The 57671-nt window shown below is 37.6% G+C and carries 56 protein-coding genes and 1 other annotated feature (1 of these 57 cut by a window edge); of the genes, 16 read left to right on the top strand and 40 right to left on the bottom strand.

The window, feature by feature from the left end; translation table 11 throughout:
• Positions 1–11: 11 nt before the first annotated feature.
• Positions 12–593 (bottom strand): phosphatidylglycerophosphatase A family protein, encoded by a 582-nt coding sequence (locus FH508_RS03640; RefSeq protein ID WP_139860170.1) that lies wholly within the window; start codon positions 591–593, stop codon positions 12–14.
• 112 nt (positions 594–705) lie between these two features.
• Between FH508_RS03640 and FH508_RS03635 the strand changes: the two genes are divergently transcribed.
• The 3 genes from FH508_RS03635 to FH508_RS03625 all read left to right on the top strand — a co-directional run bounded on the left by FH508_RS03635 (position 706) and on the right by FH508_RS03625 (position 2456).
• Complete coding sequence (locus FH508_RS03635; protein ID WP_139860172.1) at positions 706–1425, top strand: alpha/beta hydrolase; 720 nt, start codon at positions 706–708, stop codon at positions 1423–1425.
• An 83-nt stretch (positions 1426–1508) separates the two neighbouring features.
• On the top strand, positions 1509–2024 hold the full coding sequence (locus FH508_RS03630) for a YjcG family protein (protein ID WP_173478065.1): 516 nt from the start codon (positions 1509–1511) through the stop codon (positions 2022–2024).
• A gap of 3 nt (positions 2025–2027) precedes the next feature.
• Positions 2028–2456 carry a GNAT family N-acetyltransferase gene (locus FH508_RS03625; protein WP_173478066.1) on the top strand — a complete coding sequence of 143 codons (429 nt, stop codon included), beginning with the start codon at positions 2028–2030 and terminating at the stop codon, positions 2454–2456.
• A gap of 126 nt (positions 2457–2582) precedes the next feature.
• Here FH508_RS03625 and FH508_RS03620 read toward each other — a convergent pair whose 3' ends face one another.
• From FH508_RS03620 to FH508_RS03595, 6 genes are all read right to left on the bottom strand, one after another.
• Positions 2583–2831: a stage VI sporulation protein F gene (locus FH508_RS03620; protein ID WP_173478067.1), complete on the bottom strand. Its 249-nt coding sequence runs from the start codon at positions 2829–2831 to the stop codon at positions 2583–2585.
• 193 nt (positions 2832–3024) lie between these two features.
• The gene (locus FH508_RS24080) at positions 3025–3150 is read right to left on the bottom strand and encodes a YjcZ family sporulation protein (protein WP_173478133.1); all 126 of its coding nucleotides are present in this window, start codon (positions 3148–3150) and stop codon (positions 3025–3027) included.
• 103 nt (positions 3151–3253) lie between these two features.
• A complete protein-coding gene (gene spoVAE, locus FH508_RS03610) occupies positions 3254–3619 on the bottom strand; it encodes a stage V sporulation protein AE (RefSeq protein ID WP_173478068.1) in 366 nt (121 codons plus the stop codon).
• Positions 3620–3628: 9 nt separating this feature from the next.
• Positions 3629–4624: a stage V sporulation protein AD gene (locus tag FH508_RS03605; protein WP_173478069.1), complete on the bottom strand. Its 996-nt coding sequence runs from the start codon at positions 4622–4624 to the stop codon at positions 3629–3631.
• Complete coding sequence (spoVAC, locus tag FH508_RS03600) at positions 4618–5073, bottom strand: stage V sporulation protein AC (RefSeq protein WP_173478070.1); 456 nt, start codon at positions 5071–5073, stop codon at positions 4618–4620. The genes FH508_RS03605 and spoVAC overlap by 7 nt, the downstream gene beginning before the upstream one ends.
• Positions 5073–5477, bottom strand: a complete 405-nt coding sequence (locus FH508_RS03595) for a YhcN/YlaJ family sporulation lipoprotein (RefSeq protein WP_228134375.1) — start codon at positions 5475–5477, stop codon at positions 5073–5075. Before FH508_RS03595 ends, spoVAC begins: the two co-directional genes overlap by 1 nt.
• Before the next feature lie 134 nt (positions 5478–5611).
• Here FH508_RS03595 and FH508_RS03590 point away from each other — a divergent pair, with 134 nt between their 5' ends.
• Positions 5612–6136 carry a CotY/CotZ family spore coat protein gene (locus tag FH508_RS03590; protein ID WP_173478071.1) on the top strand — a complete coding sequence of 175 codons (525 nt, stop codon included), beginning with the start codon at positions 5612–5614 and terminating at the stop codon, positions 6134–6136.
• A 66-nt stretch (positions 6137–6202) separates the two neighbouring features.
• On the opposite strand, the gene FH508_RS03585 is transcribed toward FH508_RS03590, so the two are convergent.
• The 6 genes from FH508_RS03585 to FH508_RS03560 form a co-directional block, all read right to left on the bottom strand.
• Positions 6203–6631, bottom strand: coding sequence for a hypothetical protein (locus tag FH508_RS03585; RefSeq protein WP_173478072.1), 429 nt, complete (start codon positions 6629–6631; stop codon positions 6203–6205).
• Positions 6632–6684: 53 nt separating this feature from the next.
• Complete coding sequence (gene mgtE, locus FH508_RS03580) at positions 6685–8061, bottom strand: magnesium transporter (protein WP_173478073.1); 1377 nt, start codon at positions 8059–8061, stop codon at positions 6685–6687.
• A gap of 231 nt (positions 8062–8292) precedes the next feature.
• Positions 8293–9201: an RluA family pseudouridine synthase gene (locus FH508_RS03575; RefSeq protein WP_228134374.1), complete on the bottom strand. Its 909-nt coding sequence runs from the start codon at positions 9199–9201 to the stop codon at positions 8293–8295.
• Positions 9194–9988: an NAD kinase gene (locus tag FH508_RS03570; protein ID WP_173478075.1), complete on the bottom strand. Its 795-nt coding sequence runs from the start codon at positions 9986–9988 to the stop codon at positions 9194–9196. The genes FH508_RS03575 and FH508_RS03570 overlap by 8 nt, the downstream gene beginning before the upstream one ends.
• The gene (locus FH508_RS03565; RefSeq protein ID WP_173478076.1) at positions 9985–10656 is read right to left on the bottom strand and encodes a GTP diphosphokinase; all 672 of its coding nucleotides are present in this window, start codon (positions 10654–10656) and stop codon (positions 9985–9987) included. Before FH508_RS03565 ends, FH508_RS03570 begins: the two co-directional genes overlap by 4 nt.
• A 62-nt stretch (positions 10657–10718) precedes the next feature.
• On the bottom strand, positions 10719–11102 hold the full coding sequence (locus FH508_RS03560) for a UPF0738 family protein (protein WP_173478077.1): 384 nt from the start codon (positions 11100–11102) through the stop codon (positions 10719–10721).
• Positions 11103–11330: 228 nt separating this feature from the next.
• Here FH508_RS03560 and FH508_RS03555 point away from each other — a divergent pair, with 228 nt between their 5' ends.
• From FH508_RS03555 to FH508_RS03540, 4 genes are all read left to right on the top strand, one after another.
• Positions 11331–11921: a CYTH domain-containing protein gene (locus tag FH508_RS03555; protein ID WP_173478078.1), complete on the top strand. Its 591-nt coding sequence runs from the start codon at positions 11331–11333 to the stop codon at positions 11919–11921.
• A 46-nt stretch (positions 11922–11967) separates the two neighbouring features.
• Positions 11968–12759, top strand: a complete 792-nt coding sequence (locus tag FH508_RS03550) for a lytic transglycosylase domain-containing protein (protein ID WP_228134373.1) — start codon at positions 11968–11970, stop codon at positions 12757–12759.
• A 252-nt stretch (positions 12760–13011) separates the two neighbouring features.
• A complete protein-coding gene (locus FH508_RS03545) occupies positions 13012–13419 on the top strand; it encodes a globin domain-containing protein (RefSeq protein ID WP_173478079.1) in 408 nt (135 codons plus the stop codon).
• On the top strand, positions 13412–14221 hold the full coding sequence (locus tag FH508_RS03540; RefSeq protein WP_173478080.1) for a ClpXP adapter SpxH family protein: 810 nt from the start codon (positions 13412–13414) through the stop codon (positions 14219–14221). The genes FH508_RS03545 and FH508_RS03540 overlap by 8 nt, the downstream gene beginning before the upstream one ends.
• A 599-nt stretch (positions 14222–14820) precedes the next feature.
• On the opposite strand, the gene pepF is transcribed toward FH508_RS03540, so the two are convergent.
• The 4 genes from pepF to spxA form a co-directional block, all read right to left on the bottom strand.
• A complete protein-coding gene (gene pepF / locus FH508_RS03535) occupies positions 14821–16638 on the bottom strand; it encodes an oligoendopeptidase F (protein WP_173478081.1) in 1818 nt (605 codons plus the stop codon).
• Positions 16639–16732: 94 nt separating this feature from the next.
• On the bottom strand, positions 16733–17857 hold the full coding sequence (locus tag FH508_RS03530; protein ID WP_173478082.1) for a competence protein CoiA: 1125 nt from the start codon (positions 17855–17857) through the stop codon (positions 16733–16735).
• Between the two features lie 169 nt (positions 17858–18026).
• Positions 18027–18695, bottom strand: a complete 669-nt coding sequence (gene mecA / locus FH508_RS03525) for an adaptor protein MecA (protein ID WP_173478083.1) — start codon at positions 18693–18695, stop codon at positions 18027–18029.
• Positions 18696–19133: 438 nt separating this feature from the next.
• Positions 19134–19529, bottom strand: a complete 396-nt coding sequence (gene spxA / locus FH508_RS03520; protein WP_024362527.1) for a transcriptional regulator SpxA — start codon at positions 19527–19529, stop codon at positions 19134–19136.
• A gap of 492 nt (positions 19530–20021) precedes the next feature.
• Positions 20022–20253, top strand: a binding site (T-box leader).
• 63 nt (positions 20254–20316) lie between these two features.
• On the opposite strand from spxA, the gene trpS reads away from it, so the two are divergent.
• A complete protein-coding gene (trpS, locus tag FH508_RS03515) occupies positions 20317–21306 on the top strand; it encodes a tryptophan--tRNA ligase (RefSeq protein WP_173478084.1) in 990 nt (329 codons plus the stop codon).
• A 15-nt stretch (positions 21307–21321) separates the two neighbouring features.
• Positions 21322–21636 (top strand): hypothetical protein, encoded by a 315-nt coding sequence (locus FH508_RS03510; RefSeq protein ID WP_173478085.1) that lies wholly within the window; start codon positions 21322–21324, stop codon positions 21634–21636.
• 305 nt (positions 21637–21941) lie between these two features.
• Here FH508_RS03510 and fabF read toward each other — a convergent pair whose 3' ends face one another.
• The gene (gene fabF, locus FH508_RS03505) at positions 21942–23183 is read right to left on the bottom strand and encodes a beta-ketoacyl-ACP synthase II (protein ID WP_173478086.1); all 1242 of its coding nucleotides are present in this window, start codon (positions 23181–23183) and stop codon (positions 21942–21944) included.
• A 30-nt stretch (positions 23184–23213) separates the two neighbouring features.
• Positions 23214–24152, bottom strand: a complete 939-nt coding sequence (locus tag FH508_RS03500; RefSeq protein WP_173478087.1) for a beta-ketoacyl-ACP synthase III — start codon at positions 24150–24152, stop codon at positions 23214–23216.
• A 377-nt stretch (positions 24153–24529) separates the two neighbouring features.
• Between FH508_RS03500 and FH508_RS03495 the strand changes: the two genes are divergently transcribed.
• A complete protein-coding gene (locus FH508_RS03495; protein WP_024362521.1) occupies positions 24530–24724 on the top strand; it encodes a YjzD family protein in 195 nt (64 codons plus the stop codon).
• A 55-nt stretch (positions 24725–24779) separates the two neighbouring features.
• Here the strand turns inward: FH508_RS03495 and FH508_RS03490 are convergent, their stop codons facing one another.
• Positions 24780–26906 carry an ATP-dependent Clp protease ATP-binding subunit gene (locus FH508_RS03490; protein WP_173478088.1) on the bottom strand — a complete coding sequence of 709 codons (2127 nt, stop codon included), beginning with the start codon at positions 26904–26906 and terminating at the stop codon, positions 24780–24782.
• 258 nt (positions 26907–27164) lie between these two features.
• Here FH508_RS03490 and FH508_RS03485 point away from each other — a divergent pair, with 258 nt between their 5' ends.
• Positions 27165–27860 carry a Crp/Fnr family transcriptional regulator gene (locus FH508_RS03485; protein WP_228134372.1) on the top strand — a complete coding sequence of 232 codons (696 nt, stop codon included), beginning with the start codon at positions 27165–27167 and terminating at the stop codon, positions 27858–27860.
• Between the two features lie 140 nt (positions 27861–28000).
• Here FH508_RS03485 and FH508_RS03480 read toward each other — a convergent pair whose 3' ends face one another.
• Together FH508_RS03480 and FH508_RS03475 are read right to left on the bottom strand one after the other, a co-directional pair.
• The gene (locus FH508_RS03480; protein ID WP_173478090.1) at positions 28001–28309 is read right to left on the bottom strand and encodes a metal-sulfur cluster assembly factor; all 309 of its coding nucleotides are present in this window, start codon (positions 28307–28309) and stop codon (positions 28001–28003) included.
• A 53-nt stretch (positions 28310–28362) separates the two neighbouring features.
• Positions 28363–29127 (bottom strand): serine aminopeptidase domain-containing protein, encoded by a 765-nt coding sequence (locus FH508_RS03475; RefSeq protein WP_173478091.1) that lies wholly within the window; start codon positions 29125–29127, stop codon positions 28363–28365.
• 125 nt (positions 29128–29252) lie between these two features.
• Between FH508_RS03475 and FH508_RS03470 the strand changes: the two genes are divergently transcribed.
• Together FH508_RS03470 and FH508_RS03465 are read left to right on the top strand one after the other, a co-directional pair.
• On the top strand, positions 29253–30062 hold the full coding sequence (locus tag FH508_RS03470) for a Cof-type HAD-IIB family hydrolase (protein WP_173478092.1): 810 nt from the start codon (positions 29253–29255) through the stop codon (positions 30060–30062).
• 90 nt (positions 30063–30152) lie between these two features.
• Positions 30153–31010, top strand: a complete 858-nt coding sequence (locus tag FH508_RS03465; protein ID WP_173478093.1) for a DegV family protein — start codon at positions 30153–30155, stop codon at positions 31008–31010.
• A 287-nt stretch (positions 31011–31297) separates the two neighbouring features.
• Here FH508_RS03465 and FH508_RS03460 read toward each other — a convergent pair whose 3' ends face one another.
• The 8 genes from FH508_RS03460 to FH508_RS03425 all read right to left on the bottom strand — a co-directional run bounded on the left by FH508_RS03460 (position 31298) and on the right by FH508_RS03425 (position 45176).
• On the bottom strand, positions 31298–32770 hold the full coding sequence (locus FH508_RS03460; protein ID WP_228134371.1) for an alpha-amylase family glycosyl hydrolase: 1473 nt from the start codon (positions 32768–32770) through the stop codon (positions 31298–31300).
• Between the two features lie 885 nt (positions 32771–33655).
• Entirely contained in the window at positions 33656–34024 is a 369-nt protein-coding gene (locus tag FH508_RS03455) for a YisL family protein (protein WP_173478095.1), read from the bottom strand.
• 227 nt (positions 34025–34251) lie between these two features.
• Positions 34252–35154 carry a fumarylacetoacetate hydrolase family protein gene (locus tag FH508_RS03450; protein ID WP_173478096.1) on the bottom strand — a complete coding sequence of 301 codons (903 nt, stop codon included), beginning with the start codon at positions 35152–35154 and terminating at the stop codon, positions 34252–34254.
• Between the two features lie 124 nt (positions 35155–35278).
• A complete protein-coding gene (locus tag FH508_RS03445; protein ID WP_228134370.1) occupies positions 35279–36445 on the bottom strand; it encodes a DUF418 domain-containing protein in 1167 nt (388 codons plus the stop codon).
• 159 nt (positions 36446–36604) lie between these two features.
• Positions 36605–40318: a helicase-exonuclease AddAB subunit AddA gene (addA, locus tag FH508_RS03440; protein ID WP_173478097.1), complete on the bottom strand. Its 3714-nt coding sequence runs from the start codon at positions 40316–40318 to the stop codon at positions 36605–36607.
• 1 nt (position 40319) lies between these two features.
• Positions 40320–43829, bottom strand: a complete 3510-nt coding sequence (gene addB, locus FH508_RS03435) for a helicase-exonuclease AddAB subunit AddB (RefSeq protein WP_173478098.1) — start codon at positions 43827–43829, stop codon at positions 40320–40322.
• Between the two features lie 160 nt (positions 43830–43989).
• Positions 43990–44613 (bottom strand): TVP38/TMEM64 family protein, encoded by a 624-nt coding sequence (locus FH508_RS03430; RefSeq protein WP_173478099.1) that lies wholly within the window; start codon positions 44611–44613, stop codon positions 43990–43992.
• An 11-nt stretch (positions 44614–44624) separates the two neighbouring features.
• Positions 44625–45176, bottom strand: a complete 552-nt coding sequence (locus FH508_RS03425; RefSeq protein WP_173478100.1) for a helix-turn-helix domain-containing protein — start codon at positions 45174–45176, stop codon at positions 44625–44627.
• A 124-nt stretch (positions 45177–45300) separates the two neighbouring features.
• Here FH508_RS03425 and FH508_RS03420 point away from each other — a divergent pair, with 124 nt between their 5' ends.
• On the top strand, positions 45301–46032 hold the full coding sequence (locus tag FH508_RS03420) for an AzlC family ABC transporter permease (protein WP_173478101.1): 732 nt from the start codon (positions 45301–45303) through the stop codon (positions 46030–46032).
• Positions 46029–46355: an AzlD domain-containing protein gene (locus tag FH508_RS03415; RefSeq protein ID WP_173478102.1), complete on the top strand. Its 327-nt coding sequence runs from the start codon at positions 46029–46031 to the stop codon at positions 46353–46355. Before FH508_RS03420 ends, FH508_RS03415 begins: the two co-directional genes overlap by 4 nt.
• 175 nt (positions 46356–46530) lie before the next feature.
• On the opposite strand, the gene FH508_RS03410 is transcribed toward FH508_RS03415, so the two are convergent.
• The 10 genes from FH508_RS03410 to uvrA form a co-directional block, all read right to left on the bottom strand.
• Positions 46531–46755, bottom strand: a complete 225-nt coding sequence (locus FH508_RS03410) for a CsbA family protein (protein WP_173478137.1) — start codon at positions 46753–46755, stop codon at positions 46531–46533.
• Complete coding sequence (locus FH508_RS03405; protein WP_173478138.1) at positions 46755–47936, bottom strand: PDZ domain-containing protein; 1182 nt, start codon at positions 47934–47936, stop codon at positions 46755–46757. The genes FH508_RS03410 and FH508_RS03405 overlap by 1 nt, the downstream gene beginning before the upstream one ends.
• Positions 47937–48069: 133 nt before the next feature.
• Positions 48070–49518 carry a S41 family peptidase gene (locus FH508_RS03400; RefSeq protein ID WP_173478103.1) on the bottom strand — a complete coding sequence of 483 codons (1449 nt, stop codon included), beginning with the start codon at positions 49516–49518 and terminating at the stop codon, positions 48070–48072.
• A gap of 253 nt (positions 49519–49771) precedes the next feature.
• Positions 49772–50359, bottom strand: a complete 588-nt coding sequence (locus FH508_RS03395; RefSeq protein ID WP_173478104.1) for a peroxiredoxin family protein — start codon at positions 50357–50359, stop codon at positions 49772–49774.
• Positions 50356–50976 (bottom strand): hypothetical protein, encoded by a 621-nt coding sequence (locus tag FH508_RS03390; RefSeq protein ID WP_173478105.1) that lies wholly within the window; start codon positions 50974–50976, stop codon positions 50356–50358. Before FH508_RS03390 ends, FH508_RS03395 begins: the two co-directional genes overlap by 4 nt.
• Positions 50977–51238: 262 nt before the next feature.
• Positions 51239–52537 (bottom strand): murein hydrolase activator EnvC family protein, encoded by a 1299-nt coding sequence (locus tag FH508_RS03385; protein WP_173478106.1) that lies wholly within the window; start codon positions 52535–52537, stop codon positions 51239–51241.
• Between the two features lie 175 nt (positions 52538–52712).
• Positions 52713–53597, bottom strand: coding sequence for a permease-like cell division protein FtsX (gene ftsX / locus FH508_RS03380; protein ID WP_173478107.1), 885 nt, complete (start codon positions 53595–53597; stop codon positions 52713–52715).
• Positions 53587–54273, bottom strand: coding sequence for a cell division ATP-binding protein FtsE (ftsE, locus tag FH508_RS03375; protein WP_173478108.1), 687 nt, complete (start codon positions 54271–54273; stop codon positions 53587–53589). Before ftsE ends, ftsX begins: the two co-directional genes overlap by 11 nt.
• A gap of 278 nt (positions 54274–54551) precedes the next feature.
• Positions 54552–55745: a DUF4097 family beta strand repeat-containing protein gene (locus FH508_RS03370; protein WP_173478109.1), complete on the bottom strand. Its 1194-nt coding sequence runs from the start codon at positions 55743–55745 to the stop codon at positions 54552–54554.
• A gap of 287 nt (positions 55746–56032) precedes the next feature.
• On the bottom strand, positions 56033–57671 hold the 3' portion of the coding sequence (gene uvrA, locus FH508_RS03365) for an excinuclease ABC subunit UvrA (RefSeq protein ID WP_173478110.1). Its footprint extends 1226 nt past the window's final position; 1639 of the gene's 2865 nt are visible here — the last part of the coding sequence; the start codon falls outside the window, past its right edge; it ends in the stop codon at positions 56033–56035.

Raw genomic sequence — 57671 nt, 5'->3', positions numbered from 1 at the left:
ACCATTAAATATTAAATTTCATTATGTGGTTTTGGTTTTGGGCCAAGTTCTTCTGGCTCAATATCTGCAAATGTTTCGCCTTCCTCTTCTAAGTCACGCATACGGTGCGCAATACGTGAGGCTGCCGAAGCTGCAATACTGCCAACTAAATCATCTAAAAATGTATTAACATGCTGTCCTGGCTCTGTGTCGAGTTTTTTTATGATACCGATTTTTTGTTTATCTAAATGTCCAAATGTTGTTACAGCAATACTTCCATATGTAAACACAGACCCCAGCGCAATTGTTTCATCTACTCCGAATAATCCTTCATCAGATTCGATAATTTGTTGAAGAGGTGATGATAATAGCCCTTTTTCAGCTAGCTCATCTAGCTCTATTCCAACTAATAGTGCATGCTGGACTTCACGTTTACGCAATACACGTTCAACCGAATGAATACAATGCTCTAATGTTAAACCTACATTGTAGGATTTTTGCATCTCATAAACAATTTCAGCAATGTCCTCTAATTTTACACCACGACGAATTAGTGCAGCTTGAGCCGCTTTCGCCACTTCTTCTGAATGTACGCGAATACTTTTATCGTGCATAACTAACCCTCATTTCAGTTTTTTTGCTAGTATTACGCTAGCCCAACCTATTATACCTTTACTTTCGTAATATGGTACAATTTTGTCACAAACACATGAAGGAGTGTCATCATTGGATAAGGGAACTGTACAAGATTTAAAATTCTATAGTGAAGCATTACAGGAGGAATTAGAGCTATATATTTATGTCCCTGCTAATTATTCTCCACTATACAAATATAATATTTTAATCGCATCAGACGGTAAAGACTATTTCCAACTAGGAGGTATTACAAAACTAGCCGATGAACTTATAGATGACTATGAAATCGAGAATTTAATCATTGCATTCGTTCCATATAAAGATATTAAAGATCGCCGACATAAATATATTCCAAGTGGCGAACAACATGAAGCCTATTTGCGATTTTTAGCACATGAACTTGTTCCTTATTTGGATGCTGAATATGCAACATACCAAATGGGTATGAGTCGCGCGGTTATTGGTGATTCTATGGCTGCAACCGCTTCCTTAATGGCTGCTTTAAAGTATCCAAGCATCTTTGGTAAAGTTATTTTACAATCACCTTATGTTGATGAAGATGTACTGAAAGCTGTTGAACAATTCAAAGATCCAGGGGCTATTTCTATTTATCATATCGTAGGCAAAAACGAAGATAAAGTTGTAACAATGGATAAAACTGTTAAAGATTTCTTAACTCCAAATCGTCGGTTGCATAATCTTATGTTAAGCAAAGGCTTTTCTACATTTTATGAAGAGTTCGATGGTAATCATACATGGAAATATTGGAAACCTGATTTAAGACGTGCATTAATCGAAAATTTCAATTAATGTTGGGCGATTCAAATTACGTATTTTGAATTTTCTGTTATACTTAGATAGAAAAATTGTTTATTTACGGGAGGTAATGGACTATGAAGTACGGAATTGTGGCATTTCCATCAAAAAAATTGCAAGATTTAGCGAACACGTATCGCAAGCGTTACGATCCGCATTATGCAAAGATTACACCGCATATGACGTTAAAGGACAGCTTTGATGCAACGGAAGAAGATATTCAATCTATCGTGAAGCAATTAGATGACATTGCTGCCAATCAAGCACCTTTAAGCATTCATGCATCACGCATTAGTTCGTTTTTCCCAACAACAAATGCGATTTATTTCCGCATCGAACCAACTGAACAATTACAAGCATTCCATCGTGTAATTGAAGAAAAAATTCCATTTGGGGATTCTAAACATGTATTTGTTCCACACATTACAATTGCACAGAAAATGACTGATTCAGAGCATGATGACATTTTTGGCCAACTCCGTATGACAGGGGTTGATGAAAAAGATAGTATTGATCGTATTCATCTTTTATATCAATTGGAAGATGGGTCATGGACAACATATGAAACATTCCGATTGACTGGAGCTGAATAATTTTTGTATAACGTTAAGATTGTTGAAACAGAGAAAGAGCATGATGATGCATTTGCGGTTCGAAAAAAGGTTTTTGTAGAGGAACAAGGTGTTCCACTTCATTTAGAATGTGATGCGCAAGATAAAACTGCAACACATTTCATTATGTATGAGGGCGATGAACCAGTTGGTGCTGCTCGTCTCCGTAGCATTGAAGACCAAACTGCAAAAATTGAACGCGTATGTATTTTACAAAGTCAACGTGGCAAAAAACTTGGGGCTTTAATAATGAAGGAAATGGAAAAATACGCGATTTCCATCGACCAAAAGAAATTAAAACTCCATGCGCAGAGCTACGCTGTTCCCTTTTATGAAAAGCTTGGCTATACGGTAACATCTCCTGAATTTATGGATGCAGGTATACCACATCGTGCAATGGAAAAAAAGATTTAATTAATAGGTGTTACGATATGCAAAGCATAGTCGTAACACCTTTTTTTATTTCTTAGAAAATCGCTTTCTACTAATTAAGTAGCTATTTAAGCTCTTTCATATTCAAATGGTGCTAGCTTTGAAGTATTACTTCATCATTTTAGCAAGCTTTTCGAAATCTAGTGAAGCACCATCTTGAATAATGGAGTTTACGATTTTATCTTCCAACTCTTGTGTGATTTGTCTATTAGACACTTTGCCCACACGACGTACAATTTTTCTTACTTGTTTTTCATTGGTAAAATCCGCATGTTGAATTGCATTTGCTAATGCAAAGATTTCATCCATTGAAACGCCTGTCTTTTGTTCAATCGAATTAAAAAACGAGCGATGCATGTTCCCCCTCCTATCAATTCCACCTCAACTTCATTGTCGTTAATGTTTGGAAGCAAACGCATAGCACTTGCCCAAAATCTATGACAACTGTTGGAGGCTTTAACCTAATTTAGTAAGCTATTTATATACTTACAGAAATAAAGTTAAAGCCTAATACTCAAAACCTTTTTAGAAAACACTAGTAGCTAGTAAATTAGTTTACAAAAGTTGCACCAACAATAATAAGAAGAATGAATAGGACAACTATTAGAACAAATGTTGAGCCATAGCCACTATTGTTGTTATTACCTCCACAATAATTATTGTTCCAGCTATTCATCCCTGCATAAGGTTGTGCACACCAGCCCTGATATCCCATAAAAGCACCCCTCCCTTCTACAACCTATAATATGTAAAGTTGCAGATAAGAGAGGGGTATTCGTCTAGTCAATATTCCCTTTTGGTTTAAAAATTAATGCTCCAATAAATCCAAAAACAATAGCTGCGCTGATTCCTGAGCTTGTTACTTCAAACATTCCCGTTAATACGCCTACTAATCCATGTTTTTCTGCTTCAGCCATTGCTCCATGTGTTAAGGAGTTACCAAATGACGTAATTGGTACTGTAGCACCAGCACCCGCTAAATGAATTAGCGGCTCGTATAACCCCATTCCATCTAAAATGGCACCAACGACAACTAACGTACTTAATGTATGTGCTGGTGTCAATTTACCAACATCCATTAATAATTGACCGATTACACAGATAATGCCTCCTACTATAAATGCAAAAATAAATGTCGTAACCATGCTATTGCCTCATTTCATTGTAATTTCTATCGCATGTGCCGTACATGGAATTGTTTCTTTTTGTTGGAATGAAAGTGGAGATAGTAGCGCACCTGTCGCTACAAGAAGCACACGTTTATATGTGCCTGCTCGGAGTTCTTGAATAACATAACTAAAAAAAACAGCCGCTGAACAGCCTGCTCCACTTGCCCCAGATTGAAATGCTTCATCTTGACCGTAAAATTCCGCTCCAGCATCGCGTAAAAGTGTTAGCTCTTCATTTTTTATGCCACTCTCAACAAGCATCCCTTTAAGAAGTTTTAAGCCAAGCTGTCCTAAATCACCCGTTAAAATTAAATCATAATGATAAATTTCTTGCTTTCGGTCCTCAAGATGTGCCTTGATTGTTTGAAAGGCAGCAGGTGCCATTGCAGCGCCCATATGGAAAGGATCATCCATTCCATAATCAATTACCTTTCCAACTGTCGCCGCTTCAATACATGGAGCGTCCTCTTGATGTTTGCCAATAAGTGCATACCCAGCAGCGGTTACTGTCCACTGCGCCGTTTGAGGTTTTTGTGCCCCGTAATTGATAGGATAACGAAATTGGCGTTCTACCGCATTGTGCTGACTTGATGCACCAGCAATTGAAAAATTTGCGGCTCCAATCTCTGTTAAAAGGCTAGCTACAATAACAGAAGAGACCGAGGTAGCACAAGCTGAAAATAGTCCGATAAATGGAATGGCTAATTCCCTTGCAGCAAAATTTGTAGGTGTCATTTGATTAACTAAATCGCCACCTAACAAAAAATCGACTTCCCCAGTTGAAATGCCACCTTTTTTCATTACAATTTCACTGGCTTCTTCAATCATTTTTCGATGGCCTTGTTCATTTGTTTCCATTTGCCAGCGCTCATCGTCGTAAATCGTATCGAAATATTGTTTAAACGTACTACGGTCCTCTAACGGCCCTGCCACCACACCACCAGCTAACAGTGATGGTTTGGATGGAAAAATGATTACCATGAGACCACCCCTATCGTTACAAGAATATATTTAATAAGTGCTACAAAAAATGCAGATACTACTCCAAATAAAACAACCGATCCAGCTAATTTGAATAAGTTACCGCCAACACCAAGTACTAGACCTTCTGATTTATGTTCAATTGCAGCCGATATAACAGCGTTACCAAAACCTGTAACTGGCACTGCTGAACCCGCTCCAGCGAATTGACCAATTTTTTTGTATAAACCTAAGCCAGTTAAAATCATTGCAAAAAACACCATTGTGGCAACGGTAGGATTCCCTGCTGTTGCTTCTGTGAAATTAAAGAAAACGATATAAAAAAGAGAAACTGCCTGTCCGATTGTACAAATAAGGCCTCCTACTAAAAATGCTTTTACAGCATTTTTTAAGTAAGGTGGAGTCGGTGTTATATTTTGCTCAAGTTGTTGATATTGCTCTTTTTCCATTATGTTTCCTCCTTTGCAAGCTTTGTTAGCTCCGTTATTTTTTTGCTTAGTTTATTATCTTCAAGTTGATCCTTTTTTATTTTATTTGCTTCATAAAATATTTTATAATCAGCTGAAACGAAAATTTCTTTGTTAGGGTATTTTTCATCAAACTTCTTTTGTAGTTTTTTCTCTAATTTAGTCTTATTCCATTTTTTTATTGGTTTAATTTGCACGGCAACAAGCATTTTATCGTCATATTGAATAACCGTTGATTTTTCAACAAATTTTTCTTCTTTTAATAACGATTCCAGCTCTTCCTCATTTTGAGGAGAACCATAAACAATAAATTTTTCTTTTTCCGTGCATCCAATAAGCAATGTCATACAAACTAATAGAGGCAACATCATTCTTAATAACCTCAAGTTATTTACCCTCCTTTTCTTCACAGTTTCTCCACACAGAAAAAAACTATTCATTTGAATAAGTAAACGAAAGCCCGAGTCCATTTTTTAAAAGTACATATTGTAGAAGTATTAGAAAGAAAGGAGGTGACGATATGGGTTGTGGTAAACCAACAAATCCTATTGGACCTATCCAATCAGCAGGCTGCGTATGTGACGTAGTTCGTGCAATTCTAGATATTCAAAATCAAGCGGTGCGAGATGAGTGTTCTCCATGTACAGCAAACTGTTTCTTAGAACCACTAGGCGGGATTGTAAGTCCTGCACGTTCAGCAGCAGACACACGCGTATTCATGTTAATTACAAAAGACGGTACTCCATTTAAAGCATTCTTTAGCTCACCATCAGCAGATCCTTGTAAATGTACATCAGTATTTTTCCGTGTCGAAGATATGTTTGATGAATGCTGTGCTACTTTACGTGTTTTAGAACCTTTATGTACTTATGATTCTACTGAAAGCACAGTTGACTTATTAAGTCGTGATGGCTGCTGCGTTAATATGAAGAAAATTTGTAAAGTAGATGATTGGAACTCCACTGATAGCTGTATTACTGTGGATCTATCTTGTTTCTGCGCTGTACAATGTATCGCTGATGTTGACTTAGGGATTTGTGATTAAGTCTTTCTCCTTTGACACACTACACATAAAAAAAAAGTGTACAGCATCCTCTGCTGTACACTTTTTTTATAATGTTGGCAATTTTTTTCCTCGCCATAATATTTGTTCGATATCTTCAAAGTAAATAATTTCTTGTGTATTAAATTCCCTCGACGTCAACATAAGTGAATCCTCTTGCAAATCAGAAGCAGTTCCACTCAATTTTCTACCATCTTTTAAACTAATTAATAATGGCTGGTAGGCCTTTTGACGAAATGGTTTTTCCAAAAATCGCAACTGTTTAATTAAATACTCATCAATTTGTTCTTCTTTTACTTGGAATTCTACTTTTTCTTCCTTTTGTTTTAACAGCGCTTCTTCTTCACTCGACTCGCTTGCATATTGATCCCTTACATACACAGACGTACTTTCATCCAAATCAAGTTCATGTAGCATTTTGGAAATGTTTAAGAAATAAGTTGGTGATTTTATATATAGGCGTGGCTCTCGCTCCACAATTATCACTTCCCTTTTTTCCCTACAATATGCTAAAACGAAGAAATTGGTTCTTAGCCTATTTGACTTAAAAACATTGTCGCTAGTCCTAAATAAATTAAAATACTTGTAATATCGTTTAACGTAGTAATAAACGGACCCGATGCAACAGCAGGATCAATTTTCATGCGGTGCATTAATAATGGGATAAATGATCCAGCAAGCGTAGCCACTAAAATTGAACCACAAATAGCTGCCCCTACAAGCATGCCTAAAATTAATTCGTTTTTCCATATATATACAATACCAATAACGATAATACCACAAACAATACCAGTCAAAATTCCCGTACCAGCCTCTCGAAGTAGCAGTTTCATCTTGCTATGTTCTTCGACATCACCAGTAGCAATACCTCGAATGGCAACAGCCAACGCTTGTGTCCCACTATTCCCCGAAGTACCCGAGATAAGTGGAATAAAGACAGCTAGTAGTGCAACTTTATCGAGGGTATCTTCAAATTGGCCCATTAAATTTGCTGTTAGCATGCCTAAAAATAATAATACGACAAGCCATGGCAATCGTTTTTTCGCTGCTTGCCAAGGACTTGTATCAAATTTATCCATATCTGAAATACCCGCTAATTTAGAGTAATCCTCAGATGCTTCTTCATCAATAACATCGATAATATCATCGACTGTAATAATCCCCAAAAGTTCACCTTTATCATCAATAACAGGTGTCGCCAAGAAATTATAATCTTTCATAATTTGTGCTACTTCTTCTTGGTCATCCCCAACATGGACCATTACAACACGTTCATTCATAATGGAGCGAATAAGTGTATCTTCGTCAGCAATAATTAAATCACGAAGAGATATAACACCTGTAAGTCGATGCGCCTCATCCACAACGAAAATATAATAAATCGTTTCGGCATTCGGTGCCTCTTTACGTAATATCGCCATTGCCGAACGCACTGTAGAATTTTCAGGAATGGCCACGTATTCCGTTGTCATAATAGAACCAGCTGTATATTCATCATAGCTTAAAAGCTCATTAATCTCTCCAGCTGTTTCTTCATCCATCATGCCTAAGTAGCTTTCTCGTTGCTGAGTATCTAGTTCATTTAAGACGTCTGCGGCATCATCGGCATACATATGAGACAGCATTTCCGCACCATAGGCGGGATCCATCTCTGCTAAATATGCTTTATATTCATCATCATCTAATTCGATTGCCTCAAAAATGTCAGCCATTTCCGTCGGAGACAAGTACGAATAGATGATCTTTCGTATATCAGGCTCCACCTTTTCATAAAACGTTGCCTGATCATATGGATGAAGTTCTAAAAACTCATCACGGAATGCGGTAATATCATTGGTCTCGAGCATACCTCGTAAATGTGCTTCGTCAAATTGCACATCATCCTTTTCATTTCTTTCCTCTATCATGCTTGTCCCCTCCTTCCGAGCGTTGAATTCATTTCATTTTACATACATTGATGTAAATCTACCTTTTATATAATAGTGTGCATGTACTATTTGTGCAAACTCTTTTTTTAGGTAGCAACAACTTTCTACTATACTATACCCTACAATTGCTTATTTTTCTGTTAACATGCTATTAAGATAATTTTTTTTAGTAAAAATGATAAGGAGATGCCCGTTTTTGCGAACACCTCCTCAAGTATTTAATATTTGTAGCATATCATCCTTCAGCAGACTAGAGAAATAATGTTGCTCTTTTGTTAAAGGGTGCTGTAAACATAACGATACGCAATGTAACGCTTGCCGATCTATTAGATCGCGACTCCCTCCATATAAATCATCACCAACGAGCGGATGCCCCAAATAACTCATATGCACACGAATTTGGTGTGTTCGTCCTGTATGCAACTTTAAGCGGATATGCGTCATCGGCTCACCTTGAACAGAAAAACGCTGTAATACAGTTACATCTGTATGTGCATATTGTCCATCTTGTCGTACCTCACGCTCAATAATACTTGTTTCTTTGCGTCCAATAGGCGCTATGATAGACTGGCGATTTTGTGTTAAATGTCCATGTACAATTGCTTCATATTCCCGTGATACTTCACCAAAGCGTTGGGCTAAACCCATTAGATGATGAATATGCGCATGTTTTGCAATGCATAACAAGCCAGATGTATCCCGATCAAGTCTTGTCACAATATGAATGGTAGAAGCTAAATTCTGTTGTTCGAAATAGCCGCAAACATCATTCGCAATACTTTTTGTTGGATGCTCCCGAGATGGAATAGTACTTTGATGTGCTGGTTTATCGAGTACTAACAGCGCATCATCCTCATAAATAACAGCAAGCTCGCCATATTCAATGGCAAGCCCATCACTTTTCTCTTCTGGTGGGAATTTTACTTCTACTTGATCGCCTATACGGAGAGGGTAACGTACATTTTGTTCGTTACCATTCACCATCAATAAGCCCCCTTCAAATTTAATAGCTGTTAAGGCTCGTTTGGATATTTGCCATTCTGCTAAAGCTTCACGCAATAATTGGCCATCCTTCTCAGCTAGAAACTGAAGCGTAAATCGTCTATCGCTATTATTCATTGGCAACAAATGACTCATGCACACGTTCCCAGAATGGAAAAGGTCTAAAGCGAGCAAAGCGGACTCTTTCATTGGCGACATTAAAAGCAATGGATTTTACATCGCCTTGTGTAACTTGAATATGATCAACTGTCATATTAAAGTTTTGCTCATTGACAGGGCGTAACACACAGTGATGATGTGCTGGTAATATCAATGGCGAGCCAACTGTACGGAAAACACGATTATTTATAGAGGCTATTTCAGTAATTTGAAGTGCCGCTAATGTTGGATGAATAATCGCTCCTCCAAGTGCTTTGTTATAGGCTGTACTACCTGAAGGTGTGGAAACACAAAGGCCGTCGCCACGGAAACGCTCAAATTGATTGCCGTTTAATTCTACATCCATTACGAGCGTAACATCTGGTGATTTCACTGTCGCTTCATTTAACGCCAAATAAGTATTTGAATCTGTATTATGATGCTCCACTTTTACTTCCAGTAATGGATACTCCACAACATTAAAGTCCTTCTTGGCAATAGATAACACCAATTTCTCTAATTCCGAAGGCTTCCAATCTGCATAAAATCCTAAATGACCTGTATGAATACCGACAAATGCTACCTGATCTAGCAAATGTGAGTAGCGATGGAAGGCGTGTAATAATGTTCCGTCTCCGCCTATTGATACAACAATTTCAGGCGTCTCTTCATCATAGGTTAATCCAAAATCTTGTAAATATGTTTTTGCTAGCTCCATTAATTCATTTGATTGTGCATCTCTACGTGATTGAATGGAAAATTTCATTGTGAGTCACGCTCCTTCTCTGATAGTAAACTAGGATTCGATGCCTCTTTAAATTCACTAAAATAGGCCTGCGCTTCTTGGATTTCACTGCGAATCGATGACATTTCTTCATCCAACCGAAAGGCAGCCTCAGCAGCACTTTGCAGACGATTCTTTATTTCCTCTGGAAACATGCCTTTATATTTGTAATTTAGTGAATGTTCTATTGATGCCCAAAAATTCATAGCTAATGTACGAATTTGAATCTCAGCTAGCACTACCTTTTTTCCTTGTATGGTTTCAACGGGGTATTCTACAATCATATGATGTGATCGGTAACCACTTGGTTTACTATGGGTGATATAGTCACGCTCTTCAACAACACGCATATCCTTCCGCTGTCGAATTAGCTCTGTCACCGTCGAAATATCATCTACAAATTGGCACATAATACGAACACCTGCAATATCGCCAAGCTCGTCGCCAAGTTGTTTCGAAGGTTCAAAGGCTAGTCCTTTTTCTAAAGTTTTATCGTAAATGCTTGCCAGTGGCTTTACTCGTCCAGTGACAAATTCAATTGGTGAATTTGCATTGACAATGCCAAACTGGGAACGCATACCTTTTAATTTTATTTTTAACTCATCTACTGCTTGTTTATAAGGACTTAAAAAAATCTCCCATTGTCCCATCGCTAAAACCTCCCGACATTCGGTATCGAACAATCGCAATACCGTCTGTTCGTTTTGTCTCTTTATTCAGCGAGAACTGCCTTGAAGTGTTGTTCCACTGCCTGAACAAATTCTGCTCCGTAATTGTAATTTCCTTCAATATTATACACGAGCATTTCCAATTCATCGTAAAAATTTGTAAGTTCAATGACTTCCTCATCTATTTTTAACATTGGGTTTTGTTTAGCTTGTAAAATATGTACAAGATTCTCCCAACTAGTCAATGGAAAACGCAAATAATGATAGTCCTCTCCTGCATCTAGTAAATAAATAAAAGCAAAATCATCTGAGTCTGCAATTAATTGAGCAGCAGGCTTTAACTGTAAATTTTTATTATTGTCGTTTAAACTAAAATGAGGTTGCTGGTTTTCAAAATAAAATGATTCTATTGTATATATTTTACGCACATGTGGGTCCCCTTTTCGTCGTTCTCTTCCTCTTATTTTAGCATATGGGGTAAATAGTTGCAGTGTGTAATTGCAAAACTACAAGCAAACGCTTGTTAAAAATTAATTACCTCTTAGTGACATTATTTTCGAGCGTACTTGAAAGAGGTGACCTCCACTTTAACAAGTGTATATTTGGAGAAATTCTGCATAAACAAGGTAAAAACTAATAATAAAGGGTGAGCATAGATGGCACAACAACTTGAAATTGAATTTAAAAATGTGTTAACCAAACAACAATATGAACAATTACTAGAGGATTTCCAAATCAAAGAAAATGCTATTCATCGTCAAACAAATCATTATTTCGACACGCCTTCCAATGCTATTCGTAAATTGCAAAGTGGACTACGAATTCGAATAATAGACACTTATTACGAATGTACATTAAAAGAAAAATCTTCAAAACATGCCCATTTAGAGACGACAGACGTTTTAACTGCAACGCATGCTGAAAAAATGCTTGCTGGTCAAGGCTTTTATGCACCTGAAGTTGCAAAAAGACTGGCGCTACACAATATACCACTAGAGCAATTAGCTGTGTTCGGTTCCCTTACAACAGATCGTGTCGAAATCCCTTATAAAGACGGACTTCTTGTATTTGATCATTCTTTCTATTTGCAGTGTGACGATTATGAGGTAGAATATGAATCAAAAGATGAAATAAAAGGAAATGCAATCTTCGACGAATTTCTACAGCAATATGGTATAGAAAAACAAATTGCTGAAAAAAAAATCGCCCGATTTATGAAAGCACTTCAATCAATTAAGCAACAATAAATAAAGCAACTACAACTATAGTACAAACGAAAGGGTGACCAACTAATTGGATATCCAATCTTTAAGAACGATGCTTGAAATACAAGCACTGCAAACACTAGGTTCAACAGAAAATACTTCAGCTAATTCTTTCACAAATAGCAATTCATTATTTTCTGATATGATTGACGAAATGTTAGGTGATGCCACAACAACTAATAGTGCAAAATTATCTAGTTTGCTTGGCATGAGTTCTTCAAGCTCTGCAAATTTCATGGATCAGCTAAATAGTTTAACAGGTATGTCTGTCGGAACAACAAACAGCTCGCTGCAATCATTGCTTTATAATGGCTCTAATTCCGTGTATATACCTGCTTCGATTCAGGCTACGTTAGCAAAAATGCAATCCAGCACTAGCCTTGATTCCTATGTATCTGATGATGTAATTGGATCAACTGCCTATGCAAATTCACTTACTGGAGCAAATAAATACGCCGATATCATTGACAAGGCTTCGACTACTTATAATGTACCTGCCAAGCTTATCGCAGCCGTTATAAAGCAGGAGTCCAACTTTAATGCATTAGCTGTCAGCAATGCAGGAGCACAAGGCTTAATGCAATTAATGCCAAAGACAGCACAATTTTTAGGTGTAACGAATTCTTTTGATCCTGAACAAAATATTATGGCAGGCGCCAAATATTTACGTCAAATGCTCGATAAATTCGATAATGATCCAACACTTGCATTGGCAGCTTATAATGCTGGTGCTTCTCGTGTTACAAAATATAATGGAATTCCGCCATTCAAAGAAACACAGAATTATGTCAAAAAAGTGATGAATTACTACACTGTGTAAATCGCATAAAACCTGTAATTACGGTCTTTTTCAGCAAATTTCACCCACGTTGGTGAAATTTGTTCTTTTCTAGCGAAAACATTTTCAAAGTGCTCTTTGTTTGTGTAAACGAATGGACGTTGATAGAATGAAGGTAGTCACAAGATATTCACATTTTTCTATTCAACTTAGTATTAGATAAAATTGTAGATCAACATATTGATTTGCACTTTACGATATACTTCCTATAAAGAATAAAAGGAGCATTTACTTATGAGTCGAAAATACACTGTTCCTTATGAGGAGCTGGGCGCTGAAAAACTTTCTGAACTCATACATGCGTTCTATAAAAGAGTTGCACAGCATCCTGAACTTATACCAATCTTCCCAAAAGATTTGACAGAGACAGCACGTAAGCAAATTCAATTTCAAACACAGTATTTAGGTGGTCCAAATCTTTTTACTGAAGAGCACGGACATCCGATGATGCGTGCGCGTCATATGAATTTTCCAATTACACCCGATCGTGCACAAGCATGGCTAGAATGTATGGCCGAAGCAATGGATGAAGTTGGCTTGGAAGGGAAGTTCCGTGAAACTTATTACCATCGCTTAGTATTAACAGCTCATCACATGATTAATACACCTAATGACGATGAGGGGGAATTATTACGTGAATAATATTCAAATGTTGCAAGAACCAACACCGACGATTTCTACTGCTAATAAGCCAATTGAATTGTATATTTTCGTAGATCCACTTTGTCCTGAAGCTTTTAGTATGCAATCCATCATTCGCAAACTACAACTAGAATACAATCATTATTTTTCATGGCGTTTTGTCTTAAGCACAGAGCTTTCATCACTTAATTGTCTGAGCAAGCGTATGAAAGGTTGCGAATCTGGGATTGAGCTGGATATTAATCACCCTGTGTTACCCTCTATAGCGATAAAAGCAGCTGAATTACAGGGTAAACGTGCAGGCGCTCGCTACTTATCGAAATTACAGGAATATGTTGTATTGAACTACCAGGATGTAAATTCCTATGCAACGCTTTTAAAAATTGCAGAGGATGTCCAATTAGATATGAATGAATTTGTTGTAGACTTTGGTTCAAAAGAAGCCGCACGTGCCTTCCAATGCGATTTATATATAAAACGGGAAATGGAAGTAGATGAAGTACCGAGTATCGTATTTTTCAATGAATGCATTGAGGATGAAGGTTTAAAGGTAAGTGGCAGCTATTCCTATGAAGTTTATGAACATATTTTACAAGAGATGTTGAACGAGCAGCTGATACGTCAACCGTTACCAACCATTGAAGAATTGTTTTCAAAGTATCAAACACTTTCTACAAATGATATAGCTTTTATTTATTCATTAACAGAACAAGCAGCTGAGCGTGAATTAAAAAAACGGATGCTGCAACAAAAGATAGAACGGATTCAAACAGATTACGCTACACTATGGCGTATTAAATAATGCAATTATACTTTTATTCCAAAAGGTTAGGAACTCTCTGAGTATATGAGAGACCTATCCTTTTTTTTCATTTAGAAAACTGGTAATTAAATTAACGGATTTTCAAAGCCGTGCATCCAAAACATTATCGATAGACGAAAAATCGCATCGATAGTCTCAGCAATAAAACAACGCATCACTCGCATCATTAGTAAAAGAGATGCTTAATATTAAAACTACTAAAGGCACATAAACTACATGCTGATAGCAATAAAGACCTAAAATAAAAGAGACGCCTCTATCCTCGACAGATAGAGACGCCTCTTTTTCACAAAGGGGATGGGAGAAATGTTCACGTTCAAACAAAGGGGTGTATGTTTGTTTTGTGATTTATTTCACAAGATTCACTTTATCATGGAATAATAAATTAAGCAATGTATCCTGCTTTAGATTCACAAATTTGTCATATAGAAAGCGATTACAATAGAGTATTTTTACAAGATGGTACCTTTTTTTCATTTGTAAATCAAAGAAAATCATTATTAATTATTTTTTCCAAAATGTCCTTTTCTAATTAGCAGAAAAAAACGGCTGTAGTAATTTTACTACAGCCATACAAATTAATTATTCAACAATAACTTTTCTAGTTCATTTAATCGTTGTTCAAATACTTTACAAGCATCATCAATTGGTTTTGCTACATTCATATCAACACCTGCTGCTTTTAGCACATCTATTGGGAAGTCAGAGCAACCAGCTTTTAAGAAGTTATTAATATAACGTTCTACAGCAGGTTCACCTTCCTCCAAAATTTGCTTACTTAATGCCGTAGCGGCAGATTTGCCAGTAGCATATTGATATACGTAGTAATTGTAATAGAAATGTGGAATACGTGCCCATTCTAGACCGATTTCCTCATCAACTACGATTGCCTCTCCGAAATAGAGCTTATTTAAATTATAATATACTTCCGTTAAACGTTCCGCTGTTAATGATTCTCCATTTTTGTCCATCTGGTGTATCATATGCTCGAATTCGGCAAACATTGTTTGTCGGAAAACTGTACTACGGAACTTGTCTAACCAATGATTTAATAAATAAATTTTTTGCTGAGGATCTTCTATTGTTTTTAACAGATAATCATTCAATAATTCTTCATTACATGTAGAAGCTACTTCAGCCACAAAAATTGAATAATCTCCGTAGACATATGGCTGATTTTGACGTGTGTAATAACTGTGTACGCTATGTCCAAATTCATGGGCTAATGTAAATAAATTATCTACATTATCCTGCCAGTTCATAAGAATATACGGATTCGTACCGTAAGTACCAGATGAATAAGCACCACTCGTTTTCCCCTTGTTTTCCAACACATCCACCCAACGATTATCAAAACCACTTTGTACGATGCTTTGGTATTCTTCCCCAAGAGGTGCTAGCGCCTTCACTAAAATATCCTGCGCTTCCTCATATGGCACTTGCATGTCAACTTCCTGGACAAGTGGTGTAAACAAATCCCACATATGCAGTTCATCCACACCTAATAGCTTTTTACGTAAAGCAATATAACGCTGCATAGCTGGTAAATGCTTATGAATGGTCTCGACTAATTGATCGTAGACACTTTCTGGAATAAAGTTATTTGACATCGCAGCATGACGTGCAGAATCATAATGACGAATATTGGCACTGACATTATGTTTTTTTACATTGCCTGTTAATGTAGCCGCAAATGTATTTTTAAAATTACCATACGTTTCATACATCGCTTTAAATGCAGCTTCACGTACCGCTCTATTTTTACTTTCTAAAAACTTAATATAATTACCATGTGTCAGCTGGACTTCTTCCCCTTCTTCATTTTTCACTATAGGGAAAACTAAATCCGCATTGTTCAGCATACCAAACGTATTCGATGCGGTGCCTGTAACCTCTGCCATCTGTGCAAGTAATGCCTCTTGATCAGCAGGTAACACATGAGGACGAGTCATTGAAATTTCTTTCAATGATTGCTTATATAATTGTAAATCTTTATTTTCTGCTAAATAGCTTTCGATTGTCTCTTCACTTAATGATAAAATTTCAGGCGTTAAAAATGATAATGCCGTTGAAATATTAGTCGCTAACGTTTGAATACGCCCATACAAATCTTGATAAAAACTATTCGTTTTATCTTGATCATTACGCATATGTGCGTACGTATACAGTTTCATTGTACGCTGATAAATTTCATCGTAATATGTTAATACTGCTAATAAGGCATCTGAACCATTTTTTAAAGTACCTGCATAGCTAGGTGCTTTTTTTGCTAGTTCTGCGACCTTCTTAAACTCCTCTTCCCATAGTGCATCAGTGGCAAAAATATCTTCTAATCGCCAAGTTAACTCTACTGGTACTTCACTTCTCATTAATACTCGATTGCTGTTACTAGCCATGAGCCAGCCCCCTTTATATATGACTTTCCTTCTCCTAACATTTTCTCAATATATTGCGACAATTGCAAATAATAATCTACCTACCTTTTCCTCCTTATGAGGTTTTTATATGACAATACAAATGCTCATATACTTTTTCCAACATTCCCATACTGTCATCTTGTTGAAGGAAACTATGCCCTAACAGTTTTGCATAGTTTTCAATCACTTGCACTCTTATATTTGTTGGCTCTAGATTGAGAAGCGTTAGAAATAATTGAATATCCTCTTTCCACAGCACTGATGGTGGTAACTGCCGTTTCCTGCAAAAATCCAATAAAATGGCTTGCCATTCTATTGGAGAAATTGGAATAGCATTTGCATTTTTAACAGGTATGCCAATATAATTCGGCAATGCATTAAGTGAAAACCTCAATTCATAACAACTTCGTAAAAAAAGGTCCTGCACGCCTTTTTTACTGCGCATTAAACGTTGCTTTACATACTGTTGGCATAATCTTTTATACGTATGCCAGTAAATAATAAACGCTTCATACGTAATTAACTTTGGCTCATAAAATGGAAAGTGTTGTTTTTCAAGTGGGATATTTAGTACATACGCTATAAAAGTATGCCCGTGAACATGAAGAAGATTCGTCCAATAATTAAATTGAGCTGCATTCGCATCATATGTAACTAAATATGGCACATTGCTCGCTGAATAATTAATTACGTTTTGAAAGATAGGCGAAATTCTAATTTTTTGAATAGCATGCGTTTTATATTTGTTCTGCGGGGTTTGAAATAGCCATAACGCTTGGATGTGATTTTTCTCATAACCTTCTGTTCGTAATAGCCAGTTTTCGTTTGTTATCGCACTGCATTGATATTCCATTGCAATCGTTTGCTTTTTGCTTTGTAATAAAATATCTGGTCGTTGAGCTAATTTCGGTAAAAATGGCTCCAGCTCTACTGTATGCCCAAGCGATTTCAACCATTCGAATAATTGAATTTTTCCACGTAAATGAAGCTGTGATTCTCCTTCTGAAAATTGTCGATCACAAGACTGGCTAGCAATATGAGCAAAGTGTGGGATTTTCAGCTGACCGATTTTTAATTGAACAGGCTGCTGGCATTGAGGGCAAAAAAATTGTTGAAGCTGGCGATACTTTTGTAAGGCTTCTCTCGAATGTTGATATGAGATAAATAATTGCTGTTGCTCTGTATAGGCAATTAGCATAACCATCTTTCTCCTTTTTGCACTCATTGTAAATAAAGTTATTCTTTAAGCCAACTAATTATCTGCTTTTCTTTGAAATTTGATTTTTAGCACAAAAAAAGACTGTAGATTTACTCAAATTTCTGAGTATGTCTACAGTCTAATAGCTCCATCAGAAGCTTAAAAGATGTTAACTAAAATATTTTCGAACAGTTTCGAAGCAATTGTATTCCATAATTTTTTCGCCATATTCTTCAAGACGATGAATTGTGAAATTTGAAGGGCTTAAAAACTCTTTAATGACTGCATTTTTGTCATGACGATTTAAATCATCATCTGCGTTCCCAAAGTCTACTACTAAATAGTAACAACCTTCATATTTGAATAATGAGGAATCCACTAAATCATCAGTCATCCGTTTTGCAACGGGGATTAACTCATCTATATCTTTAAATTTATAAACATAAATGTCTGTATCCATAAATAACTCTGATTCATCCATGTCACCAAATTGAGTTAATTGACTAAGAAGATCCTCTCCTACTTCGTCGAATGGGGCAAACATACTTTTTTGTTCATCATAATGTGAATGACCATCTAATGTTTCACCGTCTTTTAAAATATGTGCACGTGTGACAATGATTTCTAAGCCTACTTCCGACGCATTGATATGAATCCAAATCGGACCCTCTACATCAAAATAATCTTCCGTATTCACTTCATCAATCATATCCCAAAAAAGTTGCTCACCCTTTGCTCGGTTGTACCAAATTTCTTCACGACTGTAGCCGCGATCCTCTATATCATTGTACGTAATAAAGAGCTTGAGTGTATTTTCATTTACACGTTCGATGTCCACTAGACCTCATCTCCCTTCACTGTCATTTGTCGAAAAACAGTATTATTCCATTAGTATGCTTTGATTCATTGTTTTTAACCTTCATACTCCCTTGTTTTTCAACCTTTGACCACACCACAGAAAAGTCATCGAGCAACTGTAATCATAAATTTTGTGTTCACAGTTGTCTCTAATTCTATTGTATGCTGTTCTTTCATAAAATGAAAAGGATATACACCATTTCAAAGAAGATATTTGAATTATTGAAATTGTAGTAAACTATTTTGATTAAATCAAGTTTAACATACTTTTAGGGAAATATATGACTTTTACCTATTAATTATTAGTTTTGTTTGAAGGTTTTTACATAAGTAAAACATAAAAAAATAGATGTCACAACATGCATGCTTCTGCATTTGTAACACCTAATACATTTAATCTATGCAATATAGGAGGATTTTAGTTCACCATGCGCTGTGCTTCTTGTAATTGATAAGCCCGAACCTTACGTGGTAAAAATCTTCGAATTTCATCTTCATTATAGCCTACTTGCAAGCGTTTCTCATCCAAAATTATTGGTCGTCGTAATAATCCTGGATATTCTTGAATTAGTTCATATAAGCGTTGTAACGGTAAGCTTTCAACATCTACATTTAATTTTTGAAATATTTTAGATCGAGTTGAAATGATTTCATCTGTTCCATCCTCCGTCATGCGTAAAATTTCTTTAATTTCACTAATGCTTAACGGTTCAGAAAAAATATTACGTTCTGTATATGGAATTTCATGCTCCTCTAACCATGCTTTCGCTTTACGACAAGACGTACAACTTGGTGATGTAAATAAAGTAACTATCATACTGACACATCCTTTCTCTTTGTTTTCGTTATCTATAGACCATTTTGTTAAATTAGAATTAATGTAATGTAAAACTACAGTTCCATTATACAGCACTCAGCTGTATTTGAATATAGTTCCAAGGAAAAAAAGAATGCATAGTAAATGACTTTGTTACAAAATATTCTGTCTTTTAATACTACCTTAAAGTGTCTAATTCCTTTGTATGTCCTACGAACTAATAATAATATTCCCATAAGCACGTCATTTTAAACATGAATATACGGAAACTAGTTGTTCTCAATTAAAAAATACAAACGAGAATAATGTCACTTAGACGTGTACAATCATGACGCAGCTTTCAAACTGCAGGTTGCTTTTTTTGACAAAACAAAAAAAGTTCAGTCTAAAGACTGAATTTGCAGACTTGCATTTAGATAAGTCTTTATACTATAATGTGGTGCAATAAGAAAAGCGCATTTGCGCTAAACATCTACATTTATAATGTAGTTAAAAACGCTGACGAAGAGTAGTACATATGCAATATACATGTATAGAGAGTCTGTGGTTGCTGGAAACAGATCATGTATGCATTTGGAATGGACTTCCGAGTTAGCTTTGTGAACGTACAAGTACACACTTGATACTTATTAGCAAAGCTCGTCTCTTCACGTTACGAAGCTAAGAGGCCTTTTTGGCAAGCAGGGTGGTACCGCGGATTCGAACATCATTCGTCCCTTCATTAGTTATTTCTAATGAGGACGCATGATGTTTTTTTATTTTCGAAACCGAGGAGGAACTTATTATGACAACAATTTTTTCAGGCGTACAGCCAACAGGTATTGTGACATTAGGAAATTATCTTGGTGCATTCAAGCAATTCCCAGCATTGCAGGAAGAAGGCAATGCTATATATTGTATCGTTGACCAACATGCTATTACGGTTGCTCAAGATCCAAAAGAGTTACGTCAAAACATTCGTAACTTAGCTGCTACTTATATCGCTACTGGTATTGACCCTCAAAAGTCTACATTATTCATTCAATCAGAAGTGCCTGCCCATGCTCAAGCTGGATGGATGCTACAATGTGTTGCTTCTATCGGTGAGCTAGAGCGTATGACACAATTCAAAGATAAATCTCATGGTAAAGAAACTGTTTCTGCAGCTCTTTTAACATATCCACCATTAATGGCTGCTGACATTTTATTATATAACACGAATATTGTTCCTGTAGGGGACGATCAAAAGCAACATATTGAGCTAACACGTGATCTTGCTGAGCGCTTTAATAAACGCTACGGTGACGTTTTAACTATCCCTGAAATTCAATTACCAAAAGCTGGAGCTCGTATTAAATCATTACAAGAGCCGACGAAAAAAATGAGCAAGTCCGACCCAAATACAAAAGCAACGATTAAACTTTTAGATACAGCAAAAGATATTGAGAAAAAAATCAAATCAGCCGTAACGGACTCAGATGGTATTGTAGCATTTGATGTTGAAAATAAACCAGGCGTTTCGAATTTACTAACGATTGAATCTGCTATTTCGGGTGTATCAATTGATGATTTAGTGAAAAAATATGAAGGTATCGGTTATGGCGGCTTTAAACAAAGTGTAGCTACAGCAGTTATCGACCACCTTACACCAATCCAAGAAAGATTTTATAACCTTGTAGAGTCTTCTGAATTAGATATCATTTTAGATGAAGGTGCAGAAAAGGCAAATGCTATTGCTAGCGCAACTTTAAAGCGTATGGAACAAGCTATGGGCTTAGGCCGCACACGTCGCTAAGAAAGGAATTAGCACATGTACTGTGAACATTGTAATAAACCAATCAAAGCGCTTTTGTTAGAAAGTGACTTTGGTGCTGATCCATTATGGTGTGGTCATTGTCGTACCAATTTAGAATTAGAACAACTTCCGTTAGAAGAGGCATTACAAGATGAGTTGACAACATGGATGTGTAAGTTTGGTGAATGGATTGATCTTGAAACAGATTCATTTATTGAAGGTATGGAATATTTAGCGAAAAATCATGATGAGCAAGGTGAAGACTTGGCCCAAAAAGTGGCAGTAGCATTAGCGATACCCGTTACATTTATACCTTATCTTTCAAATTAGCTGTTCGATCAACACCAAAATCAAGCACAACACTACAAAGTACAATACAGGCTCCTATTGCTATATAAAATTCTGTCGTATGCACAATAAATTTAAAGACAACCGACCAGGAATATCCAAGAGTCCTGTAATTTAAATATAAAATTAAATTGCCAATAGAAAGTATCATTAATCCATAGCTCATTAAAAATATAAAAAGACGAAACAAATAAACGGCATCCTTTCTATTTCTTCTTACTTTCTTTTCTATTCGCTAGCCTTAAAAAAAAGACGTCAGCCTTGTAAATTCGGCTGACGTTTTTTAATTATTCCTCAATTTTTTTAAATAATAGACTTGCGTTATGTCCACCAAAACCAAGGGAATTACTCATTGCATATTCGATATTGGCCTCACGAGCTTCATTCGGCACATAATCTAAATCACATTCTGGATCTGGCTCTGTTAAATTAATTGTTGGCGGTAAAATGCCCTCTTTTAATGCTAGTGCTGTAAAAATAGCTTCAACCCCACCAGCTGCACCTAATAAGTGACCTGTCATGGATTTAGTAGAACTCATCGCTAGTTTATAAGCATGTTCACCAAAAGCAGTTTTTACTGCTTGAGTTTCAAATAAATCATTGTATGGCGTACTTGTGCCATGCGCGTTAATATAGCCAACTTGTGAAGGGTCTACTCCACCGTCTTCTAATGCTTGAATCATCGCACGCGCTGCCCCTTCACCTTCTGGAGCTGGTGCAGTAATATGATGCGCATCGCCAGTTGAACCGTAACCAAGAACTTCCGCATAAATTTTTGCGCCACGCGCTTTTGCATGTTCGTATTCTTCTAAAATAACAATCCCTGCACCTTCACCAATAATAAAGCCATCACGGTTTTTATCGAATGGACGAGAAGCCGTTTGAGGATCTGTATTTAATGATAATGCTGTATTCGCACAGAAGCCAGCAACTGCCATCGTTACGATTGGTGATTCGGCCCCACCTGAAATCATAACATCTGCATCGCCACGTTCAATAACTTTAAATGCATCACCAATTGAATTCGTCCCTGATGCGCAAGCTGTTACTGAACAAGAATTGATACCTTTAGCTCCAAAGTGAATAGACACTTGACCAGAAGCCATGTCTGGAATCATCATTGGGATAAAGAATGGACTAACACGTCTTGCCCCACGCTCTTGGAACGTTAAAAACTGGTTTTCGTAAGTTTCCATCCCGCCGATACCAGAGCCAATCCATACGCCTGCACGTGGTGCTAACTCTTCATCGATTGTTAGCTGTGCATCTTCCATCGCCATAATAGACGCTGCTAGTGCATAATGCGTGAAACGGTCCATTTTGCGAGCTTCTTTACGTTCAATATACTTTTCAATATCGAAGTCTTTTACTTCAGCAGCGATTTTGGCAGCAAATAGATCTTTATTTAAGCGTGTTAATTCACCAACGCCTGATTTACCAGCCTTGATATTTGCCCATGTTTCTTCGATGCTATTCCCTAGTGGTGTAACAGCGCCAATTCCTGTAATTACTACTCGTCGTTTACTCATTGTCTTACTCCTCTCAAGCAATTTTCTATGTTATTTTCCCCATCTCATTGCAACGGCACCCCATGTTAAGCCACCGCCAAAACCGACAAGTACTAATAAATCATCATCTTTTATTTTACCTGCTTCAAGCTCTTCAACTAAAGAAATACCAATAGAAGCTGCTGATGTATTACCATATTTATGAATCGTTTTAGACATTTTTTCTGCTGGTAATGCTAAACGTTCACGTGCTGATTCCATAATACGAATGTTCGCTTGATGTGGAATTAAAAAATCAACATCCTCTTTTGTTAAACCAGCTTTATCTAATACATTCACTGCTGATTCACCCATTTGACGTACAGCAAACTTAAATACTTCACGACCGTTCATCGCAATTGTTTCCTGCTGTGTTAAATAAAGATGTTTACCGCCTGTGCCGTCTGCGCCAAGCTCAAATGATAAAATCCCTCTACCTTCTGAGACAGGCCCGACAATGGCAGCACTTGCTCCATCACCGAATAAGACTGCCGTATTACGATCTTCCCAATCAATGACTTTTGACAGCTTTTCAACACCTACTACTAAGACATATTTATAAGCGCTTGATTCTACGAATTGTTTTGCTGTCACTAAGCTATATATAAATCCTGCGCAAGCTGCTGCTTGGTCCATCGCTGCTGCATTTACAGCTCCAATTTGCTCTTGAACCATACATGCTACACTTGGAAATGTTTGATCTTGTGTTACAGTTGCTACAAGTATTAATCCTATTTCTTCAGGTGTAATACCTGCTTTTGCAATAGCATCTTTCGCAGCTGCAACTGCTAAATCTGAAGTTTCTTGATTATCTGCAGCGAAATGACGTTCTTCAATTCCTGTACGAGTTCGAATCCATTCATCCGAAGTGTCCATAATTTTTTCTAAGTCAAAATTCGTAACGACCTTTTCAGGAACGTATCTGCCTAAACCTAAAATACCTGCGTTCATATAGCAACCCCTCTGCTTTCTTACTATCAATTATTAGTAACTGGTCATAATTATAACTCATCATGAAGGAATGGTGCAAGGTGAATTAAAATTTAGTATACCATATTGAAGATAGTCGTCCCATCGACGGTAATAGTCCTACTATCGCCGAATGATGTCTCTTAATCACCGATAAAACTTCTGTTATCGTCATTAGAACTCGCTCCATCGCTGCTTAAACAATTCCGTTCTGTCAACAAGCTAAAATGTTGTGACAATATTGCCATAAATCACCGCTTGGAATGCGTCACTTTTTGATAAAAGGTTCTTTTTTTTTCGGCTTATGTTATGATATGATAATGTATATGTAATAAAAAAGTTCGGTTGAGGTGAAATTAATGCAATATATCGTAACGTTCATATGGTCATTCTTACTAGTTTCTATGTTAAACTACGTAGTAAGTGCTGTAATTGGAGTACCATTTGATTTCCAAACTGGTGCGATCCTTTCAGTTGTATTCTCTGTACTAATTTTTGTTATTGGCGCAATCATTCCAAACGAGCCAACACCAGAAGCTGCAGACCATCATTAATCAAAATCATAAAAAACCTGTCTCGCCTCATGCGAAACAGGTTTTTTTCTATTTATTATTTTTCAACTACACACTGGCCATTTTGCATTTTAATATGCAATGTTTCTCCTGGTAGCACTTCGCCACGCAGTAACTCCTTAGCAACTGCTGTTTCGATATACCGTTGCACAAAGCGTTTTAAAGGACGTGCACCAAACTGTGGATCTGCTCCATGTTCCACAACCCAATCAATTACGTCTTGATCAACATTTAACGTAATTTCCTGCTCAGCTACACGTTTTACAAGCTGCTCAACATATTTCCAAGCAATGGCTGTGAAATGTTCTTCAGATAACGCATGGAACATAATAATATCGTCCATTCGATTTAATAGCTCTGGCTTAAAGTGCTGGCGTAATGCCGCCATAACTAAATCCTCGACTCCAGCATCATCTTCTTGTGCTTCCATTAAATAGCTAGAGCCTATATTGGATGTTAAAATAATTACGGTATTTGTAAAGTTCACCATTCGTCCCTGACTATCTGTAATGCGACCATCATCTAAAATTTGCAATAAAATGTTCGCTACATCAGGATGAGCTTTTTCAATTTCATCAAGTAATACAACAGCATACGGATTACGACGAACGGCTTCCGTTAATTGTCCTCCTTCTTCATAGCCAATGTAGCCTGGAGGTGCACCAACGAGACGAGACACGCTATGTTTCTCCATATACTCACTCATATCAATACGAATAAAATGCTCCTCAGAATCGAACAGCTGGGCAGCAAGTGCCTTAGCGAGCTCTGTTTTACCTACACCCGTTGGCCCTAGGAATAAGAAACTACCAATTGGGCGATGTGGGTCTTTAATGCCTGCTCGTGCACGCCATACTGCTTCTGTAACAAGCTGAACTGCATTATCCTGCCCCACAACACGTTCATGTAATGTATCTTTTAAACGCAGTAATTTTTCACGTTCGCCTTCCACTAACTTCGTGACAGGAATACCAGTCCAACGAGATACAATTGAAGCAATCTCATCAGAAGTAACTTCCTCACGCAAAATACGTGTCTCACTACCTTTTTCTAAATGTTTTTCCATCTCTTGAAGCTCTTTTTCAAGGGCAGGAATTTTCCCATGTCGTAATTCAGCTGCTTTATTTAAATCATATTTACTTTCCGCTTCATCTAAATCACGACGATATTTATCAAGTAATTCACGTTTTTTCTGGATGCCTTGCAATGCTTCTTTCTCTGCTTCCCATTGTTTACGCATACCTTCTGATGAATCTTTAAGTTTTGTTAACTCTTCTTGTAATTGCTCCAGACGTTTTTTACTAGCTTCATCTTTTTCCTTACGTAATGCTTGTTCTTCAATCTCTAATTGCATTATTCGACGAGTCACCGCATCTAATTCTTGTGGCATTGAATCGATTTCTGTACGGATCATTGCGCATGCCTCATCAATTAAATCAATCGCTTTATCTGGTAAAAAACGCTCTGTAATATAGCGATTTGAAAGCTCAGCCGCCGCTACAATTGCCCGATCATGAATACGAACCGCATGATGCAGTTCAAAGCGTTCTTTTAAGCCACGTAATATAGAAACAGTATCTTCAATAGATGGTTCACGAACAAGCACTTGTTGGAAGCGACGTTCTAATGCGGGATCTTTTTCAATATACATACGATATTCATCTAGTGTAGTAGCACCTATACAGTGAAGCTCACCACGTGCAAGCATCGGTTTTAACATATTGCCAGCATCCATTGCTCCATCTGTTTTACCAGCACCAACAATCGTATGGATTTCATCGATAAATAAAATAATGCGCCCTTCAGATTCTTTCACTTCTTTTAATACGCCTTTTAATCGTTCTTCAAATTGACCACGATAACTTGCACCCGCTATTAATGCGCTCATATCAAGCTCGTACAATACACACTCTTTTAATCCTTCTGGAACATCACCTTTTACAATACGTTGTGCTAACCCTTCGACAATGGCTGTTTTACCTACCCCTGGTTCACCGATTAATACTGGGTTATTTTTCGTTTTACGTGTTAAAATTCGAATGACATTGCGAATTTCTTCATCACGTCCAATTACTGGGTCCATTTTGCCGTTTTTTACTTCTTCTACTAAGTTACGACCAAATTGCTCTAATGGTTTTTTATCATCAGTTTGTTGAAATTGCATTGTAGCACTCCTCTTCTCTTTTTATATCTTTACCCTAATTTAATTTCAATTAAAAGTTTGACCTTTTTTGACTAACTTTATTTTACAACAATCGACAAACCGTAGCAAAAAAAAAGCTCAAAAATTTTTTACTGAAAAATGGAAAATTACGTTATAATAGTGGTATGTTTCGTTGTTTTAGTATATCGAAATGATTATCGTCATCCTTTTGTAATACAGGTAATTTCTATTACAAAAAGAAAGAGATGTGTTTGATATATGGTACTAATGGATAATATCCAAGAGAAAATGCATGCACTTTTTCAAAACAATGGTGTTTTTATTAAAGTGAATAAAGATAGTAAAATTTTCTTAGAAGGGGAACGAGCTAAAGAGATTTATTATATTAAAACAGGTGCTATTTCGATTAGCCAGGAAACCGAGAGTGGCAAGGAATTAACAATTCGAATTTGCGGTCCTGATAGTATAATTGGTGAAGGCTCATTATTTTGTAACCTTACTTATTTTTCGATGACAGCTAAAGTTTTAGAAACTTCAACGTTGTATGTTTTAAGTCGTAAATCATTAGAGCATCTTTTAGTGGAGCAGCCACATTTAATGGTAGAGTATATGAAATGGTTGCAAACAGAAAATTTAAAATATCAAAGCCGACTACGTGATTTAGTGTTAAATGGTAAAAAAGGTGCTTTATTTTCAACATTAATTCGCCTTTCAAATACTTATGGCAAGCCATTAGAAAATGAGTCCATTTTTATCGATTTTCCATTAACGAATTCAGAAATTGCGAATTTATGTGCTACAAGTAGAGAAATGATTAACCGTATGTTGAATGATCTAAAAAAGCATCACATTCTATCCTTCGAAAAAGGTTATATTACAATTCTTGATTTACAATATTTAAAAAATGAAATTGCCTGTGAAAATTGCCCATTACAAATTTGCCGTATAGACTGATTTATTAACTATAGCGCGTCGTATGTAGGCCATTTGTGATTTCATTTTGTCTACTTAACAGTAAAAAATAAATAAAAAATCCCCGCTTACAGTTATGTGCAAGCAGGGATTTTTTATTCATCTCGTTAGAAGGCCAACTTCTAACGGACACCTAATGCCATTTTCGCATAGCGAGACATTTTATCTTTAGACCATGGTGGATTCCATACAATATTTACATTTGTACTTTTCACCTCTGGTAGTTCACTCATAGCTGTATTTACTTGGTCGACAATAACTGGTCCCATTGGACAGCCCATTGACGTTAGTGTCATTGTAACTGTCGCTAACCCCTCGTCATCTAAATCTACATCATATACTAAACCTAAGTTGACGATATCAATTCCAAGCTCAGGGTCGATTACGTTTTCTAATGCACTTAACATGCTGTCTTTCATATCTTGATCCATCTGTATTTCTCCTTTCGTCACAGTGTTAACTTAATCATAGCAGATGCTTCTTATTATGCCAAATGCTGTGCAAGCCAATCAGTTGCCGCTAGCATACCTGTACGTGTTACAGTATGACCAGCATGTTTATCTGCAATAAATTTTAAGTTGCTCGGATTTTCATCGTAGTATGCACGTAATGATAAATAAAAGTCATACGTATCATTAAAAGGAACGGTTTTATCATGCTCACCATGCCAAAAGAATACTGGGCGGCCAGCGAATTGTTCTGGTGTTAAACTGATATCATATTTTGCGAGAAGTTCGTTCGTTTTTTGTACTTCTTGTTCGGACATCGGAAATTTCACACCGCTTTTAGCCATTTGCTGCAATTGATAGGCACCTAATTTAATAAAACCTGGGCCACCCATACATATTGCTGCCGTTTGAATCCAATCATAACGTTTTAAACAACCAGATGTAACGATTGCACCCATCGAAGTGCCAGCCACACCAATTTTATTGTTAGCTAGTAATTGCTTATTCTTTAATTCTTTATATAATTGCTCTACTTCATGAATAGAATTTAAAACGATATCCCAAAAATGTAGATTCATTTGAGTCTCTGTTAATCCTTCACTGCGATCACCATGAAGTTTTGCATCTGGTAATAGGACACGCACCCCTTTATTTACTAACTGGTATGCATAATGTAAGTTATGTTCTTTTGCGCTCATAAAGCCGTGTAAGAAAATTACTACGGGGGTATTTTCATTCATATTATCTGTCGATATATGTAACAAAGGAATTTGTCCCCAAATTTCATTCTTTACTAACATTCTTGTCACTCCCAACTTTTGTCTAACCTTTTTTATGTTAGCAAACTTTTTTCAATGTGACAAAATTTTGACGTATGGATTACAAAGAGATACTATTCAAACATATAGGAAAGGGGCAACATGCAATGAAACCGCATTTAATCGTTTTGGATTTAGACGGTACGTTATTGACGGACCAACAACAAATTTCTTTAAAAACTAAAAAAACATTATTGCAGGCTAAGGAACAAGGGCATCAAGTGATGATTGCCACAGGTCGTCCTTACCGTGCAAGTGACATTTACTATCATGAGCTTGGTTTAACAACACCTATTGTTAATTTTAATGGTGCTTATGTCCACCATCCTAAAAATGCTGCTTGGCAAACAATGCATACACCGATTGACTTAAACGTTGTACGAGAGGTTGTCGATTCGGTAAATAGCTATGAATATGAAAATATTATCGCTGAAGTAAAAGATGACATATATGTGCATACAGAGGATGATCGGATACTAAACATTTTTAACATGGGTAATCCCAAAATTACGCTCGGTGATATTTCGACAAATCTATTAGTTAATCCAACGAGTCTACTAATTCAAGCTAACGAAACTAACTCAATGATTATACGTGACCATTTACAAGAAGTTCATGCGGAAGTGATTGAGCATCGTCGTTGGGGTGCTCCGCTTCACATTATTGAAATTGTGCGTCGTGGCTTAAATAAAGCTGTCGGAATTTCACATGTAGCTAAAGATTTAGGTATTCCGCGTGAGCGTATTATCGCCTTTGGTGATGAGGACAATGATCTAGAAATGATTGATTATGCTGGTATCGGCGTCGCTATGGGGAATGGAATCGCTAGCTTAAAAAACATTGCCAATGAAATTACAACGACGAATAACGATGATGGCATTGCTAAAATACTGATTGAGCGCTTAAAATTATCATAGATAAGTAGCTATTGCCATTTTTTCAGCCATTTAAAATTTGGACGAAGTATAGAATTACTAATAAATATAATTTTTTAGGAGGTTAAGATGATGAAAATTTATACTGATAGTGGATGTGACTTACCGAAATCTTACTACGAAGAGAATGATGTCATTCTACTTCCACTACGAGTACAAGTAAATAACAACGAATATGATGATGTCCTATCGATTGATTCTAAAGAAGTTTACGACGCTATCCGACAAGGCGCACATCCAAAAACTTCACAAGTTTCACCAGAACTTTTTTTAAAGCATTTTGAAGACCTTGCAAAAAGCGGAGAGCAAGGCATTTATATCGCCTTTTCATCTGAATTGTCAGGCACGTATAGTACAGCTGTAATGATTCGCAACCAAGTAATCGAGCAATATCCTACGTTAAAGCTAGCAATTATCGATTCAAAATGTGCCTCATTAGGTCATGGCTTAATCGTTCAAGAAGCCGTTCAACTACGTAAAACTGGTACACCGCTTGAGGAAATTGAAACAAAAGTCTCCTCACTCGCTTCACAGATGGAACATCTTTTTACAGTGGAAGATTTAGACTACCTTGCGAAAGGCGGTCGTGTTTCGAAGGCAAGTGCATTTCTTGGTGGGCTCCTTAGCATTAAGCCTATTTTAAATGTTGAGGATGGCAAACTTGTACCGATTGAAAAATCACGTGGTCGTAAAAAAGCGATTGCACGTATGTTAGATATTATGCAAGAACGCGGTGGTGATTTTTCTGACAAAATTGTTGGCATTAGTCACAGTGATGACGAGGCCTTCGCGAACGACGTAAAGGCATCGATACAGGAAAAATTCGCTCCAAAAGAAGTTCAAATAACAATGATTGGTTCAGTTATTGGTTCTCATGTTGGACCAGGTACGATTGCTATTTTCTTTACGAATAAGAGCTACCAAGCATAGCATAATGAGAACAGGACACAAGAGAAAAAGTGTTAGATTGATTGCAATCAATCTAACACTTTTTTACTATGCCGTTGATGCCCGCTACGGCGGTTGCTTTCCGCGGGCACCCCGTAAGCCGCAACCCTCGCTAACGCGCGGATTGTTGCGTCTTACGTTGCGTGCGTTCCCGCAGGAGTCACCGCCTTCGCTACCATCAACAAATGTTCTCTTCTAAATTTTATCTACTGTAAAAGAATTTACTAACAGCTTTGTTCCTCTTTTAAAGTTTTGTCCCAGCCTCTTAGCTAATTTTGCTTTGCAGCGTCTTGTTCTTGACGACGTTTTTTACCTCGTTTAATAATAACAATGACAAAGCCAATAAATACAACATAGACTAATCCAAGCGCAGCCATGTAAGGAATGTTTAGTCCTTCATCGTCTTTTACTTGATAGATTTCTACAATTTCACGGTCTAAAATGACTGGGTACACATCTTTTTCATTTATACGTACCTTTTCTTCTTGTAAAATACCGTTTAGCATTTTGCCTTCACCAATTTGCTCTGGTGTTAAATCGACACGTTGTGTTTTCCCCGTATTGTTCACCATAATAATCCATTGCTCTTCATCAGATTTTCGTGTAAATACAAGTAAACCATTGTCATTTGTAATGACTTCAAAATCACCTTTACGTAATGTCGCTGATTGATTACGTAAAGATTGTACGTTTTTAATATAATCAATTAACTCTTCATCTGTTTTAAAATTGTATAACTGATGTGTGTCAGGCTTCTCTTCCCCGTTCATGGCGATTTCTGTACCGTACTGAACTACAGGAATACCAGGCATCATAAATAATGCACCCAATGCCATTTTTAATCGTGTTGGTGGGAACATGTTTTCAGATGCCGAATCGAATGTAAAACGATGCGTTTGCAGTGAATCAATCATAATTTGTGTTGGTTTCTCACTAGCAAAAGGCTTCATTAACTTTGATGAGTCCTGATCAACATTTTTAAAAATATTACGGAAAATTTCAGCCGTTGCTGGCGAGAAGCTTGCATCAAAATTTGCATCACTTTCTTCATTTGTAATAACGTATAACGAATTTTTGGTATCTTTTAATGCTGTAATCATTTCATTGAGAAAATCAGCATCAGCATCCGCAATATTCGTTAAACGTATGCCCCCAACATCATATGTAGAAACAAATGTTGTCGCAGATTCAATTAAAGCAGCTTGTACATCTTTATTAGTTAAATCCCATTGAATATGGCCATTATCTGTAGAGGCAATCCAATTTTGTTTTGTAGTGTCCTGTGCCCATTCATGATTAGGGCTCACATTATTTAAAGGAAAGTCTACCATCATCGACATATTTTTTTCTTTATAAGCCTTCACGACATTTTGGAATTCTTCTTCTGTTCCAAAATGCTCTTCGATTTTACTATAGCTTGTTGGCATGGAGCCATCGTATATTTCAGTATCGAAAACTGTTCCGATAGATACAATTGTATAGCCCATTTCGCCAATAAATTTTAGTTTATCTTGTAGACCTGTAAAGTCACCACCTGCAAATTTGGTTGGGTCTTTCGTATTTGTATCAAAATCATTGGTACCCGAACCATTAAAGAAACGGTCAACGAGTAAATCAAAAATGCTTTCTTCTGCAATCGTTCTAGTTTGAACTTCATCCGCATGAGCTGGTGTTGCACCTATTAATGAAGTTGCTAGTAAAAGCGATGCGGCTGTTGCGCCTATCCACTTCTTAAATTTCACTTTTATTCCCTCTCTTTCAAAGCAATCCAACGTCATTTTACCAAATAAAACAACTACGTAGCTATCATTTCAAAATATTTTCGTGAAATGCAAAATGAATTACGACAAAAAGGTGTCAAATTAAGTCAACTTCAAAAATAAAAGACAGCGACAATAGAGAAAAAGGAGGAATTAATCTTGCATCGTGGTTGATGTTCGCTACAGCGGTGCTTTCCGCGGGCACACACGTAAGTCGCAACCGTCGCTGTCGCGCCGCTTGTTGCGTCTTACGCTGCGTGCGTTCCCGCAGGAGTCACCGCCTCCGCTACCATCAACTTGTGCTCTCTGCTAAGTTTTATTTTTGCAAGGAAAGGATAATTAATGTCATTCGGTTTTTCTTTCAAAAATGAGATGGCCTCGTCTCTTTTGGCATGGTCGTTGATGTTCGCTACAGCGGTGCTTTCCGCGGGCACACACGTAAGTCGCAACCTTCCCTGGCGCGCCGCCTGTTGCGTCTTACGCTGCGTGCGTTCCTGAAGGAGTCACCGCCTCCGCTACCATCAACTTGTGCTCTCTGCTAAGTTTTATTTTTGCAAGGAAAGGATAACTAATGTCATTCGGTTTTTCTCTCAAAAATGAGATGGCCTCGTCTCTTTTGGCATTGTCGTTGATGTTCGCTACAGCGGTGCTTTCCGCGGGCACACACGTAAGTCGCAACCGTCGCTGTCGCGCCGCTTGTTGCGTCTTACGTTTTGTTCGTTCCCACAGGAGTCACCGCCTCTGCTATCATCAACTTGTACTATCTGCTAAGTTCTATTTTTGCAAGGAAAATTGTTTGGGTGACAGGCACTTAAAAAGCTGGGCACTAAAAAAGCCGTGAAGCAAAACTTCACGGCTTTTAAATCATTATGCTAAGAAATTTTGTCCCATTGGTAATTTGAACCCTAAGAACAGTGTAATTAGTAAAAACACTACAAATAAAATCCAGAACATTGTTGTTGGCTTGTTTTTCTTTTGACGGACTAATACCATTTCCATCATGCCAATAACTAAAATACCGCCAATAAATTTAAAGCCATAAAGCATTCCTTGACCGTAGTCCATTCCTTTAATAAATAATGCTCCACCTGTAATGATAATTAAAATGTAAAATAAACGTAATACCATATGTAAGCCTTTAGACTGCTTACCACTAAGTGCTGCGATTAAAAAGATAACGATACCAACTACCCAAGTTGTAATGTGTAAATGCGTTTGGTTAGTTAAAAAATCCATGTTTGTCCCACCTCATTTTTTTTCTATCAAACTATATCCTATCATGTGGTGGAAATGGTTTCAAATATTACAAATTGTGTTCACGAAATTGAATTAATTACGGCTGGATGGTGACGAATCCACTCTAAATTTATTGCTTTTTTGACATTTATCCCTACCATCTAAATAATAAAAGATTCCACTAATAAAAAAATCCGCGGAGCATACACTCACGCGGACTAAACATATTATTCGAAATGATTGACTAACGTACCAATACCTTGAATAGATACTTTCACTGTATCCCCCGCTTTTAAAAATTGCGGTGGATTCATGCCTTTCCCTACGCCTGCTGGTGTACCAGTTAAAATGACATCACCAGGCTCTAATGTTACGTGTTGCGATAAAATTGACACAAGGGATTCGACAGTGAACATCATATCTTTTGTTGTACCATTTTGGCGTACTTCATCATTCACTTTTGTTACGACTGTTAAGTCTTGTGGATTTGGAATTTCATCTTTTGTCACAAGGTATGGTCCTAATGGGCAAGTGCCTTCAAGACTTTTTCCTAAGAAAAACTGCTTATGTTTATCTTGCAAGTCACGCGCTGTAATATCATTCGCAATTGTGTAGCCAAATACATAATCAAAGGCTAAATTTTTCGGAATGTTTTTCCCACGTTTACCGATGACAACCGCAAGTTCACCTTCATAATCCATTTTTGAAGAAAGATCAGCATGAATAGATAATGTTTGGCCGTCTGCAGCAATTGCTGTAGGAGACTTCGTAAATACCATTAAATCGATTGGTGCTGCTTCTGCACCCATTTCCTTTGCATGCTCATCATAGTTTTTACCGATACACATAATATTTTTAGGCGTACGTGGAATTGGTGATAACCATTCAATCACTGTAAATTCACGCTTGAAGCTATTCGCACGATCAGATTTTTCTGCTGCCTCTACTAATTTACGAATCTGTTCAACAAAATCGAAGCCTAATGCAATGCCATCGACAATTGAACTTGAAAAAGAAGGGAGAACTTGAAGTTCGTTTTGAATAGCGAGTACATCCCATACCGCTTCTTCTTTTTTTACTTTTGGTCCAAAGCTTACATGTCCACCTAATTTAAATGATAAAATTTTCATGATTTTAAGAGCTCCTTCTTTTTTCTACATGATACAACAATATGATATAAATTACCTTACTTTTACGATAACAATTTTTAATGTTGCTAATTCTCTATCAATTAAGTGTATTACGAGCAATTTTTTAGCTTGACTCAGTCTTCGCTTTATATGTTAATTTGCGCCATAAAGCCTCGAAAGGACCTTGCTTCCACTTCGTTAGCCAAATTTCTGCCAAAATCATTTGTGCCACAATAATACCAAGAGCAATTAACACACCAGTAGCAACACTGACTTTCCCATACCAGCCTAATCCATATTGATAAAATATACATGTTCCGATAATGGATTGAACTATGTACATCGTTAACGACATGCGTCCGATTTTCGCAAAGGGACTAAGTAATTTTGGGACAACGGGCAATAAACATAGTAAGACAATAAGCCCTATATAGCCGATTGATAATATTGGGCCACCTATATAGACCTTTATATAATCGAGTAAATACGTACGAGAATATAAGATTGGGGTACTTTTCAGAAAAATACCTGCTGCGAGACCTACAATTGTTAATGCCAGCCACAACCATTTCAGCTCTTTCGCTCGCTCAACTAAATGCCATTTGGAAGCAGCAGCACCCATTAGCATAAATGGTAATACCATAAACAATGACGCAATCCACATTCCGATACCAGCCTGAACAGATAGGTCTGATAAACGTTGTAAAAAGGCATCCACCCAACTGCCTGTGCCATAAGCCGTGATTGCTTTTTCGACATCGATAATATTTAAATACGTATCAACCTCCGTATTAAAGCTAATATACCCTACTACAAACAACATAAAAACATGCATAAGTCCATTAATAATAATTCCAGTCAATAAAAGCCAAATTGGCTGTAAACGTAGTAGTAACAATAAAAAAACACCACAAAATGCATACATCATTAAAATATCTCCCCACCAAATGAGGACCGCATGCGCCAAACCAAACATAAACAATACACTCAGCCTTCGAAGACCTGTTCCATAAAAGTTTTGCTCACGGCTTTGGGCTTTTTGCCATTGCATCGCTAACCCATAGCCAAATAACATAGAAAATAACGGGTAAAAACTGCTTTGCACATAAATATCTAAATTTTGCTGCCAAACAATATCAGACGGTGTCGTAAACCATGACCCTAAATCGATGTGTGGCATTGGCAAATAAAAAGCATACATATTCACGAGCAAAATACCTAATAAACTCATTCCACGTAAAATATCTAATGTTGCAATACGCTCCTGCAACATCGTCGGTTTTAAATTCACAAAATAGCCTCCTCTTCTTTCCTATCACGTACATTGCAATTTGCTCCCTTCTGCATGTATGTAAGCCATATGAACGCTCACTTTCCACGCAGAAGTTTGCAGCTTGCATTTTCACGCGTATGAAAGGAATACTACCTAATTTCTAAGGCGACGGTTTCCCTACGCATAAAGTGCCTGCTCAATATCAAACAAGTACAATACTTTTTCATTTACTTGTATGTGTAAAATCGATTCAATCGCCTCACTATAAACACGTAGTTGTACACCATATCGACCTATAAGTTCCTTTGATAGCGCTGGCTCCTCCATAAATGGGGGCCTAATACGGTCTGTTTTATAATCAAGTAATATCCAGTTGCCATAAACATCCTCAAACAAGCAATCCACAATCCCTTGAACGATTTGCGCGTCACCGTCTTCATCGACACGACTAATGGTAAATGGCATTTCTCTGCGAATTTGCTTGGCATTTTTAAAGCGTTGTCCAATCTCTGTTGTAAAGAAACGGAAAATTTTCTCGCACGGAACAATTTTGCTTTCTGCCTCCGTTAGCAACTGTTTTGCCACTAACTCAGCTACAAATTGCTCAACCTCTTGCACTGTAGAAAAGCCACTCTGTGGTACATGCTGCATAGCCGTATGGACAGCTGTACCCATTTCTGCACCTGTTAGCTGCTTGTCCTGTAAAAAGGTTGGTCTAGGTGCAATCGTAGCCTGATTCTTTTTAGGATTCATAAAGTAGTATTCTGGCTCTTCTTGACGTTGTAAACTTTCAACACGCTTTATTTCACTAACAGATGTTTTTGAGCGTTTTAGTGTCGATTTTTGAAATGCATACTGCGCTTGGAAGCGATTTGTAATTTCTGCGAGCAACGTCGCATCCTCGGGTGCTTCTAGCATCTGCTGTACGTCACTGTCGAGCGCTTGCGTGTCATACATAAAGTGATAGGTTGGTATCGCACGAACCCACCAATGAGATACATCTTGTCTCGCCTTATATGGCGAACTTGCGATGGAAGCAAAATCAGCATGTCGTGCAACAGCAGGTCCAACCCAGTCAAAATAACTATTGGCACGTGCACGTAAATAATCTTGTAACGGTACATCCACAGCCAAGTTTTGAGCATCCTGCCAAGCATCACGTGTTTTACCCCAGCTTTTTACTGAACCTACTAAAATAAGCCGTTCCTTGGCACGTGTCATTGCTACATATAAAACCCGCATTTCTTCGGCTCTCATTTCAAGCTCTTTTTTCTCCTTCATCGCAAGAAACGGTAAGGAAGTATAAGTTATACGATTTTCTGGATCAATCGCCTTGACTGCAAGCCCATAATCCTGGTCGAATAAATACGGATTATGGAAATCCATTTTATTGAAGGGACGTCCCATTCCTGCAACAAACACAACAGGGTACTCTAACCCTTTGGAGGAGTGTATTGTCACAAGTCTTACGACATCATCTTTTTCCCCAATGGACTTTGCCGTTCCTAAATCGTCGCCACGTGTGCGCATACGATCTATAAAGCGTAGGAAGCGGAATAAGCCTCGAAACGACGTTTTTTCATACATTAATGCTCGATCATGTAAAACGCGTAAATTTGCCTGTCGTTGTTTACCATTCGGCATTGCGCCAACCATTTCATAATAATGTGTATCTAAGTAGATTTTCCAAATTAAATCTGACAAAGATCCTCGTCGCGCTAAATCTCGCCAATTTTCAAATGCCAGCATAAAACGTTGAAGCTTCTCAAATGTTTCAGATTGTACACCATGTCCTTCACTACGAATAAACTGCCTTAATGCATCGTAGAACGGTGTTTTTGTATCTGCTAAACGAATTTTGGCTAACTCGTTTTCTGTTAAGCCTACAAAGGGTGCTCGCAACACAGAGGCTAGTGGAATATCTTGATACGGATTATCTACGACTTTTAATGTGTTAAGCATAATCATCACTTCAAGTGCGTCAAAATAACCTTTAGATGACTCTGCATAGAGAGGAATTCCAGCAAGCTTAAATTCTTCCACTAAATCCGTTGACCATGTCATCGAACGCATTAAAATAACGATGTCACTGTATTTTAATGGGCGCTCTGTTGCGGTTTTCGTATCATATACGGTTGTGCCGTCTTCCATCATTTGGCGAATTCGATCAATAATAAATCTTGCTTCATACTGGGATTTCTTTAGTTCCTCAAGCTCTGATGCCTCGCTTATACTCTCTTCCAGTTCTTCATCCGTTGCTTCTTCCTCTAGTGGATGCAAAACAACGAGTTCAACAGGTACTTCTTTATCATCATACGGTGCTGCTGGCTTTAATGAAGCATTGTCATCATAGTGTATTTCTCCAACACGTTCACCCATAATTTGTGCAAATACAAAATTTGTGGCATCTAAAACCTCACTACGACTTCGGAAATTAGCATTCAAATCAATGCGCATGCCAGTTGCATCTGGATTCTCTGAAAACTCACCATACTTTCGCATAAAGAGCTTTGGCTCTGCTAAACGGAAGCGATATATACTTTGTTTTACGTCACCAACCATAAAAAGGTTGCCATCTTGCTCTTCACCAAGTTTGACTAATTGTAATATCGTTTCTTGTAGCATATTCGTATCTTGATATTCATCTACGAGCACTTCTTTAAAACGTTTTTTCAAATCTAGCGCAACAGGTGATGGCTGTAATTTTCCATCTACCTCTTCCGTTAAAATTTGCAGCGCATAATGCTCTAAGTCGGAAAAGTCGATAATTCCCCGCTCTAATTTTGCCAGACGGAATTGCTCGTAAAAAATAGTCGTCAACTCAACTAAAGTTGCAATCGTCGGTGCCATTAATCGTATTTCTTCTAGCAGACGTGCTGGTGTGCGAACAAAATAAGTTTCTTTCAGCTTATTCATCATTTTTTTAGCCGACTCACGCTTTTTCTTTGCCAGCTCCTGAAGCTCTACATCGACTAATGCATCCTTTGACACGCGCTTCAATGTCGACCATTTGACAGTTGAAAAATAATCAAATAGCTGTTGCCACGTTCCTTCATGACTAATCCGAATCCCTTCTTGAATCATGGCAAAATCGAGCTCTGCCGTTTCAGCATATGGCGCAGGGCCGTCTGGCTGAAGCGTAATGGCACGCATTTCAGAAATTAGCACGAAAGCTTCCTCTAGACTATGTTTAACAGTTAATTTCACATACTTTGATAACTCTAAATCATCAATTGTCACATCATCTGCTAACTTATATGTTTCTGGTAAGCTTCGTAACCATTTTTTCGGTTCAGCATGAACGCGTGACGTATCATAAAGCTTACTCATTAATGTTTCAATCGCCTGATCATCACGATCTGATGTAAAACTATCCACTAATCGATATATGGCATTGATTTGAGCTTCGTCCTCTGTATCGTAGGCTGATTCTAGCACGTCAGCTAGAATATCATCTCTAAGCAACGCAATCTCAGCCTCATTCGCTATCCTAAAACCTGGGTCAATATCGAGCATATACGCATACTGCTTCACAATGGCTAAACAGAAGGAATGCAGTGTTGATATTTGCGCTTTATTAACTAGACTCAACTGACGTCGTAAATGGCTAGACGTCGGATTTTCTGCTATCGCCTTTTCAAGTGCCTCTGCCATACGATGGCGCATTTCAGCTGCCGAAGCATTAGTAAACGTTACAACAAGTAATTCATCCACATTAATTGGGTTTTCTGTTGCGACGACTTTCTCAATCATGCGATTAATGAGCACTGCTGTTTTACCAGATCCAGCTGCTGCTGAAACAAGAGTATCTTGTCCACTTGCATATATCGCTTTCCACTGATCATCTGTCCAAGTGACATTTGCTGGCTTCACAGGTATTTGCTGCACCATATTATTTCATCTCCTCCCGAATTTTTTCGACAACCTCTACTGGTTTTACTTGCGGTAGCTGACGATAGCTTTGTTTACCATCGGATGGGTCAAATTGGCACACTGATGCAAATTGACAATAATCACAGGCTGTTTTGGATTTTAGTTTATACGGGCTAATCGCTGTGTCCCCTGCTAAAATACCATTCCCCGCTTCTTGATGCTTACGGCGGACGAAATGTTGTAAGTTTTTCATATCATTAACAGGCACAATACGCGATTGTGATTCTGATGGTGTACCATCTTTTTTCATATAGACAGGAATGATTTGAGAGTGCCCACTTGCTTCCTCAAGTTGCTCGTCCATCGATAAAATTGCTTCTGGATTTTCTGTTAAAAGCCCCTTCATCTTAAATTGCTTTAAACGATCTTCTTCAATTTCACTATCACTCAAGTCTTTATCAAGTTTTAACATCGGATTATGGACATGGACATACAACACACCCGCAGGCTCTGCATCACCAGGTAGCCAATAGGATGCGTTTTCCATCGCTACATCTAAATAAGTGAGCACCTGTAGCGATAGGCCATGATAGACCTCATTCAAGTCTAAATCACGAGCAGATGATTTATAATCGACGATACGTAAATAAGAGCGATCATCAATAGATGCACTATCTACACGGTCAATACGACCACGCATAAACATTTTTTTGCCACCGTGTAAATCAATTTCCAATGGCGGAAGCTGTTCGTGTTGCCCTGGTCCAAACGATGCCTCAATGGCAATTGGTTTAAAGTGGGAAACATTTGCGTGCTGTGTCAGTGCCATCATTGTGCGCTCTACAATACGGATAAGCTTGCGCTGGATATAACGATAGCGTGCACTCGATAGTAAAATTTGATGGGAGAAAACAGGCACTATTTGCTCAACTGCCTGTCGCGCAAGCTGTTGAATTTGCTGCTTCGTTAAACGAATCCACGATAGCTGTAAACGATGCGTCTCTTCAGTAATCCATTTCAACGCCTCATGGAATAAATCACCCATTGCAAATGTTTCTAAGCGATATTCTGCCCGTTCTTCCAACCGCAGCCCATACGTTGTGAAATGGGAGAATGGACAACGGAAGTATTTTTCAATACGTGACACACTAGATGTCAGCTTACGACCATATAACTCTTGTGTAATGTAACCTTCTAAAGGTTCTGCCTCATTTTTATGTGTAATTGGATGCATTAGTCGATGTAAAATTAACGCCCAATATGGATCTTGTTCATAATATTTTTGTAAAGCTACCCATTCTGGTGCAAGCTCACGAGTATGCTCTGCTTGCCGTAATTGCAGCGTTAAATGTGCTAATGCTGTACGAGGATGTCGTAAATAAGGCAATACATTATTATCGAGCAATTCAATTGGATCAATGACAACACGCTCAACATTTACCCCGCTTAAAAGTCCTTCCGTTTTATCGTTTCCAATAATCCTCTTAATGTATAACGAAGAGAGGAGCGCTTTTCCCTCTTCATCTGCCGTCGAATAGGTCATATATAGCTTTTCTGACGGTGTTGTTATTGCACGATATAGTAAGAAGTTTTCCTGCAATAATCTATTTTTCGATGTTGGTGCTAATTCATAGCCGATGTGCATAAACCAATCACGTTCTGTATCAGATAGTAATCCTTCATAATCCATACGCGTAGGGTAAACGCCATCGTTCATTCCTAGAACAAAGGCAACTTTAATATGCGATAAACGGGCTAAATCGACTGTTGCCACCATGACTTCATCTAAAGTAGGCGGAATACGGGAAAATTCTAATGAATCGAATCCTTCATCTAAAATTTTTGCCGCTTCTTCCACAGACATTTCCTGCTCCCCAAACATGTAAACAAACTGATCAAGTACTGCCACCCATTCTTTCCACGCTTGATCATGCTCACTTGCCGCTAATGCTTCTCCCCTATCAATTTCACGATCTTTCATAAGTTGTAGCTTGTCATATACTTGCACTTCCTCGACTAGCTCATATAACGCAGTTGCGACATCTCTACCAGTTGTTGCATGCATAAGCTTGTCCTGTAATACTTTTAACGGTGCACGGATGACATCGCGAATTGCCTCGATTTCTGTCTGCATCGCACGCTCTTCATCCGTTTGAACACGGGAATGAAATTCGAGCCCTCTATATTTTTTGTAAAACCATCTAGTCTCTTCAAACCATCGTTCTCCGTAAATCCCTTGTGCTAAACAGTAATTTTCTAGACGATCTGCACGCTCACGCCAAACACTTTGCTCTGCATGCAACGGGAAAAATAAATCTGTTTTCACACTTCTAAAAAGCGGTTCATATTTCCAATTAGATGTTATAACTTCCAAAGCAGAACGACTAAACTCAATTAAAGGATGATGAAGCATCGTTTTTTTCGAGTTCACAAAAATAGGAATGTCATACTGTTGGAAAATTGTTGATATGAGCGGATCATATACATCTGCTTGTCTATAGAGCAATACTATATCTTGATAACGATAGCCCTCCTGCCTTGTCAGCTTCGTTATTTCCCGGGCAATGGCATGAATCTCAGCCCGTCGATTCGATGCTTCAAAAACCTTCACATCACCTGTTGATTTTTTTGTTTGTGGCACCATTTTCTCAAATGTTGCTTCTACATGACGTAAATCTTCAGACTGAAATCGGTGTGTATTGAAAAAATGTATTGGTCCATCTATCTCGATGCCATTTTCCTGTGCTATATCTTGCAGACGTTGGTTTGTCATCGCCGCTTCATTGAAAAGCGCTTGCTCATCGTAAACTTCTTCGATATGGTCGAACGGCAGTACAACGGTAACCTGCTTTGATACTTTTAGCAGTTCTTTTACAAGCTCTAGCTCTCTAACAGTAAATGCGGTAAAACCATCTATATAAATTGTCGCCTGCTTCATCGTCTCCGAAAATTTTAACTGCTCTGTTAAAATCGGATAGTATCCCTCACTGTCGACATAAGTCGTGCCAAGTCGTTCTTCTAATGCTTGTAAAACAATTTGTAAATCATTTGTTTTTGCCTGTAATGTATTCGGTGCATCGACAGCCTTTAAGGAAGCTGTCACTTCTGCTAATACTGAACTGTTCACACTATAACGGCTAAATTCACGTAATAATGTTTCGATTTCTTCTGTAAAGCCTCGTTTACCAGCAGCTTGTCGAAATAGAGAGAAATCGCTTTTTTGCTCCTCTAGTAATTTTCGAATAAGCATTCGATAGCCATAGCCATTAACTTCTTGGCGGGCAATCCCACCCGTTTCTTGTAGTACAAGCCAAGCTAAACGTTTAAACGTCATCACTTGTGCACGTATTAGTCCGTGTAAGCCATGTCTATTAGTAAGCTCATATTCAGTAGAATAAGACATTTGGTCAGGAACAATGATAAAAATAGGGTGACCTAATGGATCTGTAGATACTTGCTCGACAATCTCTCTATGAATAAACGCTGATTTTCCAGTACCTGCACGTCCTGATACAATTCGTAATGTCATTCACTCTTCCCCCTATTCGTAAAAAATTCAAATCTATTATAAGAAATCTATTGTAATCGTTTCACCATAATTCTCCAATACCAAACTACTGAAATAAAAAAGACCCTCCTACCATTTTACATGATACAAGGGACTGCATGTGCAGATTCAGCCTAGAAGATTATTCATTTTTCGTCATTTTTCGCGCACGTTTCAAATCTTTTTCCACTCGCGCATTCAAACGCTTCTCTATAAGCTTGCCAATCCACCATAACAATACAATGGCTACACCAGCACTAATCAGTCGAATTGGACTTGTTAACAACGATTTTAAATCATAGCCAAGAACACTCATCCCTAAAATCATTACGAATTTTCCTGCTAGTAGCACTGTTAAATAATATTTTTTATGAATATGCGAGAGACCCGCAACTATATTGACAAGCACTGACGGTGTAAATGGGAAGCACAGTAAAACAAACAACGGGCTAATTCCGTTCATATCAACCCATTTAATAAGCTTTTGTACCTTTTTCCCCCGCGTTACAAAACGCAGCTTCGGATGCTTTCCGAAATGTCGGACAAGCAAAAATACTGCATATGAACCTGCTACTGAACCTAACCATGATAATAAAAAACCTATCCATAATCCAAACGCACTTGCATTTGCGACAACGAACACAACTAGCGGTAAAAAAGGAAAAAAAGCCTCTAAGAAAGGTAATATCACACCTATTATGGGTCCCAACGTTCGGTATTGTGCCGCAACATGCTCGATATTTTCTACAGTAAACCATTCATTCACTTTTGCCACCTCTATTTATATTGCAAGATTACATGTAAAATCGTAAGTTCTTCTGAAGCATTTTGATATTCGTGTGCTTGATGTCCAGAAAATACCAAAGTTTCTCCTTCAGTTAAAGTTTCGTGCATTACGCCAGCAGAAATAATTGCTTGTCCATGAATAACAGTTACAGTTTCTTCTACCCCTTCTGTATGGGCTTCACTCCTACTTCTGGCACCTGGCTCCATTTCTACTTTATAAAATTCCCAACCTCGTTCAGGATCATAAGGAATAATGGAGTAGACACGATAACGCCCGTCATCCTCATCGACATGTGGCGCATTTTTACTGCTAAACTTCATAAAATGGGCTATCGGTGGTTGTAAAAGGGATGAAAATGATATACGAAGACCTGCAGCAATTTTCCAAATTGTTGAAACAGTTGGATTCGCTTCACCTTTCTCAATTTGGGCAAGCTGTGCTTTACTAACGCCTGTTGCTTTTGCTACATCATCTAAGCTTAAACTACGTTGCTGTCGTATTTTTTTTAATTGGAATGCTAAATTTCGACTCATTTGTTCCATCTGACTCACCATTTCCTATTGTTTATTTTATCAGACATATGTATACTTTAATAAACATGTGTGAATTATCAAACTATTCCACTATAAGTATACATGGAAATTTTTCCGAAAGGATGACCTATTTATGACAAGCACAACAGATCTTCATAATGATTCAACAACCACTACAGAAGATAGCTTTTTACAAGGATTTAAAGATTGTGTACCTACTCTACTCGGTTACATTAGTATAGGACTGGCATTCGGGGTTGTAGGTTCCGCTTCTGGACTATCTGTAGTTGAAATTGCATTACTGACAATACTCGTTTACGCTGGCTCTGCTCAATTTATTTTTTGTGCACTTTTGCTAACGAGTAGTCCTGCCTCTGCTATCATTGTAACCATTTTTGTCGTAAATCTACGTCATTTATTAATGAGTTTAACATTGGCACCTCATTTTACGCGCTATTCTATGCTACGAAATGTTGGATTCGGGACATTATTAACAGACGAAACATTTGGAGTAGCCGTAACCAAACAAATGCAAAATGGTAAATTACATGGCAAATGGATGGATGGACTGAATATAACAGCGTATTCTTTTTGGATTTTATCTTGCGTTGCAGGTGCTTTTTTAGGGCAATGGGTGGCAAACCCCGAAAAGTGGGGCTTGGACTTTGCATTAATCGCCATGTTTGTAGCTTTACTCGTACTACAGCTTAGTAGCGTTGGAAAAAATAAAATTATGCATTACCTAAAATTGATTGGCTATATGGTTATCATTATGTACGGCTTATCTTATCTCGTTCCTTCACATTTAGCAGTACTACTTGCAACTGTAATTGTGGCGACGATTGGGGTGGTGACAGATAAATGACGACAACAGCTTCGATGGTATGGCTTATTATCGGTTGCGCATTAGTTACATGGTTACCCCGTGTTATTCCATTTATGTTTGTACGCAGTGTAACACTGCCAGATGTTGTGCTAAAATGGCTTAGCTTTATTCCAGTTTGCATTCTCAGCGCCCTTGTTATAGAAAACTTATTAGATACTGAAAGCAAAAGTTTCGTGACACTAGATTGGCCTGTCTTTTTAACCTTTGTGCCTACTCTACTTATTGCATTAGTTACAAAAAGTCTATCTATTACAGTTGTGGCAGGCGTTATCATCATGGCTGCTGTTAGATTTTTTATGTAATCAATTAGGTTGACTTTTCCCTATAAAAAAATCCGCTTAGACGCTTGCGAATTAGCACGAGGTATAAGACGAAATCATCGCTATAAAGATGATCTCGTCTTGCACAGTGCACGCAAATGCGACGCGGATTTTTATTTTTCACAGGAGTTAAGAAGACTTTTTATGACAGCCTTCCTTATTTTTTTTGCATTTTGCTCGCCAACCAAAAGCCAACAGTTAACGAAAATGCATCAATGACAAAAATAATAGGTGGAGAAGTATAACCTGCATATACTGAAGCCGCAATAAGTGCTATTGCTAAACTTAGTGCCACATAACGGTTATACGTAATTCGAGTAAACAATAACACGAGTAATGCTGGGAAAAATAATGCTAACATTATTTTCCCATATAGATCTATCATAGTTCTCTCGGCTCCGCCAACAATAACCCTATTCGATAATGGTCATTGCTGTAAATGACATGCTGTGTCAGGCGAATTTCGTTATTACGATCAAGCACCTCTAAACGACAATGTGCAGCATTCAATTGTAAAGCTTCATATAGTTCAACTTCTGTAGTAATCGTGTGTCCGTTTACTTTACGAATACATTCCCCTGCAAGCAAGCCCATTTTTTCTGCTGGTGAATCAGGAAGCACAGCAGCAATTATCGCTCCCTTTGTACTTGGTGCAACTGCATATGATTCCGTTTTATCTTGCAATGCATAATAAATTGAAATCAGTATTCGAATTAATACCCCTACTGCTAATGTTATATAGCCAATAGTTGGTGCCAAAAATGAAGCAAGTCCACCTATTAAAATCAGCTGACCTAACAATAAGACGGAGCGCCCTATTTTCGGCAACTGCACAATCGGTAATTCTTTCCTTAACAGCTTAGAAAATCCGATAACTACAGGGAATAATACGAAAGCAAAGTGATTATCTCCCAACGTAAACTGCGGCCAATATGGCAATGATGATGGAATGATATTACCTGGAATAATAAAGAATATAGGTAATAACCAGACATTCCGTGTACGATACACGATAGCCTGCATCCCACGCTTCGTATTTTCAATACCAGGAGTTACCACTTGTTTAGCAGTACGACGAATTAACATGCCTTCTACGATAACGCATAGCCCTGTTATGATTGTAATTGTAACAATAGCTCCTTCTAATAAATTCACGCCTTCCAACGAAAGTTTCCACCAGGAGAACGTCCAATTGTATTGAAACATTGCCCATAATGCTAGAGTCGCCATTGCCATTGTGTAAATTGGTGATAATACATTGATGAAAAATAGCAACAAACCTAGAAAAGATATAGCCATTAGACTCAATAAAAATGCTGGAGGAACAGTCAGCCCGACACCTAGACTAATTAGTGAAATGACTAATGCATAAGGCCATCCACGCTTCCATTGTTCTAACAGCTCTGTCCAACCCCAAATGATACGTCTGTTAAAAAATCTTCGCTCTTGCTTTACACGTCTATACCCTAATAAAATAGCAACTACTATCGCAATATAAACTACTGGATTAAGTAAAAAGCGGCCAATCGCTGTTACAATTTCTATTAATATGTTACTAACCATACGAACACCCGCCGTTTCTGTCATGAATACTATGCATTCATTGTATCAAACGACCACTGTCTTGCGTAGTAGTAACTGGTAGAAAGCTTTGCAATTCCCATCATTTTTACTAGATTTATAATAACTATTGCATCTACTGCTCAATATTGTGCAACAAGAAGCTTGTAGCCATTTGGAATTGCAAGTCATTTTGACGATCTTCTTTGTATGCCTTTAGCGTTCCATTTAAACTATTGAAGAAAGTGGAGTCTACATATATATCATCTTCTGCTGCTGGTAATTCTTTTTGCTTGCGATAAAGCTTTACTGCCTCTTGAGTTGTCTCATCTAAATAGCCATCTAATCGGTCAATCTGATAACCAAGCTTTTGCAAGGCTTTTTGTGTATACGCAATTTCCTCACTCATATTGCCTACTTTGAATTGTCCTGTTAATGGATGCAATTGGAATGCAAATAATTCATTTTGTTCAATAACTAAACTAGCCTCTATACCCTTCCCGTGAATCCATTCACGTTTTGGCGTGAGCCACTTATTTGTCGATAGTTTTAGTTCTCCTCCATTAGCAAGAGACCAAGATTCTTGTACTGTTCCCTTACCAAAGCTTTTAACGCCGATAAGTGAAGCACGATTCCAGCCTTTTAATGCTCCGCTCAGTACTTCACTAGCAGAAGCACTACCACCATTTTGAATAATGACAATCGGAATTTTATTCATCTTAGCTAAATATTTTTCATCAAAGCCTTTCGATTCAGTTTTTAACGGCTCCATAGCACCTTCTGCATTTTGCATATAGGCAAATACTTTACCATTTTCTAAAATTGTACTCAGTAGCGCTGCGACGCTATGTAAATAGCCTCCAGGATTATCTCGAACGTCAACAACGAGCCCTTCTACATCTTTGCGTAGCAGCTTACTTGTTTCTGCTACCCACTCATTAGCTGTCTTCTCACCAAATAACGAGATTTCTATATATCCAATTGAAGTATCTTCAATCTTCACTACTTCACTCGATACTGTTTTATTGGAGATTGCAGCACGTTCCATCGTCATTTTAATATGCTTATCCTCGCTTGGACGATAAACAACAATCGTAATTTTTGTCCCTTTCTCCCCTTGAATCAAATGCATGAGTTCACTCATTGTTTTCCCATCTACTTTTACACCATCAACTTGTACAATTTCATCGAGAGAGCGCATTCCAGCCTTTTCTGCTGGTGACGAACGAACAGGTGATACAATAATAAACTTGCCATTGTTTTCTGTCAGTTCAATACCAATGCCAACTCTTTCTTCTGCTAGCATTTGTCGATGTTGCTCAGCCTCTTCCTTCGTGTAATAGGTACTATACGGGTCCTTTATTGCATCTGCCATACCGCGCAAAGCGCCTTCTACTAGTTCTTCTTTTTTCGTGCTATATACAGATTTCTTTTCGATTAGTTGTAAAGCTTCGTTAATCGAATCAACCTCTGCCACTTGCACTTTTTTCTCAGCTCCAACAAAATCAAACCAGTCAAAGTAAACTCCACTACCTATCAATAAACTGCTGACAAGTACCCCGACTCCTGCCGTAATTTTGCGCAAACCTTCCCTCCTCTGTCTCTTTACTGTATGAATTTTTATTTTCAAACATACAAAATAATGTTTTGTTTTCTAAATAAGCGCTTGCCCTTCTTTTTTCAGAATTGTTTGGGTGCCTGACACTTGCGTTCTCGCGGGAGTCATCGTAGATTTTTACTTAGAGGAGTACTGGGAAAATTCAGAATCGTTTGAGTGACTGGCACTAAAAAATCCCCTTTGCCTTCCATGGGCACTGGGGATTTTAAGATAGTTCTAGTTAATCTAATGCTTCAACAGTATTTTTTAACATTTCGACATTCATAGGACCTTCAATTGCTTGCTGAATAGCCCCTGTTGAATCAATGAAATACGTTGTTGGAATTGTAATGACCTGATAATCTGAACCAGCAGCATTTTCTGGATCAAGTAAGATTGGGAATGTAAGTTCAAAGCTATCTCTAAATGTCATGACTGAATCAATTTTTGCATCAGCTGTTACGTCTCGCTCTGCTGATGTTAGATTGACAGCTAAAATTTCAACATTGTCCTCTGTTGCATATTGTTCGTAATATTTTTGCATATGAGGCATTTCGGCTTTACATGGCGGACACCATGTTGCCCAAAAATTCAATACTACTTTTTTTCCGCGGAGCTCACTTAACGTCACTTTCTCACCATCTAAATTAGTTAACGTGAAATCTGGCGGTGTATCTCCTTTTTTCAACCCTATTGTCCGTTCCTCTACCTCTTTACCAAGTGAAGCCGTTTCAATTTCGCGTTCTTTATCGATTTGCTGTCTAACATATGTACCAATCATCGCAGCTATTAACAACACGACAACAAGTAACCCAATATTTTTTTTCATTCTTTTCCTCCCATTCGTTGCATTCCTATACCTAGCATAAGTAATAGGAAGCTTACTCCAACAGCTGGTTGCCAAAAGCCATTTGGCTGTAAAGCTGCAACGATTACATACCCAGCTGTATACACTAATAACGCTAGAGTAGGTTCCGTTACTTTCCATAGTATGAAGATTGTTAGTGTGCTTAGCACTAACAAAGTGACGAGTTCGCTTTGGATAGAATTGTCATTCAATAATACCACGAACCATTGATAAATGGATTGTGTCAAAATAATTGCCCAACTACTTGCAGTTACGCCTTCATTATCGAATTGAAGTTGTTGTCGCTTCCACCACAATTGCAATAGTATGGCGACTGTTCCTAATAAGACGCCGAGCGTTCCACCATTAAAATAAAGAAGTGCTAATGGTTGTGAAACGACAGATGGAAAATCCGTAATAATGAGACTAAATTTCCAAACAAGTATAAAAGTAAAAATTGCATCGCCGTATACCCCTGACCATATTTTGGGGAATTGTATTCGTAAAACAAGCCAGACGATGATAAATGAAGCTATTAATGCGACTGCCGTTGCTGGTAACGTTAATGCGCGAATAGAAAACCACTCAGTATTAATCACCCTAATAAATCCTCCACCAATATAGATAATTTTAGCATAGCATAGATGCATTTATGAAAACTTCCATTTCATACTGTGTTCGAAAACTTTTCTAAAAATACTCATTTTTTGAGCACTTCACTTGTAAATACCCCATATCGTATATCATAATATTTATTTCTTTCGAATGCGTGCTATCCACTGAAGGAAATTATATTATTCTGTTGTCCTTACAGATAAAAAGAGCCGCCTCACAATGAGACGGCTCTCTTAATTTAAATATTTACAATGGAATATATTTGAGTGGATTCACACTACCAACTGCTTGTCCTTGCCAAGAGCCGATGTGCACTTCAAAGTGTAAGTGTGGTCCTGTTGAACGACCTGTACTGCCCATTGCTGCAATTTGCTGCCCTTGGCTTACTTCGTCACCAACACTCACATTAAATGCACTTAGATGTGCATATACAGTTGTATAAATTTTTCCATCAATAGAGTGTGTTAAAATAACGACATTTCCGTAAGAGCTAAGTGGTGCGGCGTAAGATACGACACCGTCAGCAGCTGCCCAAATTGGCGTACCTGTTTTATTGGCAAGGTCAACTCCATAGTGGAATTCAGGACCAGCACCAAGATTACGCCAGCCATATGGTGATGTTAAACGGCCATTTGTTGGTTTTATCCATGTTCCATCCGAAGCTGGAGCATTTACCGTAGAACCACCAGAGCCTGAGTTCCCAGCAGCTGCAGCGGCTGCGGCAGCTGCTTTACGTTTTGCCTCTTGTTGACGAGCTACTTCCGCTAAACGGTTTTGCTCTGAAATGATTTGTTGCTGTAATTCAGCACTAATTTCAAGTGCCTCTGAATATTCTTTTTCAAGTAATACTTTTTCTGACTTTAGTTTTGCTTGTTCTTTTTCTAACTGCTCAACTAATGTGTTTTTCTCTTTTTTCTGTCCATCTAATGATGCTTTTAGTCGTTCTAGCTTTGCTTTCTGCTCTTCTAGCTTTTGACGTTTGCTTTCTAGTACTTGCTTTTGCTCTTCTAATGTTTGCTTGTCCTGTTTTTGATCGCGAATAATTTGACGATCTGCTTCAAGCAATGCATTTACAGCGGAGAAGCGGTCGATAAAATCTACGAAGCTATTAGAACCTAGTAGCACATCTAAATAGCTAACTGAGCCACCAGCTTGAATTGCGCGTGCACGATCTTGTAATAGTAAATCACGCTCTTCAATTTTGCGAAGAAGCTCTTCAATTGTACCTTCTAATTCTTTTATCTCTGCATTTGTAGATTGAATTTCTGCCAATACACTTTTAATACTACTATTTGTAGTTTCAATTTCTGCGTTTAACGCTTGAATTTGGTCTAGTAATTTTTGTTGTTTTTCTTCATTTGCACTAATAGCATTTTCTTTATTGCTAATAGAAGAATTTAATTGATTTTTCTTTGTTTCTACTTGTTTTTTCTCTTCTTTTAAATCCGTTAAACTAGTTGCATACGCTGTTGGAGTTTGGATAATAAGAAGTAGTGCCGTTGTTGCTGCAAATGCTTTAATCGTGTTTTTTGCCTTACTTTTCATTTATTGAACTCCCCTTCGTTTATTTAATTCCATTTTGTTGACTATGTACGCCGTTATAAACGGCATTTTTATTGCGCTACATGTCTGACATACCATATCTTTCTCTGGATTCAAGTGGAGGTAAATCCATACAGAATGCAATGTATCCCCCACTTAAAGTCTTTTCTGAAGCAAGTTAAACTTTTAAAAATTTACGTACAGACATGAAGCTTCCCCAAATACCAATAAGCACACCAATAAGCAGTAATAGACCGCTTACTTGATAGACAAGTGGTGAGAAGTCAAGAAGTTGAACAAGCTCACCTTGTAAACGAGGTGCAATAATTCTATATACATTGTGATAAAGTGTTGCGATAACCGCAATTGGGATAATAGAACCTAAAATCCCCAGCCACATACCTTCTAAAAGGAATGGAATTCGGACAAACGAATTTGTTGCACCTACTAGTTTCATAATTTCGATTTCATCGCGACGTGCGATAATCGTAATACGAATCGTATTAGAGATTAAGAAAATAGCTGTGAATAATAAACCTAAAATCAGCACAAGACCTACATTACGACTAATATTTAAGAAGTTGAAAAGTTTTTCTACCTTACCTTCACCGTACTTCACGTCGTATGTATATTCATACTTATTAATTGTCTTTGCAACCGTGGCAGTTTGCTGTGGATCTGTTGCCTTCACATAAATAACATTTCGTAACGGGTTACTTTGCTCAAAAAGCTTAAAGTCATCCCCAAAATCTTTCACTAGCTTTGTCAATTCGTCTTCTTTCGTGGAATACTTAAATTCCGCAACATCAGGCAATTTTTCTATTTTTGCTAGTAATGCTTTTTCAGCAGCTTCATCTGCTGTTTCATCAATTAATACTTTTATTTCAACGTCGTTCTCTAAATCTGATGCTACTTTATTCAAGTTCATCATAATTAGCGAGAATACACCTACTAATATCAAAGTCACTGTAACCGCGCTGACAGAAGCAATTGTCATCCAGCTATTACGCCCAAGTGATTTTATGCTCTCTCGAAAATGTCGTTTTACTGTATTAAGCTTCATAGCCGTAGTCACCTCCGTGCTCATCACGGACAATCATACCGCCTTCAATCGCTATAACTCGACGACGAATGGTATTCACAATTTCGCGGTTGTGGGTTGCCATTACAATTGTCGTTCCCCGTGCATTAATTTCTTCAAATAAATTCATAATCTCCCATGATGTCTCTGGGTCCAGATTCCCTGTTGGTTCATCTGCGATTACTACCTTTGGTACATTTACAATAGAACGTGCAATAGAAACACGTTGCTGTTCCCCGCCAGAAAGTTCATTTGGGAACATTCTTGCCTTATGCTTTAATCCGACAAGATCTAAAACTTCCATAACTCGACGACGAATTTCAACAGGTTCCTCTTCAATTACCTCAAGTGCAAATGCTACATTTTCATAGACATTCAATCTTGGAAGTAATTTGAAATCTTGGAAAACAACACCTAGTTGACGGCGCAAGAAAGGCACTTTTTTGTTTTTTAAATCACCTAAATTAATACCATTAACAGTAATTTCACCTGAAGTTGCTTTTTCCTCACGGTACATTAATTTGATAAATGTCGATTTACCTGCACCACTTGGACCAACAACATAAACGAATTCACCTTGTTTTATATTAACCGAAATGCCATTTGTCGCAACTACACCATTCGGATACTTCTTTGTCACATTTTTCATTTCTATCATTTTTTTAAAACCACCTAAACCTCTTATATGTAAGATGTATTCTTTTTCTATTATATCACTCAATCTATGTTTTTTTATTACAGTTTTATTTCATTCGTTGGCATTATATTCTAATTATTTAATGTCATTTGGAATATTTTTTTAAAATACACCAAATGACAACAAATTAAAACAGGAATCGAAGGAAAGTACTAGTCGATTCCTGTTTTATATCAATAAAAATGCATGTAAAAAAGAGCATTCAAGCAAGTTGCTTAGCTTGAATGCCCTATATTATTTTACATTTGTTGTTCGTCAGTCGTTGTATAACGAATTAATACTGCTCCTGTTTTCGACTCTCCTTCGATAAATAAGCGATTTGCATTTTCCACTTCTTTATCAAAACGAACTACTTTAGTTAAAAATTGATCTTGCGTTTCAATTTTCGACGTATCTTGAATACCTACATCCACTTTACCGAAGTTTGTTACAATTTTTCCGCTTAAAGACATTGTCCGTGGTACATAAATTTCAACGGCTCCAGCAACTGTATGTGCTTTAATTTTTGATGAATTACTAGAGCATGTTGTGACAACAACATGTCCATTTATAGATTTCGCTTCTACTTCATCTAATGCACCATCTAAATAAACACGTCCATTTAATGTTTCAGCTTCTAAATCTTTACCTCGTACATCTGTAAGTTCAATTGAGCCATTCGATGAATCTACTTCTGCCTTTGTAAATACTAGCTTAGAGCCTTTAATTGCTCCATTAAGTGTTTTAAGTTTTAACTGATCCAGCTCAATATCTTGCAGAGCAACACTACCGTTCATTAAACGGACCGACAATTTATCTAACTTTTCCTTTGGCACAAGCAATTGTACATTGACCTGCACGAGCTTTAGCTGACTTAAAATACGAAGTGTACCTTCCTCATTTTTCACAACAAATTGCTCTAAAAAATGATTACGTGTTTCTTCTTCGTTATCATTAAGAAGTGGTGCCTTTACTTTACAAATAATTTGGAAGTTATCACCTTCACACGTTTCTAATGAAAAATTGCCATTCGGTAATTCAACAATGACATTTTCTACATTCTCTGCCGCTAGTTCTTCTGTATGTGTAAATTCAAATTTATCACCAAATGGCGAAGAAACATCGAATTCTTTTACTTTTTTAACCGCCGTATTCATCATATCCATAAAGATGGAACCGATTTGCGATAAATCCTTACGAAAATCATGCATTTCATCTTGGAAATATTTTGTGAAGTCTGCATCTTTTTTCTTTTCTTCTTCTTTAAACTCTGGATCTTTAAAGATAGACTCTTTCTCTGTTGAGGATTGCTGACCCATATTCGACACATCGCTATTACTACTTTGAGTGGACTTGCTAGGTTGCTCTAATGCTTCTAATAATGTAATCGCCTCTTGCGCTGAAATTGTTCCTTTTTCCACAAGTTCTAAAATTCGTTGACGTTCATTTTGCATAATCATATAGCCTCCCACAGATTGTTATATCTATTTATACGTATCCCTATGTGAAAAGTTTCACTGAAAAAATGAAAAAGCATTGACTAGCACAAATTATGAAATATTACATTGCCGCTATTAGGTATATTTTTGATATGTGCAATAAAATCTGCAAGATTTCCTAAGTGAGGACAAACCTTTTGCGAGCTGCTCCAAAAGCTAAAGAGTCTGCTAGGTGTTAAGTCCTTCACTCGGAAAAAGAGCAGATTTTTATAATAAAATTCCCCTATTTACTGATTGAAAATTTATTTAGATGCCTCTGCTAAAGCAGCTTCCATACGCATTCGATCACGTGTTAATATCGGTTTTAAATATTTCCCTGTATAAGAGCCAGCTACTTCCACTACTTCCTCTGGCGTTCCTGTTGCAACAATGGTACCACCCTTGTCGCCACCCTCTGGCCCCAAGTCAATAATGTAATCCGCTGTTTTAATAACATCTAAATTATGCTCTATAACAAGTACAGAGTCACCATTTTCAACAAGTCGTTGCAACACAAGCAATAAGCGTGCAATATCATCCGCATGTAAACCCGTTGTCGGCTCGTCTAAAATGTAAAATGACTTACCTGTTGAACGGCGATGTAATTCTGAAGCCAATTTCACACGCTGTGCTTCACCACCAGAGAGAGTCGTAGCAGGTTGTCCTAATTTCATATACCCTAACCCTACATCAACAATCGTTTGTAATTTACGTTGGATTTTAGGAATATTTTCAAAGAACACTACCGCATTTTCAATTGTCATATCTAAAATATCCGCAATACTTTTATCTTTATATTTCACTTCTAGTGTTTCTCGGTTGTAGCGTTTTCCATGACAAACTTCACATGGCACATAAACATCTGGCAGGAAATGCATTTCAATTTTAATGATTCCGTCGCCACGACATGCTTCACAACGACCACCTTTAACGTTAAAGCTAAAACGCCCTTTTTTATAGCCGCGTACTTTTGCCTCATTTGTTGTTGCGAAAACATCTCGAATATCATCAAATACACCTGTATACGTTGCAGGATTTGAGCGTGGCGTTCTTCCGATTGGTGATTGGTCAATATCAATGACTTTTTCCAATTCCTCTAACCCTGTGACTTCTTTATGAGCACCTGGCTTCACCTTTGAACGATTAAGCTTTTGTGCTAAAGATTTATATAAAATTTCATTAATTAGCGTAGATTTCCCTGAGCCAGAAACACCTGTCACTGCTACAAATAGACCTAATGGTACATCTACTTTAACGTTTTGAAGGTTATTTTCCTTTGCTCCTAAAATAGATAGTTTACGACCATCTGGTTTACGACGCTCGATTGGGAGAGGAATAAATTTCTTGCCACTTAAATATTGCCCTGTTAACGACTTAGGGTTATCCATTACTTCCTGTGGTGTACCTGAGGCAACAATTTGTCCCCCATGTACACCAGCCCCTGGTCCAACATCAATAAGATAATCCGCTGCGAGCATTGTATCTTCATCATGTTCAACTACAATTAGCGTATTTCCAATATCACGCATATTTTGTAACGTACTAATAAGACGGTCATTATCACGCTGGTGTAGCCCTATTGATGGCTCATCTAAAATATAAAGCACACCCGTTAAGCGAGAACCGATTTGCGTTGCTAGGCGAATACGCTGAGCCTCCCCGCCTGAAAGTGTCCCCGCAGCACGATTTAATGTTAAATAGTCTAACCCTACATTCACTAAGAACCCGAGTCGTTCTTCAATTTCACGCAAAACTAGTTTTGCAATTTGCATATCCTTTTCAGATAAATCGAGCTCTTTGAAAAACGTATCGGCATCCTGAATCGAATACTCTGTTACTTGTCCGATATGCTGATCGGCAATTTTCACTGCTAATGTTTCGGGTTTTAAGCGGTAGCCTTTG

This window comes from Lysinibacillus sp. CD3-6 (genome assembly GCF_006351725.2).
Taxonomy (GTDB): Bacteria; Bacillota; Bacilli; order Bacillales_A; family Planococcaceae; genus Lysinibacillus.
The sequence above is the reverse complement of the archived record's forward strand: the minus strand, read 5'-3'. Positions and strand labels throughout refer to the sequence as shown.

What these genes read in the sequence shown, in the direction of transcription:
- FH508_RS03555 (WP_173478078.1), top strand. Translation starts at nt 11,331, where the DNA reads ATGGCACAACAACTTGAAATTGAATTTAAAAATGTGTTAACCAAACAA.
- FH508_RS03425 (WP_173478100.1), bottom strand. Translation starts at nt 45,176, where the DNA reads ATGGAACAAATGAGTCGAAATTTAGCATTCCAATTAAAAAAAATACGA.
- FH508_RS03605 (WP_173478069.1), bottom strand. Translation starts at nt 4,624, where the DNA reads ATGGTAATCATTTTTCCATCCAAACCATCACTGTTAGCTGGTGGTGTG.
- FH508_RS03495 (WP_024362521.1), top strand. Translation starts at nt 24,530, where the DNA reads ATGCAATATATCGTAACGTTCATATGGTCATTCTTACTAGTTTCTATG.
- FH508_RS03395 (WP_173478104.1), bottom strand. Translation starts at nt 50,359, where the DNA reads ATGAAAAAAAATATTGGGTTACTTGTTGTCGTGTTGTTAATAGCTGCG.
- pepF (WP_173478081.1), bottom strand. Translation starts at nt 16,638, where the DNA reads ATGGCTAGTAACAGCAATCGAGTATTAATGAGAAGTGAAGTACCAGTA.
- fabF (WP_173478086.1), bottom strand. Translation starts at nt 23,183, where the DNA reads ATGAGTAAACGACGAGTAGTAATTACAGGAATTGGCGCTGTTACACCA.
- FH508_RS03490 (WP_173478088.1), bottom strand. Translation starts at nt 26,906, where the DNA reads ATGCAATTTCAACAAACTGATGATAAAAAACCATTAGAGCAATTTGGT.
- FH508_RS03570 (WP_173478075.1), bottom strand. Translation starts at nt 9,988, where the DNA reads ATGAAATTTTCCATTCAATCACGTAGAGATGCACAATCAAATGAATTA.
- spoVAC (WP_173478070.1), bottom strand. Translation starts at nt 5,073, where the DNA reads ATGGAAAAAGAGCAATATCAACAACTTGAGCAAAATATAACACCGACT.
- FH508_RS03475 (WP_173478091.1), bottom strand. Translation starts at nt 29,127, where the DNA reads ATGTTAGTAAAGAATGAAATTTGGGGACAAATTCCTTTGTTACATATA.
- FH508_RS03465 (WP_173478093.1), top strand. Translation starts at nt 30,153, where the DNA reads ATGAAAATTTATACTGATAGTGGATGTGACTTACCGAAATCTTACTAC.
- FH508_RS03510 (WP_173478085.1), top strand. Translation starts at nt 21,322, where the DNA reads ATGTACTGTGAACATTGTAATAAACCAATCAAAGCGCTTTTGTTAGAA.
- FH508_RS03575 (WP_228134374.1), bottom strand. Translation starts at nt 9,201, where the DNA reads ATGAATAATAGCGATAGACGATTTACGCTTCAGTTTCTAGCTGAGAAG.
- FH508_RS03385 (WP_173478106.1), bottom strand. Translation starts at nt 52,537, where the DNA reads ATGAAAAGTAAGGCAAAAAACACGATTAAAGCATTTGCAGCAACAACG.
- FH508_RS03565 (WP_173478076.1), bottom strand. Translation starts at nt 10,656, where the DNA reads ATGGGACAATGGGAGATTTTTTTAAGTCCTTATAAACAAGCAGTAGAT.
- mgtE (WP_173478073.1), bottom strand. Translation starts at nt 8,061, where the DNA reads ATGATAGAGGAAAGAAATGAAAAGGATGATGTGCAATTTGACGAAGCA.
- FH508_RS03485 (WP_228134372.1), top strand. Translation starts at nt 27,165, where the DNA reads ATGGTACTAATGGATAATATCCAAGAGAAAATGCATGCACTTTTTCAA.
- ftsE (WP_173478108.1), bottom strand. Translation starts at nt 54,273, where the DNA reads ATGATAGAAATGAAAAATGTGACAAAGAAGTATCCGAATGGTGTAGTT.
- FH508_RS03470 (WP_173478092.1), top strand. Translation starts at nt 29,253, where the DNA reads ATGAAACCGCATTTAATCGTTTTGGATTTAGACGGTACGTTATTGACG.
- addA (WP_173478097.1), bottom strand. Translation starts at nt 40,318, where the DNA reads ATGGTGCAGCAAATACCTGTGAAGCCAGCAAATGTCACTTGGACAGAT.
- ftsX (WP_173478107.1), bottom strand. Translation starts at nt 53,597, where the DNA reads ATGAAGCTTAATACAGTAAAACGACATTTTCGAGAGAGCATAAAATCA.
- FH508_RS03530 (WP_173478082.1), bottom strand. Translation starts at nt 17,857, where the DNA reads ATGCTAATTGCCTATACAGAGCAACAGCAATTATTTATCTCATATCAA.
- FH508_RS03590 (WP_173478071.1), top strand. Translation starts at nt 5,612, where the DNA reads ATGGGTTGTGGTAAACCAACAAATCCTATTGGACCTATCCAATCAGCA.
- FH508_RS03405 (WP_173478138.1), bottom strand. Translation starts at nt 47,936, where the DNA reads ATGGTTAGTAACATATTAATAGAAATTGTAACAGCGATTGGCCGCTTT.
- FH508_RS03455 (WP_173478095.1), bottom strand. Translation starts at nt 34,024, where the DNA reads ATGGATTTTTTAACTAACCAAACGCATTTACACATTACAACTTGGGTA.
- FH508_RS03500 (WP_173478087.1), bottom strand. Translation starts at nt 24,152, where the DNA reads ATGAACGCAGGTATTTTAGGTTTAGGCAGATACGTTCCTGAAAAGGTC.
- FH508_RS03545 (WP_173478079.1), top strand. Translation starts at nt 13,012, where the DNA reads ATGAGTCGAAAATACACTGTTCCTTATGAGGAGCTGGGCGCTGAAAAA.
- FH508_RS03420 (WP_173478101.1), top strand. Translation starts at nt 45,301, where the DNA reads ATGACAAGCACAACAGATCTTCATAATGATTCAACAACCACTACAGAA.
- FH508_RS03640 (WP_139860170.1), bottom strand. Translation starts at nt 593, where the DNA reads ATGCACGATAAAAGTATTCGCGTACATTCAGAAGAAGTGGCGAAAGCG.
- FH508_RS03450 (WP_173478096.1), bottom strand. Translation starts at nt 35,154, where the DNA reads ATGAAAATTTTATCATTTAAATTAGGTGGACATGTAAGCTTTGGACCA.
- FH508_RS24080 (WP_173478133.1), bottom strand. Translation starts at nt 3,150, where the DNA reads ATGAATAGCTGGAACAATAATTATTGTGGAGGTAATAACAACAATAGT.
- addB (WP_173478098.1), bottom strand. Translation starts at nt 43,829, where the DNA reads ATGACATTACGAATTGTATCAGGACGTGCAGGTACTGGAAAATCAGCG.
- FH508_RS03630 (WP_173478065.1), top strand. Translation starts at nt 1,509, where the DNA reads ATGAAGTACGGAATTGTGGCATTTCCATCAAAAAAATTGCAAGATTTA.
- spoVAE (WP_173478068.1), bottom strand. Translation starts at nt 3,619, where the DNA reads ATGGTTACGACATTTATTTTTGCATTTATAGTAGGAGGCATTATCTGT.
- FH508_RS03415 (WP_173478102.1), top strand. Translation starts at nt 46,029, where the DNA reads ATGACGACAACAGCTTCGATGGTATGGCTTATTATCGGTTGCGCATTA.
- FH508_RS03620 (WP_173478067.1), bottom strand. Translation starts at nt 2,831, where the DNA reads ATGCATCGCTCGTTTTTTAATTCGATTGAACAAAAGACAGGCGTTTCA.
- trpS (WP_173478084.1), top strand. Translation starts at nt 20,317, where the DNA reads ATGACAACAATTTTTTCAGGCGTACAGCCAACAGGTATTGTGACATTA.
- FH508_RS03370 (WP_173478109.1), bottom strand. Translation starts at nt 55,745, where the DNA reads ATGCAAAATGAACGTCAACGAATTTTAGAACTTGTGGAAAAAGGAACA.
- FH508_RS03480 (WP_173478090.1), bottom strand. Translation starts at nt 28,309, where the DNA reads ATGGATCAAGATATGAAAGACAGCATGTTAAGTGCATTAGAAAACGTA.